This window comes from Bacteroidia bacterium (genome assembly GCA_026932145.1).
Classification (GTDB): domain Bacteria; phylum Bacteroidota; class Bacteroidia; order J057; family JAIXKT01; genus JAIXKT01.
Genome location: JAIXKT010000001.1, coordinates 153,843 through 199,178, shown reverse-complemented (window position 1 = coordinate 199,178; position 45,336 = coordinate 153,843). Strand labels below are relative to the sequence as shown.

Annotated in this window: 37 protein-coding genes and 1 pseudogene; 25 read left to right on the top strand and 13 right to left on the bottom strand. The window is 37.2% G+C overall.

Features of this window, described 5'->3' with window-relative positions:
* Positions 1-142 precede the first annotated feature (142 nt).
* The gene (locus LC115_00825; protein MCZ2355223.1) at positions 143-1,087 is read left to right on the top strand and encodes an HRDC domain-containing protein; all 945 of its coding nucleotides are present in this window, start codon (positions 143-145) and stop codon (positions 1,085-1,087) included.
* A gap of 69 nt (positions 1,088-1,156) precedes the next feature.
* Here LC115_00825 and LC115_00820 read toward each other — a convergent pair whose 3' ends face one another.
* The 4 genes from LC115_00820 to LC115_00805 all read right to left on the bottom strand — a co-directional run bounded on the left by LC115_00820 (position 1,157) and on the right by LC115_00805 (position 7,922).
* Positions 1,157-1,603, bottom strand: coding sequence for a hypothetical protein (locus LC115_00820; GenBank protein ID MCZ2355222.1), 447 nt, complete (start codon positions 1,601-1,603; stop codon positions 1,157-1,159).
* Positions 1,604-1,607: 4 nt separating this feature from the next.
* Complete coding sequence (locus tag LC115_00815; GenBank protein ID MCZ2355221.1) at positions 1,608-3,788, bottom strand: PKD domain-containing protein; 2,181 nt, start codon at positions 3,786-3,788, stop codon at positions 1,608-1,610.
* A 251-nt stretch (positions 3,789-4,039) separates the two neighbouring features.
* Positions 4,040-5,929 (bottom strand): molecular chaperone DnaK, encoded by a 1,890-nt coding sequence (gene dnaK, locus LC115_00810; protein MCZ2355220.1) that lies wholly within the window; start codon positions 5,927-5,929, stop codon positions 4,040-4,042.
* Between the two features lie 199 nt (positions 5,930-6,128).
* On the bottom strand, positions 6,129-7,922 hold the full coding sequence (locus LC115_00805) for a hypothetical protein (GenBank protein MCZ2355219.1): 1,794 nt from the start codon (positions 7,920-7,922) through the stop codon (positions 6,129-6,131).
* A 305-nt stretch (positions 7,923-8,227) separates the two neighbouring features.
* Between LC115_00805 and LC115_00800 the strand changes: the two genes are divergently transcribed.
* From LC115_00800 to LC115_00785, 4 genes are all read left to right on the top strand, one after another.
* The gene (locus LC115_00800; protein ID MCZ2355218.1) at positions 8,228-9,193 is read left to right on the top strand and encodes a radical SAM protein; all 966 of its coding nucleotides are present in this window, start codon (positions 8,228-8,230) and stop codon (positions 9,191-9,193) included.
* A 51-nt stretch (positions 9,194-9,244) separates the two neighbouring features.
* Positions 9,245-10,219, top strand: a complete 975-nt coding sequence (gene hemB / locus LC115_00795; GenBank protein ID MCZ2355217.1) for a porphobilinogen synthase — start codon at positions 9,245-9,247, stop codon at positions 10,217-10,219.
* 152 nt (positions 10,220-10,371) lie between these two features.
* Entirely contained in the window at positions 10,372-11,043 is a 672-nt protein-coding gene (locus LC115_00790) for an MgtC/SapB family protein (protein ID MCZ2355216.1), read from the top strand.
* Positions 11,044-11,049: 6 nt separating this feature from the next.
* Positions 11,050-11,853, top strand: a complete 804-nt coding sequence (locus LC115_00785) for a 5'-nucleotidase, lipoprotein e(P4) family (protein MCZ2355215.1) — start codon at positions 11,050-11,052, stop codon at positions 11,851-11,853.
* A 122-nt stretch (positions 11,854-11,975) separates the two neighbouring features.
* Here the strand turns inward: LC115_00785 and LC115_00780 are convergent, their stop codons facing one another.
* The 5 genes and pseudogenes from LC115_00780 to LC115_00760 all read right to left on the bottom strand — a co-directional run bounded on the left by LC115_00780 (position 11,976) and on the right by LC115_00760 (position 16,013).
* Complete coding sequence (locus LC115_00780; GenBank protein ID MCZ2355214.1) at positions 11,976-13,514, bottom strand: OmpA family protein; 1,539 nt, start codon at positions 13,512-13,514, stop codon at positions 11,976-11,978.
* Positions 13,515-13,532: 18 nt separating this feature from the next.
* Positions 13,533-14,054 carry a hemerythrin domain-containing protein gene (locus LC115_00775; protein MCZ2355213.1) on the bottom strand — a complete coding sequence of 174 codons (522 nt, stop codon included), beginning with the start codon at positions 14,052-14,054 and terminating at the stop codon, positions 13,533-13,535.
* 73 nt (positions 14,055-14,127) lie between these two features.
* Positions 14,128-14,547 (bottom strand): nucleoside-diphosphate kinase, encoded by a 420-nt coding sequence (ndk, locus tag LC115_00770; protein ID MCZ2355212.1) that lies wholly within the window; start codon positions 14,545-14,547, stop codon positions 14,128-14,130.
* Between the two features lie 37 nt (positions 14,548-14,584).
* Entirely contained in the window at positions 14,585-15,664 is a 1,080-nt protein-coding gene (locus LC115_00765) for a branched-chain amino acid aminotransferase (GenBank protein ID MCZ2355211.1), read from the bottom strand.
* A 7-nt stretch (positions 15,665-15,671) separates the two neighbouring features.
* Positions 15,672-16,013: pseudogene (locus tag LC115_00760) on the bottom strand (FKBP-type peptidyl-prolyl cis-trans isomerase).
* A gap of 660 nt (positions 16,014-16,673) precedes the next feature.
* On the opposite strand from LC115_00760, the gene LC115_00755 reads away from it, so the two are divergent.
* From LC115_00755 to LC115_00705, 11 genes are all read left to right on the top strand, one after another.
* A complete protein-coding gene (locus LC115_00755) occupies positions 16,674-17,519 on the top strand; it encodes a protein-glutamate O-methyltransferase CheR (protein ID MCZ2355210.1) in 846 nt (281 codons plus the stop codon).
* A gap of 4 nt (positions 17,520-17,523) precedes the next feature.
* Positions 17,524-18,105 carry a chemotaxis protein CheB gene (locus LC115_00750; GenBank protein MCZ2355209.1) on the top strand — a complete coding sequence of 194 codons (582 nt, stop codon included), beginning with the start codon at positions 17,524-17,526 and terminating at the stop codon, positions 18,103-18,105.
* Positions 18,105-21,296 (top strand): PAS domain S-box protein, encoded by a 3,192-nt coding sequence (locus LC115_00745; GenBank protein MCZ2355208.1) that lies wholly within the window; start codon positions 18,105-18,107, stop codon positions 21,294-21,296. The genes LC115_00750 and LC115_00745 overlap by 1 nt, the downstream gene beginning before the upstream one ends.
* Positions 21,297-21,325: 29 nt before the next feature.
* A complete protein-coding gene (locus tag LC115_00740) occupies positions 21,326-22,168 on the top strand; it encodes a hypothetical protein (GenBank protein MCZ2355207.1) in 843 nt (280 codons plus the stop codon).
* A gap of 67 nt (positions 22,169-22,235) precedes the next feature.
* Positions 22,236-23,336: a glycosyltransferase gene (locus LC115_00735; GenBank protein MCZ2355206.1), complete on the top strand. Its 1,101-nt coding sequence runs from the start codon at positions 22,236-22,238 to the stop codon at positions 23,334-23,336.
* Entirely contained in the window at positions 23,333-23,902 is a 570-nt protein-coding gene (locus LC115_00730; GenBank protein ID MCZ2355205.1) for a hypothetical protein, read from the top strand. Before LC115_00735 ends, LC115_00730 begins: the two co-directional genes overlap by 4 nt.
* A gap of 38 nt (positions 23,903-23,940) precedes the next feature.
* Positions 23,941-24,591 (top strand): queuosine precursor transporter, encoded by a 651-nt coding sequence (locus LC115_00725; protein MCZ2355204.1) that lies wholly within the window; start codon positions 23,941-23,943, stop codon positions 24,589-24,591.
* Positions 24,592-24,763: 172 nt separating this feature from the next.
* Positions 24,764-25,444, top strand: coding sequence for a response regulator transcription factor (locus LC115_00720; GenBank protein ID MCZ2355203.1), 681 nt, complete (start codon positions 24,764-24,766; stop codon positions 25,442-25,444).
* 91 nt (positions 25,445-25,535) lie between these two features.
* Positions 25,536-27,788: a TonB-dependent receptor gene (locus LC115_00715; protein ID MCZ2355202.1), complete on the top strand. Its 2,253-nt coding sequence runs from the start codon at positions 25,536-25,538 to the stop codon at positions 27,786-27,788.
* Between the two features lie 8 nt (positions 27,789-27,796).
* Positions 27,797-28,576, top strand: coding sequence for a DUF4198 domain-containing protein (locus LC115_00710; GenBank protein ID MCZ2355201.1), 780 nt, complete (start codon positions 27,797-27,799; stop codon positions 28,574-28,576).
* Positions 28,576-29,316 carry a PepSY domain-containing protein gene (locus LC115_00705; GenBank protein MCZ2355200.1) on the top strand — a complete coding sequence of 247 codons (741 nt, stop codon included), beginning with the start codon at positions 28,576-28,578 and terminating at the stop codon, positions 29,314-29,316. Before LC115_00710 ends, LC115_00705 begins: the two co-directional genes overlap by 1 nt.
* A gap of 47 nt (positions 29,317-29,363) precedes the next feature.
* Here the strand turns inward: LC115_00705 and LC115_00700 are convergent, their stop codons facing one another.
* A complete protein-coding gene (locus LC115_00700) occupies positions 29,364-30,716 on the bottom strand; it encodes a Mur ligase domain-containing protein (GenBank protein MCZ2355199.1) in 1,353 nt (450 codons plus the stop codon).
* Between the two features lie 185 nt (positions 30,717-30,901).
* Here LC115_00700 and bshA point away from each other — a divergent pair, with 185 nt between their 5' ends.
* On the top strand, positions 30,902-32,029 hold the full coding sequence (gene bshA, locus LC115_00695) for an N-acetyl-alpha-D-glucosaminyl L-malate synthase BshA (GenBank protein ID MCZ2355198.1): 1,128 nt from the start codon (positions 30,902-30,904) through the stop codon (positions 32,027-32,029).
* A gap of 49 nt (positions 32,030-32,078) precedes the next feature.
* Here bshA and LC115_00690 read toward each other — a convergent pair whose 3' ends face one another.
* Positions 32,079-34,049: an OmpA family protein gene (locus tag LC115_00690; protein ID MCZ2355197.1), complete on the bottom strand. Its 1,971-nt coding sequence runs from the start codon at positions 34,047-34,049 to the stop codon at positions 32,079-32,081.
* Between the two features lie 334 nt (positions 34,050-34,383).
* Between LC115_00690 and LC115_00685 the strand changes: the two genes are divergently transcribed.
* The 7 genes from LC115_00685 (at position 34,384) to LC115_00655 (ending at position 43,425) form a co-directional block, all read left to right on the top strand.
* Entirely contained in the window at positions 34,384-35,571 is a 1,188-nt protein-coding gene (locus tag LC115_00685) for a glycosyltransferase (GenBank protein ID MCZ2355196.1), read from the top strand.
* Positions 35,568-36,749: a glycosyltransferase gene (locus LC115_00680; GenBank protein MCZ2355195.1), complete on the top strand. Its 1,182-nt coding sequence runs from the start codon at positions 35,568-35,570 to the stop codon at positions 36,747-36,749. The genes LC115_00685 and LC115_00680 overlap by 4 nt, the downstream gene beginning before the upstream one ends.
* A gap of 261 nt (positions 36,750-37,010) precedes the next feature.
* Complete coding sequence (locus LC115_00675; GenBank protein ID MCZ2355194.1) at positions 37,011-38,948, top strand: GHKL domain-containing protein; 1,938 nt, start codon at positions 37,011-37,013, stop codon at positions 38,946-38,948.
* A 96-nt stretch (positions 38,949-39,044) separates the two neighbouring features.
* Positions 39,045-39,731 carry a LytTR family DNA-binding domain-containing protein gene (locus LC115_00670; protein ID MCZ2355193.1) on the top strand — a complete coding sequence of 229 codons (687 nt, stop codon included), beginning with the start codon at positions 39,045-39,047 and terminating at the stop codon, positions 39,729-39,731.
* A gap of 155 nt (positions 39,732-39,886) precedes the next feature.
* The gene (locus LC115_00665; protein MCZ2355192.1) at positions 39,887-40,378 is read left to right on the top strand and encodes a hypothetical protein; all 492 of its coding nucleotides are present in this window, start codon (positions 39,887-39,889) and stop codon (positions 40,376-40,378) included.
* A 102-nt stretch (positions 40,379-40,480) separates the two neighbouring features.
* Complete coding sequence (locus tag LC115_00660; protein ID MCZ2355191.1) at positions 40,481-40,822, top strand: glycosyltransferase; 342 nt, start codon at positions 40,481-40,483, stop codon at positions 40,820-40,822.
* Between the two features lie 356 nt (positions 40,823-41,178).
* Positions 41,179-43,425, top strand: a complete 2,247-nt coding sequence (locus LC115_00655) for a hypothetical protein (protein ID MCZ2355190.1) — start codon at positions 41,179-41,181, stop codon at positions 43,423-43,425.
* Positions 43,426-43,493: 68 nt separating this feature from the next.
* Here the strand turns inward: LC115_00655 and queF are convergent, their stop codons facing one another.
* Positions 43,494-43,925, bottom strand: coding sequence for a preQ(1) synthase (gene queF / locus LC115_00650; GenBank protein ID MCZ2355189.1), 432 nt, complete (start codon positions 43,923-43,925; stop codon positions 43,494-43,496).
* Positions 43,922-44,380 carry a hypothetical protein gene (locus LC115_00645; GenBank protein ID MCZ2355188.1) on the bottom strand — a complete coding sequence of 153 codons (459 nt, stop codon included), beginning with the start codon at positions 44,378-44,380 and terminating at the stop codon, positions 43,922-43,924. Before LC115_00645 ends, queF begins: the two co-directional genes overlap by 4 nt.
* 103 nt (positions 44,381-44,483) lie before the next feature.
* Between LC115_00645 and rsmA the strand changes: the two genes are divergently transcribed.
* Entirely contained in the window at positions 44,484-45,251 is a 768-nt protein-coding gene (gene rsmA / locus LC115_00640) for a 16S rRNA (adenine(1518)-N(6)/adenine(1519)-N(6))-dimethyltransferase RsmA (GenBank protein MCZ2355187.1), read from the top strand.
* The last annotated feature ends 85 nt before the right edge of the window (positions 45,252-45,336 follow it).

Genomic DNA, 45,336 nt, shown 5'->3' with positions numbered 1-45,336 from the left:
TATTTTTTGAATCCATATACAATAAAACTATAAATTTTTTAAAATTTAAAATTCTATCCTTTCCGAAAAGACCCAAAGCCTCTTGTTACTTTGGGAAAAAAGTTTCCATAAAAACCCCCTGCAAACCAGCCAACTTTGTCCCATGAATTTTAACAATAATGCTATGGAAATGACAAACACACCTAAAAACAACTCTTTTGGGAATAAGTCTATCTATGTAACAGATACTTTTAAAATAATTTTACAATTGATTCAAGATACCAAAGAACGCTACTCTCGGCAGTTTTTAATTGAATTATTAATTGGAAATGAGACAATTATCAGAAAGCCGGAATACCAAAAACTACCCGGATATGGCTCTCTTTCAATAGAACAACGAAATTTAGAAAGTTTTTTTAGACTTTTGGTTAAGCGTGGTTATCTAACCGTTAAAGACAAATATTTTGGAGTTCTTAAACTCACAGACTTAGGTAAAACCTTCTTACAATGCCCGGCAGAGGAGTACATTACTGACCGTGAACTATATGCTCCAAAATTATACAATTATTTTGATGCACTTATCGAAGTCAGGAGAAAATTAGCACAAGAAGCTAATTGTAAGACCTTTGAAATCTGTACCGAATATGTAATAGAACAATTAGCCATTGCTAAACCGGACGACAGAAAAAGCCTTTCTGAAGTTCAAAGTATTAGAATTGATATGGGGCTTAGCCACTGGGACGCTTTTATTGAAGAAATCCAAAAACTAAAACAATCTTATACCGACTCTCAAAAAAACGAATTAGATAACTTTGAAAACCTTGATAAATTAAAAGAACTCATTAAAGCCGGTGAATCCGTAGAAAGCATCGCTAAAAAATTAAATATCAGTGTATTCCAAGTAAAAAAACGAATAGATCAACTGCATTATTGCAAAGAAATGAACATTCGTAGCTGGCTTGAAAAACAAGTTTCTTTAGACTTGCTACAAAGAGTATCTTTTTTTTTTAAAACCTCAAAAGAAAAATCATTAAAGTTTGCTAAGGAATTATTAGAACTTGATTATGAAGTAATCAAATACGGAAAGATGTATGCTTGCTTAACCTAAAAAAGGGGGCAAAATTGCCCCCTTTTTTAGGTTAAGATACAAGTATTTTTACGCTAAAGCTGAAAAATATCAAGCGGGCTGCAAAAACTTTGCTAACCAAGTATTCTTTAAGGGTTTTTCCCAAGAAGTATCACCTGAAATTCTGGTATGAGCATCAAAAATAATTGTATCAGATGTCATCGTATTATTTTGCAGCATCTCCGGAACTTTCCGAAAATCTACATTTTGAATACTTTGATCATTTGCTCGATAGATAACTTCACTGGATGGTAGCATTGTACAATCATACAGAGCTAATAAAGTATTCACTATCTTATGCAAAGCATCTCTTGAGCATCCCGAAGTTGCCCCAGGCTGTGCATCCACGATAATAATTTGATTCTCAATTAATTCAAAAGAATTAGGAACTAACTCTCCGTGAGAATCCCATGAACTTAATCGTTGTTTTAAGTCAGTAAGAAAAGTTTCTGTTTCAGGGATTTTTTTATCTGAAACAAATATCCATGTAGATACCATTTTGTTAATTAGTTTTTATTGCTTTTAGGTTATAGTTGTGGCCATTTACCAAAACCCGCACATTATATAAGCCGGCTGCTTCTGGAAATCCTATTGAGCGGTTGTGAATTCCTGCTCCCCATGTAGTTGTACTTTCTTTCCAAACTTCTCTTCCTAATACATCTGTAACAACAATTTCAACGGCAGATTGGGTTGGTAAATCCAAATAGAGTAGTGTTTTTTCCTGAATTGGATTTGGAGTTAGTTTTAAACGTGCTTGCGCAATTAAGTCGTCTCTGAATAAAGTCGTATCATTAACGAGCTTAATATCATCTAAATATAGATTATTTCCGAATCCGTTAGTAGTTTTAAAACGAACTTGCATACTGGCTTGATTTCCGTAAGGAGTTAGATTAATAAATGTAGAATCCCACTTATTAGCAGTTAGTTGGTTAAATAAAGTATTGTAGGTGATTTGGTCTTGTGGTACAGTAGCTAATTGATAGCCACCTTTTTTCCAAACTGGAGACCAACTTGCACCACAATCTGTAGAAACTTCAATGGTTAATGTATCAGAATAAATTAAGGTTTCTGATTTGGGGCTTGAACTGTAGTTATCATAGATTAAAGGACTGTATGCCCAGCTAAATGATAATTTTGGGTTTGGAGTATTTGTAAGGTCAAAAGTTGGGGAGGTCAAAAAGTCGTTATGGTTATAGCTGGCGTAGAAATAAAAAGGCATTCTAACGCAGGCAGAACTCTGGGCAAAGCCGCTTTCATATTGCCATGATTCCCAAGTACGGCTGGTTGCTTGGTTCGCTTCATCTTGATTTTCAATGAACCAACCATCTTTGGGGAAGTTTGCATAGTCTTCAAAGCCTTCATGGAAAGGAAGAGTTTGTTTTGCATCTGTTACAGTAATAAAATCGGTTCTTGTATAAACGGCAGAGGTATCATTTAGGTTTCCCACTTTTAAAGAGACAGAGTATTTTCCGGGGGTGTTATAGACTACTGTTGGGTTAGCACTATTTGAGGTTGTGGGGGTTCCGCCGGGGAAGCTCCATTCAAAGTAGCTGCACTGGCCTCGTGAGTATTCTATAAATTTGGTTGTACCTCCTACGCAAAGGGTTTTGTTACTTGCCCAAAAATCAGCTTTTGACTTACCATATTTACCGGTTCCGGTAGCTTGTAAATTACTTTCGTCCCACATTTTTCGTTGGTAAATATTGGGATTGTTTAATGCAGAGATTGTTCGGTTATATTGACCTTGTGTAAACATATTGGTATAGAGGTCGTTTACATAGTCCATATAGTTTTGGGTGTTATCTGGGAGGTCAGGGTTATCTATGATGCAGGTATTTTGCCGGTTGTTGCTTCCGAAATTTTGGGTATAAGACGGAGGGGTGTCGCATACATTATCGCCGGAGGTATTGCAGTTTGTGGTTCCGCATCCGTCTGGTTGGGTAAATGTGTGCATTAAGTTTAGCCAATGGCCAATTTCGTGGGTTGCGGTACGGCCATACTTGTTGTCGCCGCCGGGGCCACCGGCAATACCTATCGTTCCCCAACAATCTGAGCGAATTACGACACCGTCATCCGTAGGATAGCCGGAAGTCGGAAAAGTCGCATAACCCAATACCAATCCGCCACTTGCACCACCAATGATAGATTTAACTAACCACACATTAAAATATTTGGTCTGATCCCACTTAATTAAGTTTTTTAAATTTTGATCATAAATCTGGTGGTCTGCTAAGGACGAAGCCGTATAAGTTATTCCGTTTGTAGGGCTTCCGTTGGGGTCTTTAGACGCTAAGGCAAACTCAATTCGATAATCTACGCCTGCTCCAAAACCTCTTGTGCCTTGCTGTTTGCGCATATCTTGGTTTAATACTTCTATCTGGCTGATAACTTGCTCTGCTGAAATACTATCATCAACGCTTGGATCTTTGGGAATGCCGTCATGTACCACATGAACAACCATTGGGATAACTTTTATGTTTTCATCCTGTGTCTTATGGTTCGTTAGCTGACTAATATAATTTCTGTAATATGCTTCATTATCCTGTATGCTTTGTATTAAATTTGGATATTGACGCAAGCGATATGAATGATATTCATCAGTAGCACAATGCTGTGCAGAAACATTTATGATTGATAAACAACCAATTATGAATAAAGTTACTAATTGATAATTTTTTTTCATATAGAAAAATGAACAAATCTTACAAAGGTATTTAAAAAGTAAATAAAAAAATTTATGTTTAGGTTAATTACCTAAATTCATTGATGAAGGTTACTTCCAAAGCTATTAAATTTTCTTTTCTACAAAAAAGAAATTCAACTTTAATGTTCGTTGGAGTTATTGGCCTCAGTATTGAGGCGATGCAGGGCTATTGAAGATAAAAAATAAGGATAATTCATTCAACGAATTATCCTTATTTTTTTGAGGTTAGGTTATTTGTTGTCTTTTACTTCTTCGTATTCCACGTCTGAGACGGGTTCGTTGTTATTTGTGGTTTGGCTTCCGCCCGAGTTTTCTCCGGCTTTCTGAATATCTGCTGAAGCTGCTTGCCACGCATTGTTTAGCTCGTCTGTTGCGCTTTCGATTCCCACCAAGTTTTTGTTTTTGTGGGCTTCTTTTAACTTCTCTAATGCTGACTCTATCCTGCTTTTATTTCCTTCCGAAATTTTATCTCCATGTTCTTTCAATTGTTTTTCGGTAGAAAACACCAACATATCAGCTTTATTGAGGGCTTCTGCTTCATCTTTACGTTTAGCATCTGCGTCTGCATTTTTGGAAGCATCTACTTTCATGCGTTCGATTTCATCCTTGCTTAGTCCGCTACTTGCCTCAATTCTAATATTTTGTGTTTTTCCGGTAGTTTTGTCTTTTGCAGTAACATTCAGGATACCATTGGCATCAATATCGAAAGTAACCTCAATTTGTGGGATTCCGCGCGGCTGCGGGGGGATTCCATCAAGATAAAACTTCCCAAGCGTTTTATTATCTGAAGCCATTGAGCGTTCTCCTTGCAAAATATGGATCTCCACAGACGGTTGATTGTCGCTTGCAGTAGAGAATACTTCACTTTTCCGGATTGGGATAGTTGTGTTATTATCAATGAGTTTTGTAAAGATTCCGCCGGCTGTTTCTATTCCGAGAGAAAGTGGGGTTACGTCTAACAAGAGTACGCTTTGAACATCTCCTGCTAAAACGCCACCTTGTACTGCTGCACCTAAGGCTACTACTTCATCGGGGTTTACACTGCGGTTAGGGGATTTGCCAAAAAAGTCTTCAACTAACTTTTGAACTCTGGGGATGCGGATAGAACCTCCTACTAAGATAACCTCGTTGATCTCGTCTCTATTAATTTTAGCATCATTTAGTGCTTTGCGGCAAGGTTCTAAACAGCGGCTGAATAAATCTTCTGACAACTGCTCAAATTTTGCTCGGCTTAATGTCTTTACCAAGTTTTTGGGAGAACCGCCTTCCATTGTGATGTATGGTAGGTTGATTTCTACTGATGTTTGAACGGATAGTTCTATTTTGGCATTTTCGGCAGCTTCTCTTAGGCGTTGTAAGGCTCTTGGGTCTTTGCGTAAGTCTATTTTTTCTTCTTGATAAAACTCTTCTGCAAGCCAATTTACGATTTTAGCATCAAAGTCATCTCCGCCTAAGTGGGTATCTCCGTTTGTAGAAAGCACTTCAAACATACCATCGCCCATTTCTAAGATAGAAATGTCAAAAGTTCCTCCGCCTAAGTCGAATACGGCTACTTTTAAGTTTTTGCCTTTTTTGTCTAAGCCATAAGCTAATGCGGCGGCAGTTGGTTCATTTACGATACGGCGAACTTTTAGTCCGGCGATTTCACCGGCTTCCATAGTGGCTTTGCGCTGTGAATCGTTAAAATAAGCAGGAACGGTAATAACGGCTTCTTTTACCTCAGAACCCAGATAGTCTTCGGCAGCTTTTTTTAGCTTTTGTAAAATCATGGCAGAAATCTCCTGCGGAGAGAACTGGCGATCTGCAATCTGAACCCGGCAGGTGTTGTTATCACCACGAGTTATGGTATAAGGTGTTAGTTTAATCTCTCCTTTTACTTCTTCGTAGGAGCGACCCATAAACCGCTTGATAGAAAATATTGTATTAGTTGGATTCACAACAGCTTGACGTTTAGCAAGTTCTCCTACTTTACGTTCACCTTTTCCCTCTTCTGTAAAGGCCACAACAGAGGGGGTTGTTCTTTTGCCTTCTGAGTTTATAATTACAGTAGGCTCATTCCCTTCAAATACAGCTACAACAGAGTTTGTTGTACCTAAGTCTATTCCAATAATTTTGCTCATATTAAGTTTCTTTTTCCGAACTTACCAATAACAACTCTTATGCCAAGTTAGGACTTTGCTCTTTTGTAGGCATTATGGCAGTTTTCTTGCCTAAAAACACGACAAAATGCTGTTTTCTGAATAAAATCAATTGAAATTAGTGCGATTTTGTCTGAAACTATAATAATCTTTGATAATTAAATGATTTGTTTTTATGTTTTTAAAGTAGGGCTACTTTGGTAGATTCTTTTTTTTCTTCTAATATATCTAAGAAGTCGTTTAGGGCATTTTGGATATTTTGTTTTAGATTTAAAGTAGGTAATTCTGTCTGAAACAGTGTTTTGTAATAATCTACGCCTGACTTCATGTTTTCTATAAACTGGTTGATGTAGTTTTTGGCTTTTTCATTTGGTTCAGAATAAGATGAATGGATTTTTTCTGCCAAAAAGTCCATATACAGTTGAATTTCCTTGATGAACATATTGGGCCGGTCTGTTCTGGTAATCAAGTTTTTCATTCCATAGATGTGCATTATCATGTCGCTTAGGCTGGAAATCCGGTCAAAATAGGCAATGTTTGGTCCCGGGCAAACCGATACTCCGCCTTTTTCTACTTTTCTGTCTATGTTATATTTTTCTAAAAATGAAAAGGCTAATCCACAACAAAGGCATTCTTTTTCATAGAGTTTTTCTTTTGCGGCTTCTAATTGCTGCTCTGTTAAGTTACTATTATGAAGTTTTTCAATGGATTTATCTATGTATTGGGTTGAAGCAGTGCAGATTGGTTTTTCTCCGTATTCTGTGTTGAGTTGTAGAAATTTTTTGGGGCAAGGGCTGCCTAACCTTCCGGCATCAACTCTTTTTTGCTGGTATTGTTGTCTGGTGCTATTTCTAAGGTTATTGAAAGGAACGCCAAGAGGCGATGCGTTGCTTAGATAAAGGTCTTCTTCTGTTGCATTAGCAAGTCTTTTCATGGTGTCATCATCAACGCTAACTGCCTCTGGAACAAGAAGAAAAGGGCTTCCCCAACCTACTGAGTTTATTTCATAGTATTTCAGTAAAAACTCATGTTCTTGGTGTGTGCCTACTCCGCCTTGAGCAGAAACCTTCATTTTGGGGTCTTGTATTTCCGTGTTATATCTATTTTCTGATTTGAGAGCTATTCGCCACATTGTTAAAAGCTCGTTATAAAGTTCACTTCTTTTTTGCTTAAATTCTTCCAATATTGGTCCCATCAAATATCCTTGTGTTGCAAATGCGTGCCCTCCGCAGTTTAATCCTGATTCTATCCTGAATTCTGAAACCCATAAACCTTTTTTAGCTAACATTTTACCCTGAATCAGAGCAGAGCGATAATCACTTACTTTAATGATGATTTTTTTAGTCATATTGCCATTAACATCCGGGAAAAAGTCATCAAATTTTTGCATATAGCTGAATAACGGGATGTTTATACCGGCTGATAAAATAACGGAAGAACTTAACTTGCTTTGTGCAAAGCCACGTAAAGCTGCGTGTGCGTCATTGTATTCTATTGGCAATTCTTTTCCAAAGCTGGCATTTTTTTTATCCAACTTGGTCATGATGTTTACGTCAATACTGCCAGCTTTAAACTGTGTTTTAGCCCACTCGGTTAGTTCCTCTTTCGATAGTTCGTTGTTTTTGGCTTGCCATTCTCGTTGCCAATAACTTGCGTTCGGTAGTATAGACAAAAAACTTTCTCGATATTCCGCGCTATCAACTAATTGGTTTATATGTGATAACCATTTTTTCTCAACGATTTCATTAACTAAGTTTAGATAAGATGTTGTAACAGAAGACCTTGCATCTTTATCTCTTCTGTTAATTGATTGTACCGGTATAGAAAATTGATTAGCATAAAAATCTCTCGCTTTTTCTAAAAGAAGATCATCAGCAATGGAAATGACAGAAGATATGCCTAAATGTGCTACCTTAATGGGGGTGTCTATGGTATATGACAAGCCCATTACGGGTATGTGAAATGAATGAATCATATTATTTTATTAAATTTTGGGATTTTTGCTATAAATACGCAGTTAAACGGGTGATTTTTTTTCAAAATTAATCTATTTTTTAGTTCGTAAAAGAATTTATGGTCTGTTTTTTCAATAGTTAATGTAATTACAAATATAACCCAAAGTTAAGTTCAAATTTTAGGAATATTTTGATAGAAAATTTATTTCGGGAAAACATATTTAAGATTATGGTAGTCAGATTTTTAGCACTGGTTTTTAAGTATTTATAGTTTTTGGGTTTGAATGTGTAATTTTTTCATTCTCTCTTTTGTTTAAGTTTGAATATGGCTTTTGTGCTTGTTCGTTCTCCGGTTTTGTGTAACTATTATCTAACGTATCGTTGCAATGCCAAGTGTCATTTTTGTGATATTTGGGAGAAGCCTTCGCCGTATGCTACCGAAACTTCTGTAAAAGAAAACCTCCGTGATTTAAAGCGCTTAGGTGTGAAAGTCATAGATTTTACAGGTGGAGAGCCGTTATTGCATAGGCAGCTTCCCGAGTTTTTATCCCTTGCTAAAAAACTTGGGTTTATTACTACCGTTACGACCAATACATTGCTATATCCAAAGTACGCACAGCGTTTGCGAGGCTTAGTAGATATGCTGCATTTTTCGTTAGATTCTCCTATTCGGGAAGAGCATAATGCTTCACGTGGCGTAGCTTGTTTTGACCATTTTATGGAAAGTATCCAAATTGCACGGAGTTTAGGGGAGCAACCGGATATTTTATTTACAGTAACAAATCAATCTATCCGGCATTTGCCGGAAGTGTATCATCACATTAGCCAAAAAAATGGTTTGATATTAATTCTTAATCCGGTTTTTGAATACAATTCGGTTGGAGAAGATTTGACCCAATCTATCGTACAGGAGCTACGTCCGTGGGCTAAAAAATCCGGTGTTTATCTAAACGAAGCCTTTTTAACTTTACGGGAAAATGGCGGAAACAAAATTAACGCCCCAATTTGCAGGGCAGCTTCTACCACTATCGTTATATCTCCGGAAAACGCACTCTTACTGCCTTGCTACCATCTAACGCATCAAAGTTTTCCCATAACCGGAAATTTATATGATTTATATCATCAACCGGAGGTTCAAGCTGCTATCAAATTAGAAGGAAGACTACAGGGTTGTGAAGGCTGCACGATAAACTGCTATATGCAACCCAGTTTTGCTACGCAAATAAGCCGCTATTTTTGGGAAGCACTGCCCGCTACGATTAAATATTCCTTAGAAAAATGGGTTTATTAAAAATGAATTCTATCTTAAAAACCAATAATTTTGAGGCAATTTTACCCCAAAATGGAAATAATTCGTAGGCCGCGCCGGAACCGAAATACCGCAGCAATTCGTGAACTCACACAGGAAACCTATTTAATCAAAGAACAATTGGTTTATCCCTTGTTTTTACTACCGGGTGAAAATCAGCGGGTTATGGTAGATTCTATGCCCGGTATTTTTAGGCTCTCTATTGACAGTGCGCTGGAAGAAATAGAAGCCTGCGTTCTGCATGGAATACATTCCTTTATCCTTTTTCCTGCCGTTCCAGATAATCTCAAAGATACAAATGCTACTTACAGCTATCAATCAGATTGCTTTTATTTAGAATCTATCCGAAAAATCAAACAGTATTTCCCTGAACTATGTATTATCACAGATGTGGCAATGGACCCTTATAGCTCTGACGGGCATGACGGCTTGGTTGAAGAAGATGAAATTGTGAATGACAAAACCTTACCGATTTTAGCCAACATGGCTGTGGCACAAGCCCAAGCCGGTGCTGATATAATTGGCCCTTCGGATATGATGGACGGAAGAATTGGCTATATCCGAAAAGAACTTGATAAGCAAGGGTTTCATAAAACCGGTATTATGGCTTACACCGCAAAATATGCCAGCGCTTTCTATGGCCCCTTTCGGGATGCCCTCGATTCTGCACCTAAAAAAGGAAACAAAAAAACATACCAAATGAATCCGGCGAACCGCCGCGAAGCCTTAATAGAAGGAAACCTCGACTTTCAGGAAGGTGCTGACTTTCTAATGGTAAAACCTGCCCTCGCTTACTTAGACGTTATCAGAGATTTTAAAGAAAACTTTAACATACCGATAGTTGCCTACAACGTAAGCGGCGAATACGCCATGATAAAAGCCGCAGCCAAAAAAGGCTGGCTCGATAACGATAAAGCTATGGTAGAAGTTTTACTAAGCATCCGCAGAGCAGGAGCAGACATCATAATCACCTACTTTGCCAAAGAATATGCCTCTAAAATCCATTAACAAAAAACTTCGTTAATAATTCAGAATACATAAAAGACCTGTTTTTCGTTAAAAACATCATTGCAAAAAAACACATAACTTCATCTATAATCTAAAAATCATCGTTTATAGCTGTTTCGTCATTCTTTAATAAATTGTAACTGAATTCAGAAATGATTGCTTGGAATGAAACATTAATTCGTTTATCATTAGCGGCTTTTTTAGGGGCTTTAATTGGCTTAGAAAGGGAGCGAAAAAATTGGGCAGCCGGCCTAAGAACACACATGCTGGTTTGTGTTGGCTCTTGTTTAGTGATGATAGTTTCGGCCTTTGGGTTTTATGATGTATTAGAAACTAACCACATAAATCTTGACCCTTCAAGAATAGCAGCGCAAGTGATTAGCGGAATAGGATTTATAGGAGCAGGATCTATTTTGTTTTTGAAACAAGGAACTGTTCGGGGCTTAACAACAGCAGCGGGGTTGTGGACAGTTGCCGCAATAGGGCTTGCAACAGGTGGCGGATTGTACTTTGCCGCAGGTGCAACTACCTTCATCGCTTTAATTATCTTATGGGCATTACAACCACTTGAAAAAATGCTTGCCGCAAAATTTACCCACCAAAGCCTAAAAATCGTTACTGACGCTAATGCCGATTGCTCAAACCTATTACAAACCTTATCAAACCAAAAAGACTTAAAAATCAATAGCTATACAATGACTAAAAGTAAAGAAAAATTTACTTATCTAATTCAGTTTGACCACGTTGATAAATCAACATTTGACAATATTATAAGTGAGTTCGAAAAAGAACCATTTGTTAAAGAAATTACTTGGAATCAATAATTTTCTATGATAAAAAAATACCTACTCATTGTAGTAACACTTTGCTCTTGTGCTACACAGAAAAACCTAAACAATGTAACAACCGGAGCTAATGATTTAACTGCCGGCGGGCGACTTTTTACTTCTGCTTTTCAGCAACAAGCTGCAGAATACAAAGCATTGTGTATTCAAGCATATAACATTGCAGCATTACGCTTAGACCAAGCAACTGAAAACCCAACCGACACACGGCCCAAAGCTATAATCACAGATATTGATGAAACTGTTTTGGATAATTCCCCTTATTCCGTTCATCGGGCACTATTGGGAAAAACTTATGAGCCAACTTCTTGGATTAATTGGACTTCACAAGCTGCTGCCGACACACTTGCAGGTGCGCTAACTTTCTTTAAATATGCTGCCTCAAAAAATGTAGAAGTTTTTTATCTCAGTAATAGAGACGAAAAAGAGCGCACCGGAACATTAGAAAACCTTAAAAAATTTGACTTTCCTTATGCAGATAACAAACACCTAATTCTAAAAACAACAGAATCAAGTAAGGAATCAAGGCGGCAGCAATTAGCAGCAATATACAATATCGTTTTACTCATCGGCGATAATCTTACGGATTTTAGTGATTTATTTGACCGTAAAATAACCGTTGAACGGGCACAAAACGTAGGACGTTTAGCAGATGATTTTGGAAAAAAATTCATCATCTTGCCGAATGCAAATTATGGTGATTGGGAAGGCGCATTGTATCAATATAACTACAATCGAACACCTACACAAAAAGATTCGATTATCAAAAGTATTTTAAAAAACTATTAGTTTTTTAAAGCTGTGGCTCAGAGGTTTCTCTCTTTTTCTGAACCACAACTTATTTGTACGGGTTTCTTGCTGAAGCTAAGTAGAATTGCTAAAAAAGCCGCAGTTAAATTTACCTGAATTTCTTATTTTTTTAGAATGGTAAATTCAACTCTTCGGTTTTTCTGCCGATTTTCGTCAGTGTCATTAGGCGCAATCGGCTTACTTTTGCCATATCCTTTGGCTTTTATTTGGGTTGTACCAATACCTTGTTCTGATAAGTACTTAACAACTGCATTTGCTCTTTCTTGAGAAAGTTTTAAGTTAGCTTCATCTGTTCCAACGTTATCTGTATGGCCGGAAATTTCGATTTCCATTGATGGGCTTTCTTTTAGATAATTGGCTAATTTGTCCAACTCTAAGTTAGATTCCGAACGAAGGGTAGCCTTTCCAAAGTCAAAAAATATGTTGTTTAATACAACCTTAGTTCCAATTTCAATCGGATATAGATACAAATCACGGTTTATTTCCCGATAAATTGTTTTTTTATCTGTTGATGTTAGTTCTAAATTATCTGATTGAGATATAAATCCTTTGGATTTAGCTTCAAAGCTATAGGAATCCCCAAAAGGGAGCACTATTTTGTAATTACCGGTTTTAGGCTCAGAGGTTACCCAGCCAGCAAGTTGTTTGGTGTTTAGATTGTGGTAAATGATAGAAGATTCTTCTATGGGTTCTTTCGTTTTGGCGTTTAATACTTTTCCATAAACCAGCACAACGGGGTTAGGTCTTTCGGATTCTTTGAGGCGTACTCTGATAATATCAGTAAAAGAACCTTTTAAGGGATTTTTGGAGGAAGCTATATAGGCAAATTCTCCTAAAGCATCAATTGTGAAGCCCACATTCCAGCGTTCGTCATTTACTTCGCTTTCCAAACGTTTGGGGTTAGACCACTTTTGATAGCTATCATCTAAACGGGTACAATAATAAACATCATAATCCTGACTATTACTTTCTGTGTTTCTGGAAAAATATAATGTTTTCCCGTCAGCGGCTAAATAAGGAGTCATTTCGTCCATTGTTGCGGTATTTACATTTGAGGGGAGTGCTGCCGGCTCTGTCCAACTGCCGGAAGGCTCTCTAAAACTAACAAAAAGGTCAGTTTTACCACTGGTAGAGCCTTTGGGATAAAATGCAAAAAACATAACTTGCCCATTGGGATTTAAACAGATTTTCTTGGAACTCTGGTTTGTAAAATAGTTATGTAAATTTTTGATTTCTAATTCTTTAGGGTCATTCCATCCGGAGATAGATTTACTTACTTCATAAACCGAAATACTCATGTTACTGTTTACAGAAAATTCGTTGGCTACAAATAGGGCGTTTCCGGTTGGTGAAATAGCACCGACTACCGGCCTGTTTTTTAGCTTGATGATATCGTCAATACCTTGTGCTGGAGTCCATTTTCCATCAACAAAATGAGAAACATAGGAATAGCTACCTGAGCGGGTGCTCCAAAAGTATAAGTCTTTTCCGTCTGGGGAGATAACGGGGCCGTTATCTCCGTCTGCAGAATTTACATTCGAGCCTAAGTTTTCAATATTACCGACCTGAGCATAAGATTCCCGAGAAATAACCACCAGCATTAACCAGCAGGTGATTATTTTTAGATATTGTATTTTCATAGATTTAAGAATAAGGTTTTAATACAAATCTTTCAACATTTGTGCCAGTTCTTGTTTTCGGGCTTCTCCCAGATCCCTGTCAATATCCTGAAACTTAAAGTAGATAGTTTCTAATTCGTCAGGAGCTAATAGGTTTTCGGCCAACACAAAAAGTTCATCTCCTTCGGCGGAGATATGGTCGCGTAGCTCGCTGATATACTTTCGTAAAACTTTATAAGATCTGGGATAGTCTCCGGTTGCTAAGGAATCTGTGATTTCTGCTGAGTATTCCCGAAAATCTTCATGGTGCTGATTAAATTCATCAATGATACCATGCAAGGTAAAGTCAGGATGCTCATAAATAGTTGGAAATAAGACGGTTTCCTCTTTGTTGTGATGGTATCCGTCTGCATATTCACGGAAAAAAGTGAGTAATTGGGTAACTACAGATTTATATTTTTCGGGATCTTTTTCCCAAGTATTATCAATGTTTTGGATGATTTCATAGGATTGTAGGATGATGTCATGCTCATCATACATTATTTGAATCGGGTTATTCATGATAAAAAGAAATTCTATTGAGTTGTTGGAACTATTGTGATATTAAGATGTAGGTAAAAAGTTGAGTATTAATTTACACATGGTCTATTCCGGAGAAAAAGAAGTTAATTTCTCTGGCAGCGTTTTCGTCAGAATCAGAACCGTGTATAGCATTTTTTTCGAGGGATTGGCCATAGAGTTTTCGGATTGTGCCGTTTGCGGCTTGTTCTGGATTTGTAGCACCGATGATTTCGCGGAAAGCGAGTACGGCATTATCTAACTCTAAGGCCATTGGAATGCAAGGCCCACTGGTCATATAGACAACTAAATCGTTGAAAAAAGGACGCTCGCGATGAACAGCATAAAAGGCAGCAGCTTGCGCTGTTGATAAATGCATTAATCTCATCGCATTGATTTTTATCCCCTTAGCGAGTAAATGATCAATAATTTTTCCGATATGTCCATTCTGAACGGCATCCGGCTTGATAATGGCTAATGTTTTTTTTCCTGACATGATTTTTTTGATAATAATATAAATATACTTTTAAAATTTATTCAACCGGATAAATCCATGAAAATTTATCGGGTATGTTTCCAAAACGAATGTCTTTTAGTTGTTTCATCAGAGTTGGGGCTATTTTCCAAGAATCCATTGGGGGTAGATTCATGTCTTTTCCTTCATGCCCGATTGCAATAATGGGTGCAATACCTACGGCGGTTCCGGTACCAAATACTTCTTGAAGTTTTCCGTCTTTATAGGTTTGGGCGATTTCATCAATAGAAATATCACGTTCTTCTACCGGAATATTGGCATCTTTTAGTAAAGTAATCACGCTGTCTCTGGTGATTCCGGCAAGTATTGTTCCGGTAAGCCTTGGTGTAACTACCTTTCCGTCAATGACAAAGAATACGTTCATGGTTCCGGATTCTTCGATGTTCTTTCGGGTTTCTGCGTCCATCCAAAGTACGTTTGTGTAGCCAAGTGCTTTGGCTTCGCGGGTAGCTAACAAAGAGTTTGCGTAATTTCCGGCTACTTTGGCAAAGCCTACGCCTCCTTGATAAGCACGTACAAAGTTATTAGCAACCATAACCTTGATTGGGTCAGTGTAGTAAATGCTCACCGGGCAAGTAAGAATAATTAGGCGGTAGGTGAGGGATTCTCTTACGCCGATAAATTCATCGGTAGCAAAATAGACTGGCCTGATATACAGGGAGTTTTGCTCTCCGGGTAGTACCCATTCGTTGTCAATTTTCATCAGTTCAACCAGCATATCCATAAAGAGGTCTTGTGGAATTTCCGGCATACACAGGCGTGAAGCGGAGATATTTAACCGTTTATGATTGTCTAAGGGTCTGAATAGAACTACTTTACCGTCTTTGTTTCGATAGGCTTTCATTCCTTCAAAGATAGCTTGGCCATAATGAATTGCTGAAATTGCGGGTGATGTGGGGATATAGCCATAAGGCTGGATACGTGGGCGGTGCCAAGCACCTTCGGCGTAATCTATGCAAGCAATATGATCGCTAAAATGCTTCCCAAAAGAGACATTTTTAGTATCTACTTCTTTGATGCGGGATTCGCTAACCCGCTCAACGATTACTTTTCCGGTTTTGGATTCAATAATAGACATAATTTATTTAATCAGCATGGATAACTTCGATGTCAAAAAATAAGGTTGCGTCTGGCGGTATCATGTTTCCGGCACCTCTTTTTCCATAGCCTAATTCGGCGGGGATTCGGAGTGTTCCTTTTGAGCCTACGGGGAAAAGTTGAATACCTTCGTCCCAACCTTTTATAACTTGACCTGCGCCTAATGTAAAGTCAATAGGCTGGTTACGTTCAAAGGAACTGTCAAAAACGGTTCCATTTTCTAAGTAACCTTTATAGTGAACGCTTACTTTTTTGCCGGCTTCTGGTTTTTTGCCTTGCCCAAGTTGGGCGATTTTGTAACCCAATCCGGACGTTGTTACGGTGTAGCCTAGGTTCTTTTGGGCGGTGTACCAAGCATTAAAAGCTTCGTGCAAAAAGACAATATCTTCGGCAGATATTTTATTCTTAGTTTGTTTCACAACAGCTAACATCCCCGCTGCATCTGTTTTGGCAGGAATAGTTAATTTCTGAACCTTTGCTCCTTGTTTGGAAAAAAAGTAAACATCAGAATCTTTATCAACGAACTGGGCGCATTTAGACGGAAAAGATTTATGGTCAAAACAGAAATCTGCTTTCTTGCCGATTTCGGGGCAAGATGGGCACTGTGCTTGTAGTAGGGAAACTATTCCAAAGGTGCATAAAATGCTTACAATAAATACTTTCATGTAAAATTTACAATAATTAACAAAGCAAAACTACACAAAAAAATAACTTAGCCAAATGTTTATTTTATTTTGTAATTTTGGCTGCTGCCAAGAATACTTGGTTCAAAATCATAAAATTACGCCTTTCAAGTAATTAAAAAATCGTAAATTTAATACCCATAAACTTCTGTTATACGCTTTTATAGTAGTTTATATTAAATTGTTATTTTTGGCTTTTAGAACTTGTAAGTTTGCCAACTCGCAGTAATTTTGTCATTAAATTTTAAAAGAATAATAATCTTTTAGCCACCAAAATTGTTAGAAATATATTTGCCATCAGTATCCATGCTTGTTAAGCCAAACGAACCAGATTTTGATTTTGAACTCTCTGATATTAAACGTTTAACGGACGTTATCCATACGAAGTACGGATTTGACTTTGAGAACTATGCACTTTCTTCATTCAAGCGAAGAATTCTTTCTGTAATTAAAAAGTATCATATCAAATCATTTGATGCGTTACTTCAAAAGGTTATCCATGATGCACATTTTTTCGAGCAATTTGTGATGGATATTACGGTAAACACAACCGAAATGTTTAGAGATCCGAGTTTTTTTCGGGTACTTCGTACCCAGATATTGCCGGAATTAGCACAAAAACCAAGTTTTAATGTATGGCATGCAGCTTGCTCTACAGGCGAAGAAGTGCTATCTTTAGCAATATTAATGAAAGAATTGGGGATTTTGCAACAAGCAAAAGTATATGCTACAGACATAAACCAAAATGTTTTGAGAAAGGCATCCAGCGCAAAAATTTCTATTAGGTCGTTAGCATTGGCAGAATCTAATTATTTAGCAACCCAGCCCACCAAAAGACTATCCGACTACTACCAGATTGTAGATACAGAAGTGCAATTTAACCCTGAGCTAATTAAGCAGGTGAAATTTAAACATCATGATTTAGCGGTAGATAGCCATTTTTATAAATTTGACTTAATTTTATGTAGAAATGTATTGATTTATTTTAATCAGGTATTACAAAATAGAGTATTTGAATTGCTGCATCATAGTTTATTTCCCAGTGGTTTATTGGCATTAGGCTCTAAAGAATCCATGATTTGGTGTAAAATTGCTGATAAATATGAGGTAATAAATGATATAGAGAAGATTTATCGCAAAGTAAGACCTTAACCTGATGTTGCCGGTATTGAACAAGTTTCGGTATCGTATCATTGCGATTGGCGGCTCAGCAGGAAGTTTTTCGATAATTAATGCTATCTTGCAGCAATTACCTACTAATTATCGCTTGCCAATTTTGATGGGACTTCACCGACTAAAAGATAAAAGAGAGGGATTTCAGGAGGCTTTAATGTTAAAAGCATCTATGGAGGTAGTAGAACCCTATGATAAAGAGATAATTCGACCGGGTATTGCTTATCTCGCACCGGCAAATTATCATTTATTAGTAGATTTTCCGGGAAATTGCTCCCTATCTACTACCGAATTGGTGCAATTTTCTCGCCCGTCTATTGATGTTTTATTTGAATCAGTAGCTGATGTCTATGGAAAGGATTCTTTGGCTATTTTACTTTCTGGAGCTAATAAAGATGGAGCAGAAGGGATGGCTACCATTAAAAGGAGGGGGGGGCTAACGATTGTGCAAGATCCCAGCGACTGCGCTATGCCTACTATGCCTAAAGCTGCCTTACAAGCTACCGAGATTGACCATGTGCTCAAAACAGCAGAAATCATAGAACTCCTGAAACGACTACACTGATGCTGAAATCGCTCTCATTAACCTACAAATTGTATGTAAGCTTAGCATTGATTATGTTTTTCTTTGCGATGCTTTCTGTTATAGGGCTGTATTTCTTTAACCAAAACACGTCTAATCTCTTGCTAATAGAGCAACAAGAGCTAAAAACCAAAAATTTAATGATACAGACCAAAACCCTAATTGAGTCTGCTATCAATGATATTAATAGCTGGATGATTTTAAAAGATAGTGATACATACCAAACCCAAAAATTAAAATTATCACCAGCATTTTCCACAATTAGAGTTCAATTAAATGATTTAGAACAAATAACCAAAGATCCATTACAGAAATCAGAACTAAAGTTACTTTCCAAACGCCTTACTCAGTTTGAAACTAACTTTCACCACATTCAAAATCGCTTATCCGGTACAGAATCCTTTAAAGATTCAACAGCTTTTAACCAAAGTATTCAAATTTTGTATGAAAAAATTATCCCGATAGTAGAAGAAATCAGAAGAATTACCCAAGCCAGCTTGGCCAAGTCAGATACAGAAGTTAAAGATAAGTTCGATGAATTTAGATTTAATTCATTTTATTTCAATGAGTTGATTTTTATAGGAGTAGTTCTGATTGCCCTAACGATGTTAGGGCTTGGTTTTTACTTAATACGGATATTTATAGCTCCTGTTTTTGAAATACGTGACCAACTTGCTCAGATGGCTTTAGGGGATATTCCAAACATCCAGCTCCAGATAGGGGACGGTGAGTTGGGAGAAATTGCTGTTTCTATAAACTTAGTTACTGACAACCTAAAACGCTACACAGACTTCGCTATCAAAATTGGGCAGGGGAATTTCGGTGCAGGATTTAATCGCTTAGGCGACGAAGATACGCTGGGAATAGCACTTATCAATATGCGCCAGCGACTACTCCAGATTCAACAGCGAGAGGAAAGAAGAAATTGGTACAACGTAGGTTATGCTAAATTTGCAGAAATATTACGCCAAAGAATTGACCTTAATTCATTATGTGATGAGGTCATTTCTAATTTAGCTCGATACTTAAATACCAGCCAAGGAGCTATATTTTTGGTTGAATCTGATAACCCAAACGAGCCAACCCTGAATATGGTGAGCAGCTTTGCCGGAGATAGAAACAAACTGACTCAACGTTCTTTTCCGATTGGTGCAGGCCTGGTAGGGCAGTGCGCCCGCGAACTTGAAATTATCTATCTCACCAAAATTCCCGAAAATTATGCAACGTTATCTACCGGCCTGAACGAAGCTACCCCGAATACATTGCTCTTAGTACCGCTCGTTTCTAATGATAACCTACAAGGAGTTATTGAACTCATCTCTTTTGACCTATTCAAAGAAGATGAAATTGACTTTATCAAAAAAGTAGGGGAATCTGTGGCTTTGGTGATTTCTACTACGAAAACCAACGACAATACCTTAAAATTACTCAATCAATCCCAAGATCTCAGCAAGCAGCTTAGCCTAAAAACAGAAGAGTTAGAGAAAAATGCAAAAATAATGCTTGCCACTCAATTAGAATTAACCGAAAGCAACACTAAGTTGGCGGCACAAATGGATAGGCTGAACCAAACAGCCTCAGACCTTGCCAAAAGTGAAGAAAAAATCCAAAGACTGCTTGAAAATGCCTCCGAAGTAATCACTATCTTTAATAAAGAAGGCAAAGTTTTATATGAAAGCCCGTCCATAGAAGCCATATTAGGCTACCAACCCTATGAACTCCTTGGCGAAACAGAATTCAGAAACGTATATCATGAAGATATTCCAAAGCTCAAAGGAATGTTTCAGAAGCTACTCTCTGACCCAGCTAACCCCACAACCATAGAATTTCGTTATCGCAAAAAAAATGGCTCATTAACATGGTTGGAAACAGTAGGCAAAAATCTACTCCATGACCCCAGTATTGAAGGCATCGTTACCAACACACGTGATGTTACAGAGCGTAGGCGGGCAGACCTCAATGCCAGACGTAAACTCCAATTCCAATCGCTATCCGAAAACTCACCAGACCTTATCATCCGATTAGATATTCATTTTCGATTCTTATACGTAAACCCTTCTATCGAAAAATATACCGCTCAAGAACCGGATTATTTCATCAAAAACACACTCCACAACGTGGGATTTTCATTCCCAGTAATTGATGCATTTGAAAAAATCATCAACGACGTTCAAAAAAGTAGAGAAAAAGACCGCATCGAAATAGTATTTCCCTCCAATATAGGAGACCGGATAATGCAACTCGAAGTGATCCCAGAATTTAACTTAGATAACGTTATTGAAACTGTCTTAATCGTTGCACACGACATCACCGAAATGAAGCTATATGAACAACGAATTATAGCCCAAAATCAAAAATTAGAGCAAATCAACTTAGAAGTTTTAATACAAAAAGCACAAATTGAGGAGAAAAATAAAGACATCACCGAAAGTATCGAGTATGCAAAACGAATACAAGAGTCTATTTTGCCGGATTCCAGACTGTTAGACCATGGCCTAAACCAATACTTTATATTTTACCGCCCCAAAGATATTGTAAGCGGAGACTTTTATTGGTTTACCCAACAAGAAAATAAAACATTTTTAGCGGTTGTAGATTGTACCGGCCATGGCGTACCCGGGGCGTTTATGAGCTTAATCGGTTATTCATTACTAAATCAGATTGTAAAAGAAAGAGGTATTACCGAACCGGCAAAAATACTCTCTGAGTTAGATAGAGGAGTAAAAGAAGCACTCCGCCGAGATAATGCCGCCAGCCAATCCAAAGACGGAATGGACGTTTGCCTAATAGTTATAGACAGCCTCCGGTGGGAAATAAAATTTGCCGGAGCAAACCGCCCGCTTTATTGGTGGCATCAATATGATATTATTGAAATCAAAGGTACGAAACTCTCTATCGGCGGTATAGAATCAGAAGGAATACGTACTTTTGAACAGCATCTGCTTAATATCGAAAAAGGAGATTGTATGTATCTATTCTCTGACGGCTATGTGGACCAATTCGGTGGACCACGAAATAAAAAACTGACCTCAAAACGGTTTCGAGAAATTATTATCAGAAACCAACATAAAAGTATAGCCGAACAAAATAGACTTTTTGAAAAAGCCTTTGAAGAATGGAAAGGAGATAACAATCAAGTAGATGACGTAGCCTTAATAGGTGTACGGTTTTAAAAAAATACAACCATGGCAACCTTAAAATCATGAAACATATTGCCTACTTCTGGAGCGGAATTAATGGCTGGGTAATATGCTCTGTGTTGGCTACCATTACTTTTGTTTCTTATTGGTTTTCAGTATCTTTCCCTATTTACTTTTGGATAGCAGCAGCAGCTTCAACAGAACTTATCTATAGCATTGACCATTGGGCTGATGCTCGTCGTGCCAAAGACCCGCAAACTTTGTCCTTCCGGCATAGAATTTTTAAAGAATACCCAACTATCATGTTGTTATGGATAAGTATCGTAGCCGGAATATTAGTATTTTGTATATTCTATCTACCCAAGCAGGTGTTTTTGGTGGGAATAGCCGGAGTTGCTGCCATTGCCGTTTGGTATTTTATCAGATACATTTTTTTACGGAAAATAGCCATTAGCTTTTGGCTTAAAGCCGTAGGAATTTCTATGGGATACGTTTTAGGGCTTTGGGGAACGATGGCTATGTTTTTACATACTCAGGGACAAAAAATAGACTTCAAAAAATGGGCATTTCCCATGATAGGGTATGTCTTAATTGCCTTAATCAATGTATTAATCTGTGCCAATACCCAAATCAACTATGATATTCAGCATGGATTTGAAAAAGATATTGACACTAAGGTGATTTTAAAATACCTGATTGGAATAACCGGATTATTTTGGCTATTGTTATCATCAGTAAGTTTTTGGCCATCAATCTGTTGTGTCTTTATTTGCTTGGGATTTTACGGGCTTCACCAAAAACCTGTTTTACACTCACTTTTTCCTGAAACACAGCTTGCAGATGCTTTATTGGTAATTCCGCTTGTTTTACCGTTATGTAGATTTTTAAGCAGTACTTTTGCTTAATACTGTATTTTACTAAGAATAGATTTAAGATACTATTAATAAGCTATTTACATAATAGAAAATTGTGATGTTAATTTTATTATCGTTTTTAATAATCCTTTTTGGGGTTATTCTGAGCATCCTTTTTGGGCTTCAGAAAGCCTCTCCCAATAATCATTCTGAGCAGCTTTCTATTTCACAAAAAGTAGCAATCTTAATTGCCGTTAGAAATGAATCTGAAAATTTACCGGTATTATTTCAGTCCCTTCGGGAACTCATTCCCCCTACCCATAACTTTGAAATATGGTTTGGAAATGACCATTCCGAAGACGATTCAGGAAATCTTATTCGGGAGTTTTGTTCTCGACAAACGAATGCGAAATATCTTATCATAAATAAAAACCTACCCGGAATTTATGCAAAACAAAATGTTTTAGCCCAGCTAATTCAGGCTGTTCCGGATGCAGATTATTATTTAGTTACAGATGCAGATATTGTACATAATCCAAACTGGGCGGTGGAGTTGGTTAATGCCATGCAAAAACAGCAGCTTGGGGTGGTTTCCGGAATCACTATTGTAAACGGAAGGAGCTTTTTTGCCAAACTACAAGGTTTAGATTGGCTATTTTCGGCCAGTTTTTTAAAGTTTTTTGCGGATAGAAATATTCCAATTACTGCAATTGGAAATAACATGGGTTTTTCAAGAGCTGCTTACCAGAAAACAGGCGGCTACGAGAAGTTGCCTTTTTCAATAACGGAAGATTTTTTGCTGTTTAGTGCCATTTTAAAGCATGGATTTCGGCACGGGATAGTGTTTAATACTGCAAGTACCAATATTTCAGCACCGGCTAAGGACTTATCAACGTGGTTTCGCCAGCGCAAACGCTGGCTCACCGGCGGCTTAGCAGCCCCATGGTATGCCCACGTCCTAATAGTATTGTTTGTTCTAAGTAATATTGCCAGCCTAATCATCTTGCTTCTATACCTCAATTCATTTACTATCACTATATTAATTATGAAAATTGCTGCCGAAGTAGCTTGGCTAACCAAAAATGCAATGATTGTTCGGCAACAAAACTTACTTAGGTACATTCCGTTTTACTATCTTTACGGATTATTTAGTGCAATCTTTTTACCGCTATATTTTATTTTACCCGGAAAAATTGATTGGAAAGGAAGAAAACTATGAAGCAATATACAGAAGTTATACAGCGAAAATTTCCCGATGATAACCGGCTTGGATTTTACATACGCCCAAATTTACCCGCCACAAAAATTGGTATGGCTCTAATGGGCAATACCAAAATCGCTTCCCCATCTGATGTAGTAGCCGTCTTAGAATATGGCAGTTTTTTATCTAAAAAATATCTGATTCTTACCCACACAGAATGCTATTACGGTAAAGGTAGTTTTAAATTAGAAGACTTAAAAAGTATTATTTTAAACCAAAAAGATACCTTGCAGATAGCTGTTAATCAGGGAGGTAGCATTGTAAATCATATTTTGGATTTAGACAATGAGCAAGTTGCTGCGCTACTCATCAACGTATTTGATGAAATATCCAATACCCCCAAAGAAGTTTCGGTAGAGGTTAAGGCTGATTATTCCCAGTATAGCAAAGAGGCTGTTCAGTGGTTAGAAATCCGTGATGAGGTGATGAAAACGATAGATCTGCTAAACCAAAAATTTCAGGATGGAAAGCTATCTTTATTAGAATTTGAAGAAAAAAAATCAGATTTACTAAGCCGTTTGTAAAAATCACTTTACATAACCGGTAGCTAACAAGCCCCAAAATGCTTTCAGATAAGCGAAGTGTAGTATTTTTAGTGCTTTCAGGTATCTTTATTACCAATGCACTTGTAGCCGAAATGATTGGCGGAAAACTGATACAGGTAGCCGGAATTACGTTGAGCCTTGGTATTTTACCTTGGCCAATAGTCTTTTTGACTACCGATTTGATCAATGAATACTTTGGAAAAGAAGGAGTTCGTAAAATCACCGTACTAACTGCGTCCCTGATTTTATATGTATTTATAGTTTTATACCTTGGAGTTCAGATTCAGGCCGTTTCTTTTTCGCCGGTATCAGACGAAGCCTTTCAGCAAGTATTCGGGCAATCTATGTGGATAATCTTTGGCAGTATTATTGCTTTTTTGACATCCCAACTTTTAGATGTAGTAGTTTTTACGTTTTTTAAATCCAAAACACAAGATAAACACATTTGGCTACGGGCTACAGGTTCCACAATTATCTCCCAGCTTATTGATAGTTTTATTGTATTAGCCATTGGCTTTTATTTACCTGGCAAAATAACCTTAGCTGAGTTTTGGCAAATCGGGATAAGCGGCTACACCTGTAAACTAATAATAGCAATTTTGCTCACTCCCCTCATTTATGCAGGGCATTTTTTAATCCACGCTTATTTGGATGACAAAAAAATGTGATATACTGAAAACGATTGCTAACGATAGAACTTTCTTGCCAATCTTTTTATCATGATTTCTGATCCACAACTCAAAAAATAAAAAATACCTCAAATTAAGTATTTGTACTAACAAAATAAAGCTATTATTTTGTGAATTAGAATTATTCTAAATCCAAATAGGGATTTCTATAATGCTGAAAGCAAAAATTCTGGTAGCAGACGCGCATACGCTTACACGAGAGGGAATTAAATCAATTCTTTCCCGAAAAGAAGACATTCAAATTTGCGGGGAAGCTAAAGACAACACAGAATTACCCAAAGAGCTGAAAAGACTAAGGCCGGATATTGTTATCATTGACTTTTATGTGCCAAATTATTTTTCTATCGAAGACATTGCTTTTATCAGAAAAAAATATCCGCATATTAGAATCGTGGTAATTTCTACCAATACTAAAAAAGAAGATGTTTTAAAGGTTTTAGATCTGGGTGTAAATTCTTATTTACTAAAAGAATGTAGTGAAAATGAGGTAATTAGTGCGGTTTATGCAGCCACTCAAAAAGAAAAATTTTTCTGCGGCAGAGTTATGGATGCTATTTTGGAAAAAACAACCCACTATTGTTCTCCCGATTCGGTTTGTGAACAGTGCCAAGAACCGCTACTGAGTGAACGCGAAATAGAAATAATCAAACTGATCACAGAAGGATTTACGACCCATGAAATTGCAGAAAAACTAATCTTGAGCTTTCATACAATTTCTACACATAGAAAAAATATTTACAACAAACTCAATATCAGGAGTTCATCCGAACTTATTGTTTATGCTATGAAAAAAGGAATCATAGCTTTGCAGAACCCTGAACAGCTAATTTAATACCTTATTCGCGGTATTGTTTAGATTTAGTCTAAATAATAACTTTGCTGCCGAATTGATTTTACAACAACATAAATAAGAATTGAGTTTTATGAAACTATTAAAAAGTATTGTTTTTATAGGTGCGTTTTGGCATCTTATTTCGGCTACTGCCTTTGCGCAATCAGATAACGGAAATATCTCGGGAATGGTACAAGATAAAGTAGGAAAACCCGCAGAGTTGGTATCCGTTTACCTTGAAAATACTACCTACGGCGCATTTACAGACGAAAATGGAAAATTTACAATAAAAAATATCCCACAAGGCGAGTATGTAATTACGGTTACAGGAACAGAATTTACACCGGTTAAGCAAAATATTACCGTTAATGCAGGGCAAACAACGAACGTCTCATTAATGCTTGTCGAAAAAATTCATACACTCAGGGAAGTAAATATCACCTCTACGGGTGTAAAAGGTGAAATTAAAGATATTCCGGGAACCGTTTATATGATTGATTCAAAACAGATACAGGAATCCGGCGCGCAAAGCATCGGACAAATCATAACCCGAGTGCCGGGAACCAACTACCTTGATGAAGACGGAAGAGGTTTAAAACCCAATATCGGGCTTCGTGGCCTTGACCCGCTGAGAAACAGAAACTTATTGGTACTAATGGACGGAAAGTTCCCCATCGGAATGACTTATTATGGCGACCCAGCCTCTTATTACATGACCCCCGTTCAGGATATAGACAAAATAGAGGTCATCAAAGGCGCATCTCCCGTTCTATACGGAGGCTATTCCGTGGGCGGCGTGATTAACTTAATCACCAAAAAAGGAACTTTCCTCCCACAAACAAAAGCAGACATTTCCTATGGAAGTTTTAACACCTTAAACCTACAACTCTCAACAAGCGGAAATAACGGAAAATTTAACTATATGGTTTCTGGATTACGCAGACAAGGAGATGGATTCAGAGAAAGAAGTAAATTTGAAATCAACGATTTTACGATTAATCTGGGTACAAATATTGACTCAACGTCCGAACTCTCGGTCTATCTAAACGGTTTTAGCGAAAACTCACAAACACCTGGAGGCTTAACCCAAACCCAATATGACTCCGCTATGACACAAAGCCAACACCCCGCCGACCAATTCTACTCAAAACGATTTAGTGCAGCTATTTCCTACAAAAAAATATATAAAAAATACCATTCCTTTTCCAGTTCATTATATGGAAATTATTTTCAACGGGATTGGTGGATCGCCTACAAAAACCCAACAAATAATGGTTATTTGAGGGATATTCATGCACTTGGCAATGTCTCTGATTATCAATTTACCAAAGATGTTTTGGGCAGAAAAAATTCCTTAATAGCCGGATTTCGTATCCATACAGATCGTTTAGATGACATCAACATTGCCGGAGCAACCCAAGATGCCAGAACCGGTAAAACAACCGGAAACAATATCAACACCAGCTTTATTTATGAAGCATATATCTATGATGAATTTAATGTCGTTAAGAACTTGACTTTTGCTCCCGGAATCCGTTATTCTAACATCAGCTACAAACGGAGTAATTTCATAGATGCCAGAACAGATAAGATGAATACAGCAGCCTTTGTTTACTCTGGAGGCCTTATCTACAAATTGCTTGACCATTCCCGAGTCTATGCAACCGTCTCACGCGGATTTCAACCTCCAACACTAAATGCAGCCGTAAACCCCGGAAATATTGACAAAGGAGTGGACTTAAAACCAGAAACATCCATGAATTATGAAGTAGGATTCAGAACAGACCCACTCGAATGGCTCTCACTCAACGCATCTATTTACAGAATGGACTTTACCAACAAAATAATCTCTGAAAGCGGAATTAACAAAAATGTGGGGGGAAGCTATCATAGAGGTGTTGAAGCTGAATTAGAGTTAGGCGCATGGAAAGGTATCAGCTTCTTTGCAAACGGAGCAGTGCAAAAAGCTACATTCACCACAGGTACAGACAGCGGAAAAATATTACCCAATGCCCCACAACAAATGCTATCAATGGGTATCCGATATAAATTCCCATTTGAAAAACATAATTTAGTAATCAATATCTTCGATAACTATGTAGGAAAACAATATAGCGACTCTAAAAATACCGAAGATGGAACCTTAGACGGAAAAAGTGGGGCTGTACCTGCCTATAATGTGGTGAATGCAACCATAAACTATAGCCGAAAACATTGGGGAGTGTATCTAAACCTAAACAACGTATTGGATGCAAAATACTTTACCTTGAGATGGGCATCTTGGAACGGAATAATCCCCTCACCGGGCAGAAACCTATTGCTCGGCGTAAAAATTAATTTTTAATACCTAAAATGAACAACCTAACACGATTTTTGAAAATCCTATTGGTATTCCCTGCCTTAGTAGCCGGCTATCTTATCGTATCAGCCCATTTTATCTGGATAGAAACAGCAGGAACAGCAACAATAGGCAAAGAATATCCAGTTAATATATTTTTCGGAGAAGTTAATGCTAACCAAAAAGAAGTTGCCGGCGGACGCTTAGATGAAATGGACGGACTAAAAACCGTTTGTATTACTCCCAAAAGTGTAGAAAAAGAACTGCAACTGACGAAACAAAATGACCGCTTTTCCGCAAAGTTTATACCTGAAGAAACCGGACTTTATCAGATATTGACAAGCAACAGCGTTGCTAAAGTGATGGATTTAAGAAAATATCAATTAGGGATTGTAAAACCGATGTTCTATGCACGTGAGTTTGTATTGTGCGTAAGTAGTTCAAATACAGAAACAACACAAGAAACAGCTATCGCTCCCTACTTTGATTTAGACTTAATTCCGGATTTTAGTACCGCAAAACGCAATACCTTTGTGGCCAATCAGCCAGTAAACTTTTATTCCTACTTTAAAAAGAAACCCATCAAAGGCGGAAAAATATTTGCATATGCACCCAACGGATGGTCAAAAGAAATTGACGCTGATGCTAACGGGCTTTGCACCTTTACCCCGTTATGGGAAGGACAATACGTAATTGACTGGGTTTATCCCGAAGATGCTCCCGGAACATATAAGGAAAAATTCTTTGAGTTTATCAGACACAGAGCCGTATTGACAATCAACGTAAGCAAATAATGCGTAAATTTAGCTCAGGTAAAATACACCAATACATTGGCCTTGTCTTTCTCCCGCTTATTCTAATTTCTGCAGTTTCTGGATTTTTTAGAGCCAATCCTAAATTTTTCTGGAAAGAAGACTATAAAAAGGTAAAAAACCAAGTCCATAAAAATAACATACAATCACCTAAGATTCAGATTGATAGCATTTTTAGTATCTTAAAAAGACAATCTATAGATACGGTTTCTATTACAGAGATAAAGTTAAAAGCCGAAGTAGGAAAACTCTTTTATGACGTTAAATCAAAAGGTAAACCTCCAGTTTTAATTAATGCAGAAAATGGAAATATAGAAAGTCCGCTTTCAAAAGAATTAGCCCTATCTATTGCTAATCAATACGTAGCGATAGGTACTGAGCTTTCTCAAATTTATTCTGACGATAGCTACCGCACCAGAAAAGGTAAAAAAAACAGACCTGTGTATGTAGCGGAATATAATGACGCACTTCACACCAAAATTTACATTGATAAATTTAATGGAGATATAGAAGAAGAAATAGACGATAATCTGAAATACGGCATCTGGATGATTAAATTACACGAATTTGATTTTTGGGATATGCGGCAGTTTAATCTGAGTTTTGTCGGAATCGGGCTAACGCTTATTGTACTATCCGGATTTCTCTGGTGGCTGCGAAAAAAGAGATATTTCAGGAACTTTTGGAGGAAGAACACCCTAATACCAAAGAGGCAAAATTAATTTTTGCCTCTTTTTATTTCAGAAAAATAGTACTAAGTTTATTGAAACTAATTAGTTAGCTCGTTTATTTTAAGTCCGTCAAAACTTCCAGAGGACATAAGCAGCAATACTGTTTTGGAGTTTAAAAGCGGCTTAAGTGCCTCTGTTAATGTTCTCTTGTTTCGCAGAACAATAATACTTAAATCTTGAAAACCCTCCTGAATAACGGAATCCGCTATCGCAGGAAGTTTTTTTAGTTTAAGAGCGTGGTCGCTAATAAACACAAATTTTTTAGCCGCTTTACTTAGTGAACCTGCATAACGTTTTAAAAATGAAGAATTTAAACTGCTAAAAGTATGTAATTCTAAGCAAGCAATCACTTCTTTTTTATCATATTTTGACAAAACAGCATCTACCGTTGCATTTACTTTGGATGGAGCATGGGCAAAATCTTGAATAAACAGTCCGTTCTTCTCTGAAGTGATAAGTTGCATCCGTTTGTCTGGACCTTGAAAAGAGACCATAGCTTGGATAAACTGATGGGGAGAAAGCCCTAATAAACGGCAAACTTGCCATGCAGCAGAAATATTCGCAAAATTATGATTCCCAAATAGTTGTGTTGTTCCCTTTTCACCAGCTAACCGATATTCTGTATGGGTATTTTTATACTTAAAAGAAATTGTTTCATAGGGAACAGCATAATGAATATCCGGTTTTGTATATTTTTGAACCAATGAACTCACCTGTGCATCCTCAGCATTATAGATTACGGTTCCAGCTTTGGGTAACTGCTGAACCAGTTTTTCAAACTGCTGATAATAAATTTCTTCCGTTTGAAAAACATTGATATGATCCCAAGATATTCCGGTGATAACAACCATGTGGGGTTGATAGACCAAAAATTTAGGAATAGGAAGCATTGGAGAAGCTAAATATTCATCGCCCTCGGCTATTAACACCGATGAATGTTCCGTCAAATGAACCATATTTTTGAACCCAGGTAGAATGGAGCCTACCAAGAAATCAACTTCGATGTTATTTTCCTTTAAAATATGTAAAATAATGGAAGTTGTAGTCGTTTTTCCATGACTGCCGGCTATTACGATTCTTTGTTTGTGTTTAGCGTGCTGAAAAATAAACTCCGGAAATGATAACGTGTTTATTTTTAGCTCTTTAGCTTTTGATAATTCTGGGTTATCTGCTTTAGCGTGCATTCCCACGATTATCAAATCTATATTTTGTGTTATTTTTTCTGGAAACCATCCGGTATTTTCGGGTAGTAGTCCGGCCTGTGCTAACCTGCTGCGGGAGGGTTCCCATATTTCGTCGTCAGAACCGGTAACGATATGCCCTAATTCCAATAGCTCTAACGCTAAATTGTGCATAACTGCCCCACCAATTGCAATTAAATGGATTCTCATCTGAATTTCCGCAAAAATACAGCTTAGTTGTAAAAATTAGCCCTTTTTTGTAAAAAACTTATGCTTATCGAAAGATAAACTACGGAAAAACCAATTGATGGTTACAGAAAAGTTTAACTTTACTTATATTAAACTTTTTCTCTCTAAAAAACAACTAAATTTTACTTTTTGCTGTTTACAAAGCTATGAACATCGGAATCGTATGTTACCCAACCTATGGGGGAAGTGGCGTTTTGGCAACTGAATTGGGGAAAGCATTAGCTCAAAAAGGACATTCGGTTCATTTTATATCTTATGATAAGCCGGTAAGGCTTAGCTATTTTGAACAAAATATTATTTACCACGAAGTTAGACCAATTGAGTATCCGGTGTTTCACTATATTCCGTATGAGTCATCCCTTTCTGGAACGATTGTAGAGGTAGCCCGTTTTTATGGCCTTGACTTGTTGCACGTTCATTATGCCGTTCCGCACGCCACAAGTGCTTGTTTGGCTCGTGATATTTTGAAGCAGTATGATATTCATTTACCGATTGTTACCACACTACACGGCACAGACATTACCTTAGTGGGCAAAGAGGAGTTTTATTCATCAGTAGTTACTTATTCGATTAACCAAAGTGATGCGATTACCTCAGTATCAGAGTTTTTGCGAAAGGCAACATATCAATTTTTTGAAATCACGAAAGAAATAGATGTAGTCCCTAATTTTGTTGATTTTGAGCGTTTTTCGCGAAGACCAAAGCAGGTATTTAAGAGTTTATTAGCTCCTAATCAGGAAAAATTAATTGTTCATGCCTCAAATTTTAGGGCAGTAAAAAGACCTTATGACGTATTAGCGGTATTTGAAAAAATCCGTACTGCAATAGCTTCAAAACTGATTATGGTGGGAGACGGGCCGGAAAGAAGCCACTTAGAACGATTGGTACGGGAAAAAGGCTTGAATAATTGTGTGATTTTCCCAGGAAAGCAAGACTGCATTGAAGATATTCTTTCTATTGGAGATTTGTTTTTATTGCCTTCGGAATCCGAAAGTTTTGGCTTAGCAGCCTTAGAAGCAATGGCTTGTGAAGTTCCTGTAATAGCTACTGATGTTGGAGGCTTACCGGAACTCATTACGCATGACCAAAATGGAATCTTATGCCCGATGGGGGCAACTGATGCTATGGCTGCCGCTGCAATTGAGATACTAACAAACCCTACTAAGCATGATGCTATGGCAAAGGCTGCCTTAACCAGAGCTAAGTACTTTTCGTTAGAAAACTCCTTAGCAAAATATGAAGCTATTTACCATAAAATCACAAGCCAAGCATAAAAAAGTCCACCCTTAATAAGGTGGACTTTTGGGCTAAATAGGCACAGAACTAATCGTTCATTTTATCTTGCTTAGGATTGTATTTGCGGATGATAAACTCCGTTCTACGATTGGGCTGGTTTTCTTCGTTATTTTTTGCATTCACAACAATTAAGTTTTTCTCTCCATAGCCCATAATGATAATCCTATTCTTTTCTAATCCTTTGTTTGTTAGATAGTTTGCAGCTTCCGTTGAGCGTTTTCTAGACAGAATCAGGTTAGAAACATCACTACCGACTGGGTCTGCATAGGAAGCTAATTCTACAATTAGCGCAGGGTTATCATGTAACACTTGAATGATTTTGTCTAAAATAGGTTTATCTTGTTCACGAACACTTGAACTGTTAAAGTCAAAATAGATGTTGGGGAGGTCGTCAGATTTTTTACCCACTTCGACTTTTTCCATAACAATTTTAAAATCAATTGCATCTTCATTTCCGAGTATGATTTTGCCGCGCTTACTTAGGTAGCCTTTTCTCCGAGCGAGAGTAGTGTAGGTATAGTTTTTTTCGAGTTCTACTAAAAACTTACCGCTTGGGTCTGTCATAGATTTTCTGACAACTTCTTTTTCGTTGAAAATCTGAACAACTACGCTATCGAGGGATTTGTTTTTAGTTTTTTCTACGGCAATAACATTAACTTGTGTTTTTTCGGTATTAGAGGCTGCAACTTCTGGTTTTTTGGCAGTGGTATCTTCAACTGGTGGTTTGGGGGTGAATTTTGTTATCAGATAAATATCGTCTTGGCCTTTTCCACCTTTTCTGTTAGAAGAAACGAAACCCCAATCTTTATTTTCGCTGAGATAAAAGCCGAAATCATCCATAGATGAGTTGATATACATTTTGAGATTTTGGACGCTGCCGTAGGTAGCTCCATTTTTGGTAGCTGAAAATACGTCTAAGCCGCCCATTCCCGGGTGGTAATCAGATGAAAAATAAAGTGTTCCATCTGTATGAATACTTGGAAAAACTTCGTTTCCGGGGGTGTTAACTTCTTTGCCTAAGTTTACTGGCTTTCCCCAGCTATTCCCTTCTTTGCGGCACATCCACAAGTCCATATTACCACTACCGCCGGGCATATCGGAAACGAATAGAATTTCGTTACCATCTTTGCTGACAGCGGGGTGCCCTACAAAATAATTGGGATTATTATAGGGAAAATCGGCAAAGCTACCCCAAGTCTTTTGGGCATCATCCCAAACGGCGGTAACAATTTTCATGGAAGTGGTGTTGCGGATACCTAAATCTGGGTTTCCTTTTTTCTCAATAGTGCGGCCAAAAAATAGTTTTTTTCCGTCTGCCGTTACTGTTGCGGGGCCTTCATGCAACGGTAAGTTGATTGTATTACCCAATGCACCGGGAGTTTTGAATGTTTTATCGGCTTGGGAAAATTCGCAAAAGTATAAGTCAAAATATGGAAACCCTGAAAAATTATCCGTTTTTTGCTTTTTGAGATCTACACGGTAGCGATTTGAAGCAAAGATAAATCCGTTTTTGTAAGGAACAGGACAAATATCAGACATATTAGAGTTGATTTTTTCTACTTTATCTGCATTGTAGCTATTGGTTTCAGAGAGTGTTTTCTGGGCAAAATCACAGCTTTTAATATATTGCTGGCCTCTGGGGTCAGATGAAGCTTCTTTGGCAAATTTTTCAAATTGGATTTTGGCTTCTTCATATTTTCCGGCCATTTTCAGGGTCTGGCCATAGCGAAGGTATTGCTCAGGAGCTACTTTTTTGCTGGTGATTTTTTGATACCATTTTTCGGCTTGGGCAATCTGGCCTATTCTTCGGTAGCAATCGGCGATTTTTTCCATAGCCTCTTGATTTTGGCCTTTTTCTAACTCTTTTTGGTACGCAGCTATTGCTAAAGAAAATTTATTAGCATTATATAATTTGTTACCTTTTTTTAGCTGGGCAAACCCTCCTATACTGGAAAAAAGCATTCCAAATAGTAATAAATAGACAATTCGTTGATACATAATTCTGTTTATTGCTGTTCTTGCTTGCAAATGTAGATAGAATCTGTTTTAATTTAGCGTAATATTTGCCAAAGCTAAAAAGTTTTTACTTGTATCAAAATTTGATAACTTTGGTACTGGGTTGTTAATAGTTGCTGGTTACTTTTTTATCTATGATTAGAAAAGCACACAAGTGGTCAGTTTTTTCAAAAAGATTTTTATCCCAAAACAAGATAAAACTTTTTCAGAGTAAATTATTATATTTCAATCTATTAAAAGTTAAATATAATCTTGTTTTAGCAATTTAGGGTGATAATCTCCGTATGTAAATAAAATATCCATTTACTTTGCAGTAGTGAAGATATTGGTACTTACTTTACGCATACCGTATCCGCCTGTTGATGGTGGTTCTATGGCGATGTATGCTGTTATTCAGGAGCTTACCAAAGCAGGAAATGAAGTAACCTTACTTTCTTTGAATACGAACAAGCATTTTCAAGCAATATCGAACTTAGAAAATTCTGTAAAGCAAGTGATTTCTGTGCCGATTAACACCGCAATTAAGCCCAAAGATGCACTTTTGAACTTATTATTTTCAAAATTACCTTATAATGTTGCTCGGTTTTTAAGTGTTGATTTTAGCCGAATTTTACAGCGGATTTTACGCGACCATACTTTTGATGTTATTCAGTTAGAGGGTGTCTATTTAGCTTTGTATTTAGATGCAATCCGTCATATTAGCCAAACGCCGGTTATTTTACGGGCACATAATTTAGAATATGAGATTTGGGAACGCATGGCAGCTACGGAAAGAAATATCTTAAAACGTTGGTATTATGGTATTTTAGCCAAACGCGGGAAGATATTTGAGCTGCAATATCTCAATCAATTTAATGGTATAGTGGCGATAACTGCCAAAGATGCCCTTTCTTTTCAGCAGTTTGGCGCAAAGTGCCCTTTAACCGTTGTGGAAGCCGGAATAAACTATCAGCAGTTATCCCAAGAGTCAACACCTACGCCAGCCCAAACCGCAGCTTTTATTGGCAGTTTAGAATGGTTGCCCAACATACAGGGCTTAGAATGGTTCTGCCAAAACGTATGGCCTATCGTTCTGCAAAAAATCCCCCAAGCTACGCTAACTATTGCAGGCAGAAACCCATCCAAAGAAATTTTAAACTGGAAAAAAGAAAATATCCGCGTAGTAGGTCAAGTTCCTGACGCAGTTCAATTTTTGAAAGACCATTTCATTACAGTAGTTCCATTACTTGCCGGAAGCGGAATGCGCGTAAAAATATTAGAATCTATGGCTTTAGGAAGATGCGTTATCACAACCCGAATTGGCGCAGAAGGAATTGATTACCAAGATGGTAAAAATATAATCATTGCAGATATTCCCGAGCATTTTGCGCAAGCGATCATTACCGTAATGAAAAACCCTGACCAAGCTATCGAAATTGGTAACAATGCTCGAATGTTAGCTCAAAAATATGATTGGCAGATACTTACCCAAAAGCTGCTGAACTTCTACCAACAAGTTGTATGAAAATTCTGGTTGCTCTCTCTCGTTTTCCTTATCCATTGCTAAAAGGAGATCAGTTGCGGGCCTATTACTTTTTAAAAGAACTTAGCCAACATCATGAACTTTATCTATTATGTTTGTCAGATGAAGATTGCCAAGAGCATGAAAATCACATAAAACCATTTTGCAAACACTTAGAAGTAATTCAGTTAAGTAAAATTCGCCAGATAAGAAACTTACTTACCGCAATCGTTGATGATATTCCATTTCAGGTTGCTTATTTTAAGCATCCTGATTTCAGAACCCGTTTTCAGGAATTATCTCAAGAAATCAAGCCGGATATTTGCTGGGCTCAATTAATCAGGGTAGGGGAGAATATTTCAAGCAATCATCAAATTCCGATGTATTTGGATTATATGGATTGTTTTTCTGCCGGATTTCGGAGGCGGGCATTTTTTTCAAATTGGTTTATGCGCACTATCATTCAAGTAGAAGTAGCTCGTCTAAAGCGATATGAAGAATCTATAAGCGTTCATTTTCAGGGTTATAGTATTATTTCAGAGGCAGACAAACAAGCTATGCCGGCAGCCATTCGTTCCAATATTTCGGTGATACCCAATGGTGTTAGCAGTTATTTTTTGGAGGAATTTCCGGGAAAAAAAGACTTAGAATATTTAGTGATATTTACCGGAAATATGGGTTATCATCCCAACATAGAGGCTGCGCGTTATTTGGTAAACAAAATCATGCCTTTGGTATGGCAGCAGCTTCCGGCAGCTAAAATCTGCATTGTAGGCACTAATCCCAGTTCTGAAGTCTTGAAATTAGCTCATGACAAGCGCGTTATAGTTACCGGATATGTGCCGGATATACGCACGTGGCTACAAGATGCGGTTTCTTTTGTAGCGCCATTATTTTCCGGGTCTGGGCTTCAAAATAAACTCTTGGAAGCTATGGCTGCGGGCGTTCCGGTAATAACCTCCACAATGGCTAATGCCGCCCTACAAGCCCCAAATCAAATCGCAATATTGGAAGCTGTTACACCAACAGAATTTTCCCAAGCAATATTAGACTTGCTAAACTTACCCGAAAAAAGAAAGTCTATTATTAAAAATGCCAAAGAATTTGTACGTGAACGGTATCATTGGCCAGCAATAGCCCAAAAATTAACCAGCGAATTTGAGAAAATTACGCATCATTAATCGTTATTTTTTAGCTTTGAAGGGTAGGAGATTATGCTTAGGTATTTTCTTAAAAAATTAATATGTAGTAAAAATTTCTCTTAGAAGAATAAAAAAAGCATTTGGGAAAAGAATGATAATTTTACCGCTAAATGAAACATTTTTGCAAACAGGCCGTAAAACTGAGGTTTAATGATTTTCTTTTTGTATCTTTGTGAAATTAGACAGTCGTTTAAAAGTAGCCGAGATTTAAAGATAGTAGATAACAAGTAGTCGTTTTTAATGAAATCCCTAATTAGTTCAAAACCCGCAGTTGCGTTTATAGGAGAAATAACACAGGAGTTGCAAGGGCTTTTTATCGTGCTTAAGCAGCGAATAGGGTCGCTACATATAGAAAAATTTGATACCGAAGAGCGATTTTTAGCAAGCCAAAAACAACTTAAAAACTCACTTTTTTATCCCATTGCGCTCATTGCCAAATCTATCCCAACAGATACTAATCTATTAAAAGTTGCCCCTAATTGGTTAGAAGTATCCCCAAAACTAACAGAAGACGAAACCTTAAACTTAGCCAATAAAATAGAAAAACTTTACCAGCAGTGCTTTATACTCTCTGAAATTGCTTTTCAGCAGTCTTTGGTAGAAAGAATTCAGTTGTATCTCAACAAAATTGGCGCTCAAAAATCAATTTCCGGCGCAATTGATATTCTATTAACAGATTTAAAAAGCCTGACCGGTGTAAGTAAAGCTGCCTTCATTGGGATTCAGGATAAATCTATTTCAAAGGTCTGCCGTTTTGACACAAACCAAATTCAAAAAATTGATGGAGATTTTTTTGATGATGAACTTCCTACCGAAATGGTAAATAGTTTATTACAAAACCCTTGCGAAATCAATATAGAAAATATTCCGGAAAATCCGCAGTGGAAAAACAATCTCTATTTTAGAGCGAGTAAGACACGTTCTGTTTATGCAACCCCCTTACTGAACGAAAATGAACCTTGGGCGTTTTTGTACCTTGAGCAAAACCAGTTTTTACATTTTTTTTCCATTGAGGTTATTACTTTAATAGAAAATTTAAAAGCCGCATTTAAACCGGTATCCGATAGAATTATTTTAGAAAATAAGATTGAAAAACTTGTACGGGAACAAACTCTACCTTTAAAACAAGAAATAGAACAATTAAGGCAAAATCAATATGATATTGTGAACCATGAGACAAAAGCTACCATTAACCAATTGATAGCCAATATTTCCCATGAAATAAACACACCTATTGCAGCCATTCAAGCAGCTGGGCAAAATCTACAAGGGCTGATTCCCCGCTTAGTCAAAAAAACTCCGGAAATGCTAAACGAATTGGATAACTTTCATCGAAATTTATTTAATCAGTTATTAGATCAGTCTTTTCGTAATCCGATTCTGCTAAACACACGCGAGGAACGGGCGATAAAACGTGATTTTGAACAATATCTGCTAAGTCATTCTGTTTCAGAAGCCTCTCCAATGGCTACGCTTCTGGTGGGTATGAATATAACAGATAGCATTGAGCTATATCTGCCACTCTTTAAAATGAAAAATGCCCATTCTTTTTTAGAACTTGCCTACAAAATCAGCCAATTAAACACGAATCTTAAAAATATTTCTATCGGCGTAGAAAAAACACATAAAATTGTTTTTTCCTTAGCAAATTTTGTTCAGGATGAAAAATTTTCCGAGCTATCTACCATAGACATAACCAAAACAATAGACAGCGTTTTGGAGTCTTACTCCGGTTATTTTAAACACGGTATTGATGTAACCCGAATATACAGCCATAAACCACTGATAGTTTGCAACCACGAAGAATTAGCACAAATTTTTAACCATATAATATTCAATGCAATACAAGCATTAGAACGTAAAGGGAAAATACAAATAGAGGTTTATACAGACCCAATAGATATTCATATAAACATTCAAGATTCTGGCCCGGGTATTGAGCCGGAAGTGCTAAAACGGCTTTTTGAACCCTTTTTTACCACCAAATCAAAAGGCGAAGGCAGCGGATTAGGGCTTTATACCATCAAAAGAATCATCGAAAAATACAAAGGAACAATCAAAATTCAGTCCCAGCCCGGAAGCACTTCCGTTATGATTACTTTCCCCAGAAAACTGATGGAAATACAATTTAACAAAGAAAATCCACTTACCAAAAACTCCTCACTACACCAAAATTAAAACAACCTTTTTGTTCGACTAACTAACTCTATTCTAAGATAAACAGCAAAACATATAGATTCAGAATAACGTAAAAACCTAAAAATAGCCCTGCCAATGAATTGTTTGATTGTAGATGATGAACCCCTTGCACGGTCTGTGATAGAGCAATATGTAGAGAAGATTCCGTTCCTGAAAAAATATAGAAGTTGTGGAAATGTTTTAGAAGCAATCGAAATTCTGGATACAGAGCCGATTGATGTGCTGTTTTTAGATATAAATATGCCGGAAATTACCGGGATAAACTTTCTAAAAATGCGTTCTTTTGAGATTCCGGTGATTATTACCACTGCCTACCCGGATTATGCCATAGAAGGTTATGAACTAAATATCTTAGATTATCTACTGAAACCAATCGCCTTTGATAGATTCTTAAAAGCGGTTACAAAGGCCAAAGAAATTTGGGAACAAAACCGACTTACTCATCCAGAACAAGAAACCGAAATATTCGTCAGAACCGAGCGAAAACTCCAAAAAATCAACCTCAAAGATATTCTCTATATCGAAGCATTGGCAGATTACGTCAGAATACAATGCAGCAATGAAAAAGTTACCGTCCTCAACACCATGAAGTATATGGAAGAACGCTTGCCGGCGGAGTTTACCAGAGTTCATCGCTCATACATCGTTAGACTTGATAAAATCAAATTTATAGAAGAAGACATGATTGTGATGGACCAAAAGCTAATCCCAATTGGAAAATCATACAGAGATAACTTAATCTCTCAGCTAAATATGCTATAGTTATCTATAAATAGAATCAAAGTGATAGTATGCTTTTTTTATAATAATAAATATTTCTTTATTTTTAGTATTTAAAAAAAATGCTAAAAATAAGTTGATATACTCACTAAAAGCAATATCTTTGCGCATCACTTTTTAACAATCTAATAAAACGGATGAAAAACATTAAGAATCTTTTCGTGATTGGCTTAGGCCTCGTGGTAATTTCAGTTTCTTGTAAGAAAAAAGAGGATACACCGGCTCCTTCTGCTTCTAAAACAGAACTGTTATGCAACAAAACCTATACAATGAAAGCATTGACCGCTAATCCCGGTGTAAATATGGGAACTGGTACTCCGGTAACGGATTTATTCTCGTATATTCCAGCTTGCAGCAAAGACGATAAAATTACGTTCAAGACTACCGGTAAAGTAACTACTGATGAAGGAGCGTCCAAATGTACTGCTACTGACCCACAGAGCTATGACGAAGATTGGAAATTTACAACTAACGAATCTATTATCGAATTAACTGATAAAGATGGTAAGAAGAAGAACTATACCGTTATTACCATAGACGGAACGACCTTTAAAACTTCCTATGTAGAGGATGATAGCAGTACAACTCCTCCCACAAAGCGTACTTACACCGTTACGATGCAGAAATAAGCACGTAATTTAAAATACAAAAACCAGAATGAGTTTACTCAGCCAAGTAAACTCATTCTGGTTTTTGTACCTTTGCAAAAATCATAAGAAACGGGTTGCTTTATGCAAACATTAACAATTATCTTGCCGTGCTACAAGCCACCGAATAGCTGGAATGAAATATTTAAGCAGAATAATCAATTAGTGTTACAAAAGTTTTCGGATATTCAGCTTTCTATCTTAGTAGTAGATGACGGTTCGCAGGATAATGATTTAAAAAACACCTTAGAATACTTGCAAAAAGAAAATTCCAATTTTCGATTTATAGGTTATCCGGAAAATCAAGGTAAAGGTTATGCACTTAGAAAGGGAGTTTCAGCAGTTACGTCTGATTATTATATTATTACAGATATTGACTTTCCCTATACAACTGCCAGTATAGCAGCTATTTTGGAAACTTTATAGCAAGGCGCAAATGTAGCCGTAGGTTTTCGAGGAAATGTTTACTACCAAGCTACGCCGCTTCCACGAAAAATACTTTCTAAACTATTTCGGGCAATACTAAAAATAGCCGGAATTTCTATTACCGATACCCAATGTGGCCTCAAAGGCTTTGACAATACAGGCAAAGAAATCTTTCTAAAAACCAAAACAAATCAATTTCTATTTGATTTTGAATTCATTAAGTTAGCACTGAAACGTAAAGATATTTCGGTAAAGCCAGTAGAGGTATTTTTAAGGCCGGATGTTCAGTTTACTTCAATATCTATTGGTGTGATTTTGAAGGAGTTTCAAAATTTTATGCGAATTTTAGTGGGAATATGAACCCGAAATATGATTGGTTATGGACTTTTTTGATAACCTTTGGGCTTATTGCCTGCCTATTTCCGGAAATTGTTTTTTCACCTAATTCGGGGATATTACAAAAAGAACTTAATCATTATGAAGAAGATGCACTAAAGAATTACTATACTTTTTTGTATCATATAAGCTACGATCCAAATATCCTGCTTTTTAAGGGGATGAATTATCCTTTTTCTGAACATATTGTCTTTACGGATAATACGCCTCTTTTAGCCATGTTTTGCTGGACTTTACGATATTTAGGTGTTCCAATATCGAATTATGGGCTGTTCTTTTTTCATTATGCGCTGATTTTTTCAGCTTGTACTGCTGCTGCTGCGTTAGTTAAAATTTTGTCTCGATTTAATTTACCACGTCTGTTTATTATACTTTGGAGCATAGCCTTAGTACTGCTTTCTCCTCAAAATAACAGGTTGATAGCTCATTATTCGTTAGCATATTCGGTTGTGATACCGGTTTTTTTACTGTTTTTATTTAGGTTTGAAGATAAACCTAACTCTTGGGCGCGTTTACTTGTTTTAACTATCTGGATAACTTTAACAAGTATGATTCATTTATACTTCTTGGCTATTCAAGCTATGTTTTTAGTTATCTACGCGCTGTTTCGAACTTTATTTGGAAATGCAACTATTTTAAATTCAGTACGTTTGATAGTTTTGGGTGTTATAGTTCCTTTTGGGTTAATTTTATTTTGGACCAAGTTAGTGGCCAATGTACCGGATAGGCCGGAAAATCCCTATGGTTTTTTAGCTTATCGCGCCCTGTGGGAAGGTTTTTTCTTACATCCTAATACTTTTCTGCACCAACTTATAGAGAAGCTGGGGATCCAAATTCGACCCATTGACGACTTTGAAACCATTGGCTATTGTGGAATAGCGGCATCTCTTGCTACCTTAATACTCATCTTTCGTGGGATTTTTTTACTGCAAGTAAAAAAGTGGTTTTCAGCTTTAAATAATCTTCCAGATAACGTTAAAGCACTCAGGATAATGCTTTTAGCTGCCTTTGTTTTAGGGCTATTTGCACACGGTATTCCGTTTATTATACCCGGACTTGACTTCCTAATGGATTATTTAGGCCCATTAAAGCAGTTTCGGAGCATTGCGCGTTTTATGTGGGTCTATTATTGGGTAATTAATATCTTTTTTGCCATAGAAACCTATCGTTGGTTATCTGCTAAAAATATAAAGCAACCTATTTTGTCGGTAATTCTTGTTATTATTGGGTTTATTCCCATTATAGAAGCTCGTTCCAGTATTTTTATTCCTGTTTATCAGCCAATTATAAAATATGATTTAACAGATAAGCAACGTGATTTTGCTCATTATTATTTATCAAATTCCAAAAAATACCCTACTTTGATAGTTCCGTTACCGGGAATACAGGCAGGTTGTGAATGGATTGGGCGCGAAATAAACCTACCGATTGCAGTACAAACCTTGATGCTGTCTTTACGTACCGGTGTTCCTACTACTGCCGCCCAACTTAGCCGAACATCTCAACGGCAATGTATAGAACAATTTCAAACGGGTCAGGAACTAACCTATCCGGCAACTATCTTTAATAACCTACCGGATAGCGCATCGGTTTGGATGGTAACTCCCCAAAAAATAAATCCATATAACGAACCCGGTTGGAATTTTTTAACCTTACATTCCAACACAATCTACTCAGATACTGGCGTTAAAATATTGGAAATCAAGAATTTTAAGCAGCATTATTTAGAAGCACATAAACTCCAACAACGAAAGCTATCGGATAAATACACATTTTTACAAAAAAATGCTTCTTTGATACGCGGAGAATCGTTACCGATTAAGTCCCAAAATAACTTTCTTTATGAAGGAACACCCACAGTCCAAGATACAGCAACCAATTGGATATTCAGCTTTTGGATGGAGCTTCCCAAACGTGCCGTTACCGGCTTTATGATAAATATCGAATCCAAACAATTTAATCAAAAGCATTTACAGCAGCACAATATATCGTCGTATATGCAATACATTCAAGAAGGCTGGGCTTTATTTGAAGTTCCAATTCAATACAAAGCCAGTAATCCGCTGAAAATAAGTTATATTTACAACAAACAACCGATTGAATTTCACTTTAAATGGGCATCACTACGCCCACACCAATATTCATTTATAGAAAATAAGGACGGTGTACGACTATTCAATGGCCGTCAAATTTTGGTAAATGACTAAATTGGACAGATAACAAACAGGGCGTTTTTTCTGTTTATTTAATATTTGTAGCTATCTAAACAAGCAGTTTAGTTTAGTTTTAATGTTCCGCGTTCTTGGGTTGTTGTGGTGTCAAAACCGCCTCGAGTATTGTAACGCATCTGTATGTGCAGGTAAAACGGCTCTAAACAGTCCCAAAGTTGGGAAAAAATAATATCTGTAACCGGTTCCTGAAAAATCCCGTCATTTCTGAATGAAAATAGATAGTATTTGAGTGATTTCAGCTCAATACAGCATTTATTCGGGATATATTGGATTGTGAGTGTTCCTATATCCGGCAGGCCGCTACCCGGGCAAACAGCCGAAAATTCTTGGGTCTTGATTTCGATAAGCTGTCTGTTTTCCTGCAATAAATCAAAGGTCTTCAGCAGTGCAGCTTTTCCGGCTAAGTCTAAACTTTGGCGGGTATCTGCAATCTGGATTGGGTATGGAGAGGCAAATTCCGGTGTGTCTGAAATCATAAAGGTACTTTTTCAAATAAAATGACCCGCACTTTGTACAAAGAATTGGCACCGGTTAGCTCCATTAGCTGTGAATTATCGTCCATTCTACCCGTCCAGTTGGTTGTTTTGGTGGTTTTCCATTCAATTGTTTTGTCAGGTAGTACTTTTAAGCTGAACCCGCCAAGTACGTCATCAGCTATTTTGATAAATCCGCCGGCATCTTCTTCCCGAAAAGAAACCGTAATGGTAACTCCGGTATTTATATTCGCAGAATATAGTATGGCGTTGGGGCCAATAGACTGGCCGGAACTTATTGACCAATAGCCTTTACTTTCTTTGGGGATTCGGTGAAGTTCATCCTTAGTTTTGTCTTCATAAACGGATTCAACGGTTATATAAAATTCGTCTTCATCTTCGGTTGCACGAATACAATCTACTGATAATAAACGCAATTCTATTTCAAAACTTTTCATAGTTTGTCATTTCTTCTTTGAAGATACAAAGGTATAAAATTTGGTTGTGCCGAAAACCGCGTAAAAAGCATATTTAGAAAGGTTGCCGTTGTATTTTTACAACGTGATTAAACCCAAAAAACACTTAGGGCAGCATTTCTTGCACGATAAACGAATTGCGGAAAAAATAGCCAGCTTGGTAGCTGACCCCCCGGAAGGTTATCTGATTGAAGTAGGGCCGGGAACGGGTGCTTTAACAAACTACCTGCTATTGCGTGGGTTTTCTGTAACCGCTATTGAAAAAGACACCGAAGCGATAGAATATCTTGCTAAACATTTTTCCAAAAATACTAAATTGACGGTGATTCAGAATGATATTTTACTGTATGATTTTCAATCACTTACAAACAGTATTTTGGTTGGAAATTTGCCGTATAATATTTCGGGGTCTTTCTTTTTTGAGTTAGCTTCGGCTTATTCTAAGATTCAGCAAGGTGTTTTTATGATACAATACGAGGTTGCTCAACGGCTAATTAGTCGGCCTAAAAATAAAAACTACGGAATACTTTCTGTATTATTGGGTTATGGTTTTGAGATTTCGATAGCATTTACGGTAGGGCCGGGCGCTTTTTCGCCGCCTCCTAAAGTAACTTCTGCCGTTGTGGTCTTAAAACAACGAAAAACGATACCGACACCGGTTACTAACTGGAAGGATTTCTGTATGCTGGTGAAACAAGCGTTTAGCCAAAGGCGCAAAATGCTGCGAAATACCCTCCCCGAACATCAATTTACGCTTCCTGAAAATCTAAAACAATGTAGAGCCGAAGAACTCTCTATCAATGACTTTGTGTCCTTGGCAAATACCTATACAGAACGGGCACTGAAAAGATAATAAGTCGCTTAGTTTTTCTTAAATGAGCTATTTATACGATAGTGAAAAATAAACAAGACCAATATTTTGCATATTGGATTTTTTA

What these genes read in the sequence shown, in the direction of transcription:
- LC115_00670 (MCZ2355193.1), top strand. Translation starts at nt 39,045, where the DNA reads ATGAATTGTTTGATTGTAGATGATGAACCCCTTGCACGGTCTGTGATA.
- LC115_00750 (MCZ2355209.1), top strand. Translation starts at nt 17,524, where the DNA reads ATGTTGCCGGTATTGAACAAGTTTCGGTATCGTATCATTGCGATTGGC.
- LC115_00660 (MCZ2355191.1), top strand. Translation starts at nt 40,481, where the DNA reads ATGCAAACATTAACAATTATCTTGCCGTGCTACAAGCCACCGAATAGC.
- LC115_00825 (MCZ2355223.1), top strand. Translation starts at nt 143, where the DNA reads ATGAATTTTAACAATAATGCTATGGAAATGACAAACACACCTAAAAAC.
- ndk (MCZ2355212.1), bottom strand. Translation starts at nt 14,547, where the DNA reads ATGTCAGGAAAAAAAACATTAGCCATTATCAAGCCGGATGCCGTTCAG.
- LC115_00800 (MCZ2355218.1), top strand. Translation starts at nt 8,228, where the DNA reads ATGGCTTTTGTGCTTGTTCGTTCTCCGGTTTTGTGTAACTATTATCTA.
- LC115_00740 (MCZ2355207.1), top strand. Translation starts at nt 21,326, where the DNA reads ATGAAACATATTGCCTACTTCTGGAGCGGAATTAATGGCTGGGTAATA.
- LC115_00805 (MCZ2355219.1), bottom strand. Translation starts at nt 7,922, where the DNA reads ATGATTCATTCATTTCACATACCCGTAATGGGCTTGTCATATACCATA.
- LC115_00710 (MCZ2355201.1), top strand. Translation starts at nt 27,797, where the DNA reads ATGAACAACCTAACACGATTTTTGAAAATCCTATTGGTATTCCCTGCC.
- LC115_00700 (MCZ2355199.1), bottom strand. Translation starts at nt 30,716, where the DNA reads ATGAGAATCCATTTAATTGCAATTGGTGGGGCAGTTATGCACAATTTA.
- LC115_00655 (MCZ2355190.1), top strand. Translation starts at nt 41,179, where the DNA reads ATGAACCCGAAATATGATTGGTTATGGACTTTTTTGATAACCTTTGGG.
- LC115_00645 (MCZ2355188.1), bottom strand. Translation starts at nt 44,380, where the DNA reads ATGAAAAGTTTTGAAATAGAATTGCGTTTATTATCAGTAGATTGTATT.
- LC115_00665 (MCZ2355192.1), top strand. Translation starts at nt 39,887, where the DNA reads ATGAAAAACATTAAGAATCTTTTCGTGATTGGCTTAGGCCTCGTGGTA.
- LC115_00725 (MCZ2355204.1), top strand. Translation starts at nt 23,941, where the DNA reads ATGCTTTCAGATAAGCGAAGTGTAGTATTTTTAGTGCTTTCAGGTATC.
- LC115_00680 (MCZ2355195.1), top strand. Translation starts at nt 35,568, where the DNA reads ATGAAAATTCTGGTTGCTCTCTCTCGTTTTCCTTATCCATTGCTAAAA.
- queF (MCZ2355189.1), bottom strand. Translation starts at nt 43,925, where the DNA reads ATGATTTCAGACACACCGGAATTTGCCTCTCCATACCCAATCCAGATT.
- LC115_00775 (MCZ2355213.1), bottom strand. Translation starts at nt 14,054, where the DNA reads ATGAATAACCCGATTCAAATAATGTATGATGAGCATGACATCATCCTA.
- LC115_00820 (MCZ2355222.1), bottom strand. Translation starts at nt 1,603, where the DNA reads ATGGTATCTACATGGATATTTGTTTCAGATAAAAAAATCCCTGAAACA.
- LC115_00745 (MCZ2355208.1), top strand. Translation starts at nt 18,105, where the DNA reads ATGCTGAAATCGCTCTCATTAACCTACAAATTGTATGTAAGCTTAGCA.
- dnaK (MCZ2355220.1), bottom strand. Translation starts at nt 5,929, where the DNA reads ATGAGCAAAATTATTGGAATAGACTTAGGTACAACAAACTCTGTTGTA.
- LC115_00690 (MCZ2355197.1), bottom strand. Translation starts at nt 34,049, where the DNA reads ATGTATCAACGAATTGTCTATTTATTACTATTTGGAATGCTTTTTTCC.
- bshA (MCZ2355198.1), top strand. Translation starts at nt 30,902, where the DNA reads ATGAACATCGGAATCGTATGTTACCCAACCTATGGGGGAAGTGGCGTT.
- LC115_00715 (MCZ2355202.1), top strand. Translation starts at nt 25,536, where the DNA reads ATGAAACTATTAAAAAGTATTGTTTTTATAGGTGCGTTTTGGCATCTT.
- LC115_00755 (MCZ2355210.1), top strand. Translation starts at nt 16,674, where the DNA reads ATGCTTGTTAAGCCAAACGAACCAGATTTTGATTTTGAACTCTCTGAT.
- LC115_00720 (MCZ2355203.1), top strand. Translation starts at nt 24,764, where the DNA reads ATGCTGAAAGCAAAAATTCTGGTAGCAGACGCGCATACGCTTACACGA.
- LC115_00815 (MCZ2355221.1), bottom strand. Translation starts at nt 3,788, where the DNA reads ATGAAAAAAAATTATCAATTAGTAACTTTATTCATAATTGGTTGTTTA.
- LC115_00735 (MCZ2355206.1), top strand. Translation starts at nt 22,236, where the DNA reads ATGTTAATTTTATTATCGTTTTTAATAATCCTTTTTGGGGTTATTCTG.
- LC115_00790 (MCZ2355216.1), top strand. Translation starts at nt 10,372, where the DNA reads ATGATTGCTTGGAATGAAACATTAATTCGTTTATCATTAGCGGCTTTT.
- LC115_00785 (MCZ2355215.1), top strand. Translation starts at nt 11,050, where the DNA reads ATGATAAAAAAATACCTACTCATTGTAGTAACACTTTGCTCTTGTGCT.
- LC115_00675 (MCZ2355194.1), top strand. Translation starts at nt 37,011, where the DNA reads ATGAAATCCCTAATTAGTTCAAAACCCGCAGTTGCGTTTATAGGAGAA.
- LC115_00780 (MCZ2355214.1), bottom strand. Translation starts at nt 13,514, where the DNA reads ATGAAAATACAATATCTAAAAATAATCACCTGCTGGTTAATGCTGGTG.
- LC115_00730 (MCZ2355205.1), top strand. Translation starts at nt 23,333, where the DNA reads ATGAAGCAATATACAGAAGTTATACAGCGAAAATTTCCCGATGATAAC.
- LC115_00765 (MCZ2355211.1), bottom strand. Translation starts at nt 15,664, where the DNA reads ATGTCTATTATTGAATCCAAAACCGGAAAAGTAATCGTTGAGCGGGTT.
- LC115_00705 (MCZ2355200.1), top strand. Translation starts at nt 28,576, where the DNA reads ATGCGTAAATTTAGCTCAGGTAAAATACACCAATACATTGGCCTTGTC.
- hemB (MCZ2355217.1), top strand. Translation starts at nt 9,245, where the DNA reads ATGGAAATAATTCGTAGGCCGCGCCGGAACCGAAATACCGCAGCAATT.